The 57538-nt window shown below is 65.4% G+C and carries 52 protein-coding genes and 1 pseudogene (2 of these 53 running past the window's edge); 32 read left to right on the top strand and 21 right to left on the bottom strand.

The window, feature by feature from the left end; genetic code table 11:
* From BerOc1_RS10275 to BerOc1_RS10265, 3 genes are all read left to right on the top strand, one after another.
* Window positions 1–869 carry the 3' portion of a radical SAM protein gene (locus BerOc1_RS10275; RefSeq protein ID WP_071545609.1) on the top strand. It extends 244 nt beyond the left edge of the window, so the window shows 869 of its 1113 coding nt (coding positions 245–1113); its start codon lies off the left edge, out of view; the stop codon is at window positions 867–869.
* 121 nt (window positions 870–990) lie between these two features.
* A complete protein-coding gene (locus tag BerOc1_RS10270) occupies window positions 991–2154 on the top strand; it encodes a glycosyltransferase family protein (RefSeq protein ID WP_071545608.1) in 1164 nt (387 codons plus the stop codon).
* Entirely contained in the window at window positions 2154–3425 is a 1272-nt protein-coding gene (locus tag BerOc1_RS10265; protein WP_071545607.1) for a glycosyltransferase family 4 protein, read from the top strand. The genes BerOc1_RS10270 and BerOc1_RS10265 overlap by 1 nt, the downstream gene beginning before the upstream one ends.
* A 208-nt stretch (window positions 3426–3633) precedes the next feature.
* Here BerOc1_RS10265 and BerOc1_RS10260 read toward each other — a convergent pair whose 3' ends face one another.
* A complete protein-coding gene (locus tag BerOc1_RS10260) occupies window positions 3634–4482 on the bottom strand; it encodes a DUF169 domain-containing protein (protein ID WP_071545606.1) in 849 nt (282 codons plus the stop codon).
* A 138-nt stretch (window positions 4483–4620) separates the two neighbouring features.
* Here BerOc1_RS10260 and BerOc1_RS10255 point away from each other — a divergent pair, with 138 nt between their 5' ends.
* Window positions 4621–5502: a LysR family transcriptional regulator gene (locus tag BerOc1_RS10255; RefSeq protein ID WP_071545605.1), complete on the top strand. Its 882-nt coding sequence runs from the start codon at window positions 4621–4623 to the stop codon at window positions 5500–5502.
* A gap of 16 nt (window positions 5503–5518) precedes the next feature.
* Here the strand turns inward: BerOc1_RS10255 and BerOc1_RS10250 are convergent, their stop codons facing one another.
* From BerOc1_RS10250 to BerOc1_RS10240, 3 genes are read right to left on the bottom strand one after another with little or no spacing between them, the layout of a single operon-like run.
* Window positions 5519–7090 (bottom strand): 4Fe-4S dicluster domain-containing protein, encoded by a 1572-nt coding sequence (locus tag BerOc1_RS10250; RefSeq protein ID WP_084641366.1) that lies wholly within the window; start codon window positions 7088–7090, stop codon window positions 5519–5521.
* Window positions 7091–7092: 2 nt separating this feature from the next.
* Window positions 7093–8013 (bottom strand): DUF362 domain-containing protein, encoded by a 921-nt coding sequence (locus BerOc1_RS10245; protein WP_071545604.1) that lies wholly within the window; start codon window positions 8011–8013, stop codon window positions 7093–7095.
* Window positions 8014–8046: 33 nt separating this feature from the next.
* Complete coding sequence (locus BerOc1_RS10240; protein ID WP_278248063.1) at window positions 8047–8901, bottom strand: AraC family transcriptional regulator; 855 nt, start codon at window positions 8899–8901, stop codon at window positions 8047–8049.
* Window positions 8902–9104: 203 nt separating this feature from the next.
* On the opposite strand from BerOc1_RS10240, the gene BerOc1_RS10235 reads away from it, so the two are divergent.
* The 18 genes from BerOc1_RS10235 (at window position 9105) to BerOc1_RS10150 (ending at window position 25155) form a co-directional block, all read left to right on the top strand.
* Window positions 9105–10292: an iron-containing alcohol dehydrogenase gene (locus BerOc1_RS10235; RefSeq protein ID WP_071545602.1), complete on the top strand. Its 1188-nt coding sequence runs from the start codon at window positions 9105–9107 to the stop codon at window positions 10290–10292.
* Between the two features lie 42 nt (window positions 10293–10334).
* Window positions 10335–11336, top strand: a complete 1002-nt coding sequence (locus BerOc1_RS10230; RefSeq protein WP_071545601.1) for an aldo/keto reductase — start codon at window positions 10335–10337, stop codon at window positions 11334–11336.
* 80 nt (window positions 11337–11416) lie between these two features.
* Window positions 11417–12466, top strand: coding sequence for an alpha/beta hydrolase (locus BerOc1_RS10225; protein ID WP_071545600.1), 1050 nt, complete (start codon window positions 11417–11419; stop codon window positions 12464–12466).
* A gap of 240 nt (window positions 12467–12706) precedes the next feature.
* Complete coding sequence (locus tag BerOc1_RS10220; RefSeq protein WP_071545599.1) at window positions 12707–13306, top strand: DapH/DapD/GlmU-related protein; 600 nt, start codon at window positions 12707–12709, stop codon at window positions 13304–13306.
* 117 nt (window positions 13307–13423) lie between these two features.
* Window positions 13424–14512 (top strand): Gfo/Idh/MocA family protein, encoded by a 1089-nt coding sequence (locus BerOc1_RS10215; protein ID WP_071545598.1) that lies wholly within the window; start codon window positions 13424–13426, stop codon window positions 14510–14512.
* Window positions 14513–14731: 219 nt separating this feature from the next.
* Window positions 14732–15106 carry a cyclophilin-like fold protein gene (locus tag BerOc1_RS10210; RefSeq protein WP_242652945.1) on the top strand — a complete coding sequence of 125 codons (375 nt, stop codon included), beginning with the start codon at window positions 14732–14734 and terminating at the stop codon, window positions 15104–15106.
* 56 nt (window positions 15107–15162) lie between these two features.
* A complete protein-coding gene (locus BerOc1_RS10205; RefSeq protein ID WP_071545596.1) occupies window positions 15163–15570 on the top strand; it encodes a cupin domain-containing protein in 408 nt (135 codons plus the stop codon).
* 127 nt (window positions 15571–15697) lie between these two features.
* Window positions 15698–16162: a (R)-mandelonitrile lyase gene (locus BerOc1_RS10200; protein WP_071545595.1), complete on the top strand. Its 465-nt coding sequence runs from the start codon at window positions 15698–15700 to the stop codon at window positions 16160–16162.
* 91 nt (window positions 16163–16253) lie between these two features.
* Window positions 16254–16910 (top strand): carboxymuconolactone decarboxylase family protein, encoded by a 657-nt coding sequence (locus tag BerOc1_RS10195; protein WP_084641364.1) that lies wholly within the window; start codon window positions 16254–16256, stop codon window positions 16908–16910.
* A gap of 90 nt (window positions 16911–17000) precedes the next feature.
* Entirely contained in the window at window positions 17001–17534 is a 534-nt protein-coding gene (locus tag BerOc1_RS10190) for a flavodoxin family protein (protein ID WP_071545593.1), read from the top strand.
* A 16-nt stretch (window positions 17535–17550) separates the two neighbouring features.
* Window positions 17551–18237, top strand: coding sequence for a flavodoxin family protein (locus tag BerOc1_RS10185; RefSeq protein ID WP_242652943.1), 687 nt, complete (start codon window positions 17551–17553; stop codon window positions 18235–18237).
* Window positions 18238–18253: 16 nt separating this feature from the next.
* Window positions 18254–18634, top strand: coding sequence for a tautomerase family protein (locus BerOc1_RS19170; protein WP_207503305.1), 381 nt, complete (start codon window positions 18254–18256; stop codon window positions 18632–18634).
* Between the two features lie 9 nt (window positions 18635–18643).
* On the top strand, window positions 18644–19486 hold the full coding sequence (locus BerOc1_RS18680) for a cyclophilin-like fold protein (protein WP_084641361.1): 843 nt from the start codon (window positions 18644–18646) through the stop codon (window positions 19484–19486).
* Between the two features lie 307 nt (window positions 19487–19793).
* Window positions 19794–21377 (top strand): Na+/H+ antiporter NhaC family protein, encoded by a 1584-nt coding sequence (locus BerOc1_RS10170; protein ID WP_071545592.1) that lies wholly within the window; start codon window positions 19794–19796, stop codon window positions 21375–21377.
* Window positions 21377–22360, top strand: a complete 984-nt coding sequence (locus BerOc1_RS10165; RefSeq protein WP_071545591.1) for an aldo/keto reductase — start codon at window positions 21377–21379, stop codon at window positions 22358–22360. The genes BerOc1_RS10170 and BerOc1_RS10165 overlap by 1 nt, the downstream gene beginning before the upstream one ends.
* A 44-nt stretch (window positions 22361–22404) precedes the next feature.
* A complete protein-coding gene (locus BerOc1_RS10160) occupies window positions 22405–23589 on the top strand; it encodes an MFS transporter (RefSeq protein WP_084641359.1) in 1185 nt (394 codons plus the stop codon).
* Window positions 23590–23773: 184 nt separating this feature from the next.
* Window positions 23774–23995 (top strand): hypothetical protein, encoded by a 222-nt coding sequence (locus tag BerOc1_RS10155; protein WP_071545590.1) that lies wholly within the window; start codon window positions 23774–23776, stop codon window positions 23993–23995.
* Window positions 23996–24039: 44 nt separating this feature from the next.
* Window positions 24040–25155 (top strand): MBL fold metallo-hydrolase, encoded by a 1116-nt coding sequence (locus BerOc1_RS10150; RefSeq protein WP_071545589.1) that lies wholly within the window; start codon window positions 24040–24042, stop codon window positions 25153–25155.
* Window positions 25156–25238: 83 nt separating this feature from the next.
* Here the strand turns inward: BerOc1_RS10150 and metW are convergent, their stop codons facing one another.
* The 9 genes and pseudogenes from metW to BerOc1_RS10105 form a co-directional block, all read right to left on the bottom strand.
* Complete coding sequence (gene metW, locus BerOc1_RS10145; RefSeq protein WP_071545588.1) at window positions 25239–25856, bottom strand: methionine biosynthesis protein MetW; 618 nt, start codon at window positions 25854–25856, stop codon at window positions 25239–25241.
* Window positions 25853–27034: a homoserine O-acetyltransferase MetX gene (metX, locus tag BerOc1_RS10140; protein ID WP_071547074.1), complete on the bottom strand. Its 1182-nt coding sequence runs from the start codon at window positions 27032–27034 to the stop codon at window positions 25853–25855. Before metX ends, metW begins: the two co-directional genes overlap by 4 nt.
* Before the next feature lie 93 nt (window positions 27035–27127).
* Window positions 27128–27538: a MarR family winged helix-turn-helix transcriptional regulator gene (locus BerOc1_RS10135; RefSeq protein ID WP_071545587.1), complete on the bottom strand. Its 411-nt coding sequence runs from the start codon at window positions 27536–27538 to the stop codon at window positions 27128–27130.
* Window positions 27539–27549: 11 nt separating this feature from the next.
* Window positions 27550–28368: a sulfite exporter TauE/SafE family protein gene (locus tag BerOc1_RS10130; protein WP_071545586.1), complete on the bottom strand. Its 819-nt coding sequence runs from the start codon at window positions 28366–28368 to the stop codon at window positions 27550–27552.
* Window positions 28369–28493: 125 nt separating this feature from the next.
* Window positions 28494–28900: pseudogene (gene fosX, locus BerOc1_RS10125) on the bottom strand (FosX/FosE/FosI family fosfomycin resistance hydrolase).
* Window positions 28897–29298, bottom strand: coding sequence for a rhodanese-like domain-containing protein (locus tag BerOc1_RS10120; RefSeq protein WP_071545585.1), 402 nt, complete (start codon window positions 29296–29298; stop codon window positions 28897–28899). Before BerOc1_RS10120 ends, fosX begins: the two are co-directional and overlap by 4 nt.
* Before the next feature lie 3 nt (window positions 29299–29301).
* Window positions 29302–30687, bottom strand: coding sequence for a mechanosensitive ion channel family protein (locus BerOc1_RS10115; protein ID WP_071545584.1), 1386 nt, complete (start codon window positions 30685–30687; stop codon window positions 29302–29304).
* Window positions 30688–30710: 23 nt separating this feature from the next.
* Window positions 30711–31574, bottom strand: coding sequence for a UbiA-like polyprenyltransferase (locus BerOc1_RS10110; protein WP_071545583.1), 864 nt, complete (start codon window positions 31572–31574; stop codon window positions 30711–30713).
* Window positions 31575–31587: 13 nt separating this feature from the next.
* A complete protein-coding gene (locus BerOc1_RS10105) occupies window positions 31588–32031 on the bottom strand; it encodes a DMT family transporter (RefSeq protein ID WP_071545582.1) in 444 nt (147 codons plus the stop codon).
* Between the two features lie 214 nt (window positions 32032–32245).
* Here BerOc1_RS10105 and BerOc1_RS10100 point away from each other — a divergent pair, with 214 nt between their 5' ends.
* Together BerOc1_RS10100 and BerOc1_RS10095 are read left to right on the top strand one after the other, a co-directional pair.
* Window positions 32246–32596, top strand: a complete 351-nt coding sequence (locus BerOc1_RS10100; RefSeq protein ID WP_071545581.1) for a TraR/DksA family transcriptional regulator — start codon at window positions 32246–32248, stop codon at window positions 32594–32596.
* A gap of 51 nt (window positions 32597–32647) precedes the next feature.
* A complete protein-coding gene (locus BerOc1_RS10095) occupies window positions 32648–35077 on the top strand; it encodes a glycosyltransferase (protein ID WP_071545580.1) in 2430 nt (809 codons plus the stop codon).
* A gap of 636 nt (window positions 35078–35713) precedes the next feature.
* On the opposite strand, the gene rfaE2 is transcribed toward BerOc1_RS10095, so the two are convergent.
* Together rfaE2 and BerOc1_RS10085 are read right to left on the bottom strand one after the other, a co-directional pair.
* The gene (gene rfaE2, locus BerOc1_RS10090; RefSeq protein ID WP_071545579.1) at window positions 35714–36196 is read right to left on the bottom strand and encodes a D-glycero-beta-D-manno-heptose 1-phosphate adenylyltransferase; all 483 of its coding nucleotides are present in this window, start codon (window positions 36194–36196) and stop codon (window positions 35714–35716) included.
* A gap of 1 nt (window position 36197) precedes the next feature.
* Window positions 36198–37004 carry a YkgJ family cysteine cluster protein gene (locus BerOc1_RS10085; RefSeq protein WP_071545578.1) on the bottom strand — a complete coding sequence of 269 codons (807 nt, stop codon included), beginning with the start codon at window positions 37002–37004 and terminating at the stop codon, window positions 36198–36200.
* Window positions 37005–37163: 159 nt separating this feature from the next.
* On the opposite strand from BerOc1_RS10085, the gene selD reads away from it, so the two are divergent.
* Window positions 37164–38213, top strand: a complete 1050-nt coding sequence (selD, locus tag BerOc1_RS10080; protein WP_084641356.1) for a selenide, water dikinase SelD — start codon at window positions 37164–37166, stop codon at window positions 38211–38213.
* On the opposite strand, the gene BerOc1_RS10075 is transcribed toward selD, so the two are convergent.
* A complete protein-coding gene (locus BerOc1_RS10075; protein ID WP_071545576.1) occupies window positions 38210–41311 on the bottom strand; it encodes a PAS domain-containing hybrid sensor histidine kinase/response regulator in 3102 nt (1033 codons plus the stop codon). The genes selD and BerOc1_RS10075 overlap by 4 nt on opposite strands.
* Window positions 41312–41480: 169 nt before the next feature.
* On the opposite strand from BerOc1_RS10075, the gene rocD reads away from it, so the two are divergent.
* The gene (rocD, locus tag BerOc1_RS10070; protein WP_071545575.1) at window positions 41481–42680 is read left to right on the top strand and encodes an ornithine--oxo-acid transaminase; all 1200 of its coding nucleotides are present in this window, start codon (window positions 41481–41483) and stop codon (window positions 42678–42680) included.
* A gap of 37 nt (window positions 42681–42717) precedes the next feature.
* Here the strand turns inward: rocD and BerOc1_RS10065 are convergent, their stop codons facing one another.
* The gene (locus BerOc1_RS10065; protein WP_242652941.1) at window positions 42718–44046 is read right to left on the bottom strand and encodes a cytidylate kinase family protein; all 1329 of its coding nucleotides are present in this window, start codon (window positions 44044–44046) and stop codon (window positions 42718–42720) included.
* Between the two features lie 68 nt (window positions 44047–44114).
* Entirely contained in the window at window positions 44115–44591 is a 477-nt protein-coding gene (locus BerOc1_RS10060) for a MarR family winged helix-turn-helix transcriptional regulator (protein ID WP_071545573.1), read from the bottom strand.
* Window positions 44592–44907: 316 nt separating this feature from the next.
* On the opposite strand from BerOc1_RS10060, the gene ptsP reads away from it, so the two are divergent.
* The 5 genes from ptsP (at window position 44908) to BerOc1_RS10035 (ending at window position 51752) form a co-directional block, all read left to right on the top strand.
* Window positions 44908–47379, top strand: a complete 2472-nt coding sequence (gene ptsP, locus BerOc1_RS10055; protein WP_071545572.1) for a phosphoenolpyruvate--protein phosphotransferase — start codon at window positions 44908–44910, stop codon at window positions 47377–47379.
* 11 nt (window positions 47380–47390) lie between these two features.
* Window positions 47391–48350: a 1-phosphofructokinase gene (gene pfkB, locus BerOc1_RS10050; RefSeq protein ID WP_071545571.1), complete on the top strand. Its 960-nt coding sequence runs from the start codon at window positions 47391–47393 to the stop codon at window positions 48348–48350.
* Between the two features lie 5 nt (window positions 48351–48355).
* A complete protein-coding gene (locus BerOc1_RS10045; RefSeq protein WP_071545570.1) occupies window positions 48356–50089 on the top strand; it encodes a PTS fructose-like transporter subunit IIB in 1734 nt (577 codons plus the stop codon).
* A 128-nt stretch (window positions 50090–50217) separates the two neighbouring features.
* Window positions 50218–51405 (top strand): anaerobic nitric oxide reductase flavorubredoxin, encoded by a 1188-nt coding sequence (locus BerOc1_RS10040; RefSeq protein WP_071545569.1) that lies wholly within the window; start codon window positions 50218–50220, stop codon window positions 51403–51405.
* A gap of 17 nt (window positions 51406–51422) precedes the next feature.
* On the top strand, window positions 51423–51752 hold the full coding sequence (locus BerOc1_RS10035; RefSeq protein ID WP_071545568.1) for a cupin domain-containing protein: 330 nt from the start codon (window positions 51423–51425) through the stop codon (window positions 51750–51752).
* Between the two features lie 194 nt (window positions 51753–51946).
* Here BerOc1_RS10035 and BerOc1_RS10030 read toward each other — a convergent pair whose 3' ends face one another.
* Genes BerOc1_RS10030 through BerOc1_RS10020 form a run of 3 tightly spaced genes read right to left on the bottom strand, consistent with a single transcriptional unit; the run spans window position 51947 to window position 56418 of the window.
* On the bottom strand, window positions 51947–52804 hold the full coding sequence (locus tag BerOc1_RS10030) for a pirin family protein (protein WP_071545567.1): 858 nt from the start codon (window positions 52802–52804) through the stop codon (window positions 51947–51949).
* A gap of 56 nt (window positions 52805–52860) precedes the next feature.
* On the bottom strand, window positions 52861–55371 hold the full coding sequence (locus BerOc1_RS10025) for a multiheme c-type cytochrome (RefSeq protein WP_071545566.1): 2511 nt from the start codon (window positions 55369–55371) through the stop codon (window positions 52861–52863).
* A 3-nt stretch (window positions 55372–55374) separates the two neighbouring features.
* Complete coding sequence (locus tag BerOc1_RS10020; RefSeq protein ID WP_071545565.1) at window positions 55375–56418, bottom strand: hypothetical protein; 1044 nt, start codon at window positions 56416–56418, stop codon at window positions 55375–55377.
* 187 nt (window positions 56419–56605) lie between these two features.
* On the opposite strand from BerOc1_RS10020, the gene BerOc1_RS10015 reads away from it, so the two are divergent.
* Window positions 56606–57538: the beginning of a methyl-accepting chemotaxis protein gene (locus BerOc1_RS10015; protein WP_071545564.1), read on the top strand. Its footprint extends 1275 nt past the window's final position; only the first 933 of its 2208 coding nucleotides appear in the window; the start codon lies at window positions 56606–56608; its stop codon lies off the right edge, out of view.

Genomic DNA, 57538 nt, shown 5'->3' with positions numbered 1-57538 from the left:
TCGACACCAACCTGTCCGTGTCCTCCAAGGTCCGCGAATTCGCCCGGCGCATCGATCCGGCGCGGGTCCACAACCTGTACGTGGCCCTGCACATCGAGGAGCGCGAGCGGGTCAAGGGCGTGGACGCCTTCATCGACAACGCCCGGCTGCTCCTGGACAGGGGCTTCGAGATCATCGTCAACTACGTGGTCCACCCCACCCTGGAGGAGCGCTTCCACCGGGACGTCGCCTTTTTCGCGGACCACGGCATCGGCATCACCCCGCGCCCCTTCAGGGGCGAGTTCGAAGGGCGGCGCTACCCCGAGGCGTACGGCGACCGGGCCCGGGCCATCTTCGCCGACCACCTGGAACAGGGCAAAAAGGTGGCCTTCAACTTCGAGGGACTGCCCTGCTCGGCGGGCCGCACCCTGCTGCGCATGGAGCCGGACGGGACCGTGTTCCGCTGCCCGGGCGACAAGACCGTGCTCGGCAACGTCATGGACGAAGTCACGCTCTACCAGGGGTGCCCGCCCTGCACCAAGAAGCGCTGCCCCTGCCGGGGGCTGGACCACGTGCGGCTGACCGACGCCCAGGCCGCCCTGGTGGAGGGCGTCCAGTTCGCGGTGGTGGCCGAAAACGACGCCTCCCTGACCGCCTTCGAGCAGGCCATGGTCGCTTCCCCAGGCCACCCGTGCGGCGAAAACAACCTCGGCGTGCTGGCCTGGCGGCGCGGCGACCGGGACGCGGCCGCGCGCCGTTTCGAGCGCGCCCTGAAGAGTCGGCCTGACAACGAGCTCTACGCCGCCAACCTCGACGGCGCCCGCGCCGGAGCCCCGGATTTCGATCCCGGCATCTGCCTGGATGTCAACGGGGACGCCGCTTCCCGCTGATTTCCGGGAAATGGAGGATTGCCCCTGGCCGGTTCTGGACAGAAGGCGCACAAGCCTATACTGTGTGCTCGTTGCCGGAGAAGATGTGCTGTCCGGCTTTTTTTGTGACCCACGGATACCCATGGAATCGAAAGCCTACAACATCCTCATGTACTCCCACGACACCTACGGTCTGGGACACATCCGCCGCACCATGGCCATCGCCAGGAACCTGGTCGGACCCGAGGTGAACATCCTCATCGTCACCGGCTCGCCCATCGTGGGCCGGTACACCATGCCGCGCGGCATCGATTTCGTACGCATCCCGGGCATGATCAAGAAGACCAACGTGGTCTACGTGCCCCATTCCATCAAGGTCGACCCCAAGATCGCCATCTCCATCCGCACCAAGATCATCTCGGCCACGGCCAAGAGCTTCAAACCCGACCTGCTCATCGTGGACAAGGTCCCCACCGGGCTCAAGGGCGAGGTCCTGCCGACCCTGAAATGGATGCGCAAGCACCTGCCCTGCTCCCGCGTGGTCCTGGGCCTGCGCGACATCCTGGACGATGCCGAATCCACCCGCGCCGACTGGAAGCGCAAGAAGTTTCCCGAGGTCCTGCGCGACCTCTACTCCGAGATCTGGGTCTACGGGACCAAGTCCATGTACGACCCGATCACCGAATACGCCTTTCCCGACGACATCGCGGCCAAGACCGTGTTCACCGGCTACATCCCGCGCTTCATCCCCCGCGCCCGCAAGACCAAACGCAAGCACAAGCAGGTCATGGTCACCATCGGCGGCGGCGGGGACGGCTACACCGTGCTCGACACCTACCTGAAGATGCTTGAGACCAACGGGACCGTGGACTTCAAGACCCTGATGATCACCGGCCCGTTCCTCTCCCTGGAACGGCTCGACGAGCTGGCCGACCGCGCCCGCGCCCTCAAGGTCCAGATCAAGCCGTTCGTGCGCAACATGGAGAAGCGCATGGCCAAATCCGACCTGGTGGTCTCCATGGGCGGGTACAACACCATGTGCGAGATACTCTCCCTGAAGAAGCCCGCCCTGATCATCCCCCGCGACAACCCGCGCCAGGAGCAGCTCATCCGCGCCCGGGTGTTCAAGGAGCAGGGGCTGTGCGAGTACATCCGCTGGGACGACGTCTCGCCCGAGACCATGCGCGAGAAGATCAATGCCCTGCTCGACGACCCCACGGCCTGCACCTCGGCCCTGAACACCTTTGCCATGACCGGGCTCAAGGTCATGCGCGAACGGCTGCAATATTTCCGCGAGCACTGCTGATGTCCGCCCTTTCCGGCAAGAAGACCCTGGGCATGGTGCTCAAGGGGTATCCGCGCATTTCCGAGACCTTCATCTCCAACGAGATACGCCTGCTCGAGGAGATGGGCTTCACCATCCACATCTACTCCATGCGCGCCCCGCGCGAGAATTTCGCCCACGAGTCCGTCAAGCGGATCAAGGCCAAGGTCACCTACCTGCCCGAATCCATGATCTGGGGGCTGCCCCGGCTCGTCTACCACAACGTCCGCCTGTTCCTGCGCATGCCCGGCCGCTACCGCGAGTGCCTGAAGCTGATGAAAAAACGGTTCCGGCTCGCGCCCAAGAAGCACACCTGGATCAAGCACATGCTCCAGGCGGGCTACATCGTGCAGAAATCCGTCATCGACGACGGCGTGAACCTGGCCCACCTGCACGGCCACTTCGCCCACACCCCGACCACGGTGACCATGTACGCCGCCAAGCTCGCCTGCGTGCCCTTTTCCTTCACGGCCCACGCCAAGGACATCTACACCCAGGACCCGGAGCGCATCCGGGACAAGGTCGAACGGGCCAAGTTCGTGGTCACCTGCACCCGCTACAATGAACAATACCTGCGCGGCCGCGTGGCGAACGGCAAGCCGATCCACTGCGTGTACCACGGCATCAACCTCGACCTGTTCTCGCCCAACGGCCGCCCGCCCGAGGCGAAGCCGCCCTACCGGATCCTGACCGTGGCCCGGTTCGTGGAGAAAAAAGGGCTGGACACCGTGCTCGAGGCCCTGGCCGGGCTGCGCGCCCGGGGGCTCGATTTCCGCTACACCCTGGTCGGCGAGGGCAAGGCCAAATTCAACCGCCAAATCAAGGAACTGGTCCACAGGCTCGGGCTGGACGACGTGACCACCCTGCCCGGGACCATCACCCATGACGAGGTCATCGAGCTCCTGAGCCACGCGGACTGCTTCACCCTGGGCTGCCGCGAGGCCAAGGACGGGGACCGCGACGGCATCCCCAACGTGGTCGCCGAAGCCATGGCCACCGGCGTGCCCGTGGCCGCCACGGACGTGTCCGGCGTGCCCGAGCTGGTAACCCATGAACAGACCGGTCTGCTCTGCCCGTCCAACGACCCGGACGGACTGGCTGAAATCATCCAACGCGCCCTGACGGACGACGACCTGCGCCGCCGGGTCATCCCGGCCGCGGTCAAGCGCGCCCACGCGGTCTTCAACAACAAGAAGCTGATCCGCGACCTGGGCGAAATATACAAGTCCCACGGCGTGCCCTGCGGCGAATAGCCCGGCCATGGCCGCCGCGCCGGCCCGCCCGATTCCCCTTGTCCGAACCGTACAGTGGACCGCCGAATCAAAACCCGGGCCCGAAGTGCCCGGCCTTGATACGGCGGTCTTATGTGCCGTGCCCGTGCTCAGGGCCACGGCAGGGACCGGCGGTCTTCGCTGCGGCTTAGGGGAGGGCCAAGCCGGGCGGGACCGCCGGGTCTTTTGCCTAGGATTCGTCCTCGCCCCATGCCTTGAGGCTGCGGTCGACCTTCTTGCGCACGCCCTTCCAGTCGGTCTCATGAGTGAACATGGAGTCCGGCAGGGCGGCCAGCATCTTTTCATAGAAGCTCAGGGAGACCGTGAAGGTCAGCTCGTCGGTCTTCAAGAACTTCCGGGCCGAGGGATCGAAGCCGCCGAGCACGGCCTTGTCCAGCCCCTTTTCCTTGTAGTAGAGCGGCCAGGCGACCAGGTTGGTGCAGCCCGCGCCGAACGGCGAGACCACGCAGTCCATGTCGCCGGAGGTGAAGGTCGCCTGGGTGTGCAGGCCGCACAGGACCTCGGGCCGGGCGAAGAAGATGACGAATTCCGGCTCCTCGCCGTCCTTGAACTGGGAGAGCGGCTTGAAGATGCAATACTTGCCGGGCGCCTCGCGGGGGTTCACCTCGAGCATGAAATTGCGCATGGCGTCGGGATTGGGCATGTACCGTTCGCCCTCGAGCGGGGTGCCCTCGAAGCCGGTGGAAACGTAGTGTTCGATGAACCGCAGGTGGGGCTTCTGCATGGAGGTGTAGTACACGCCGCCGGGGCAGCCGTACTCCTCGGCGGAGATGAACGAGGCCCCGCCCTTTTTCCGGGCCAGCCAGATGTTGCCTATGACGCAGGAAAAACACTTCATGACCTCCTGCATGTCCAGTTCGTGCTTGTCCTCGAGTTCGCGCGAAATGGGCACGCCCGTCTTCGGGCCATAGGCGTTTTCCGGCAAGGTGTCGGCGTAGTAGACGCCGAAGGGCTCTTCCTTCAGGCCCAAGTACTCCAGAAAGGTGGCCGTGCCGTCCAGTATGGATTGCATCGTCATATCATAACTCCTGTGGTTTTACGTCCATGGCCCGCGGGCGCGCGGGAATGTTGCCTTTAGACATGCCTTTTCATACCATGCTCGTGTACAAAATAAATGGGCTGTGAAAAAAACTCTTTTCCATGGACGGGCATAATCATGCAGGATTTCCTCAATGACGTTCCCTTGCTGGTGGAAGTAGCCAGGCAGAAGAGCTTTACCAAGGCTTCGGAAATACTGGGTATCGGCGTATCAACCTTGTCCCGGCGCATCAAGCTGCTCGAGGAACGCATGGGCGTGCTGCTCTTCTACCGGGACACGCGCAACGTGGAGCCCACGGACAACGGGGCGTACCTGCTGGACCGTTGCGGCTACATCCTCGACGAGGTCCAGAAGACCTACGAATCCGTGGTCGGCAACATGCAGAACCCGTCCGGGCTGATCCGCATCTGCATGTTCCAGGACACCTACGAGCACCTGCTCAAGGACGCCCTGCTGGACTTCGCGGCCAAGTGGCCGGACATCCAGATGGAGCTGACCTTCGTGGAGCACCCGGTGGACATGCGCACCGACCCCTATGACGTGGCCTTTCTCATCGGCCCGTCCATCGCGCCGTCCCTGGTCGCCCGGAGGCTGCTGACCGTGGAGCCGTTCCTCTACGCCTCGCCCGAGCTGTTCGAGCGCTATCCCATGCCCGAGGAGCCCCACGACCTGGACCAATTGCCGTGCATCGCGCTCCAGCGGTTCGGACGACGCTGGCCCATGCACAACGGCGACCGGCAGGTGACCGTGGAGGTTCACCCTCAGTACACCTTCAGTTCCGTGGAAATGTGCCGGGACTTCGCCCTGGCCGGGCTGGGCGTCGCCATGGTCAGAAAAGGGCGGGCCGAGGCGGACGAAAAGGCCGGGCGGCTGGTCCGCGTGCTCCCGGACTGGAGCGGCGGATTCGCCCACGACGTGAACCTGGTCATGGGCTCCAGCCAGCTGCCTCAGCGGGTCCGGCTGTTCGTGGACCACATCCTGGCCTGCGTCAATCCGTGAGCGCCGGGCGGCCGGCTCAGAAGGGGAAGTCCCCGCCCGCTTCCGGGAGCGGTTCCAACTTTTTCTCCGCCGGCTTCTCGGCGCGCTTGTGCACCGGGTTGCCGTCCACGAAGATGGCCCTAAACGGCCGGGTCGGGCAGGCGTGTTCGCAGCCGCCGCAGCCCACGCAGATGGCCTCGTTGACCTCCGGAATGACCAGTCTGCGCCCGCTCGGATTCGGGTAGGGAACCATGTGGACCGCCTTGGTCGGGCAGTGCTCGGAGCACGCCCCGCAGTTGGTGTTGTCCATATGGACCACGCAGTTTTCCTTGATGAAATGGGCCACGCCGGTCTGGGTGCGCCGCTTTCGCTCCCGGGTCAGGGGCAGGATGGCCCCGCTGGGGCAGACCTCGGAGCAGACGGTGCAGTCATAGTTGCAGTGGGCGGCCTCGAACCACATCTGCGGCTGCATCACTCCGGCCAGGCCGTAGGCCAGAAACGACGGCGCCAGGACCCGGGACGGGCAGGCGGACACGCACAGATGGCAGGCCGTACACTTTGCGGTGAAGTGTTCGATGCCCACCGAGCCGGGCGGGCTGACCGGACTGGTGCGTTTCTCCGGAATAGTGGTCGGGCGGCTCGGAACGACCTTGGGCGGCTCGGCGGCCCTTGCCCCCACGGCCGCCAGCCCCAGGCTCCCCCCGATCAGGCCGACCAGAAACTTCCTCCGGCCCGGGTCCTTCCCCGGCATCGCGCCGCCCGCCCCGGGCGCGGTCAGGCGCAGGGCGTGGTCCCGGCAGGCGGCCAGGCAGTTGCCGCAGGCCACGCACCGGCCCGCATCCACGGTCTTGGCCTTGAAGTCGATGCAGTCCGCCTTGCATGCGCGCTCGCACCGCCCGCACTCCCGGCACGCCCCGGCGTCGAAACGGACGCGCAGCAGCGACCGGGCGGCGAACAGGCCGAGCAGCGCGCCCACCGGACAGACCGTGTTGCAGTACAGGCGGCCGTGCCGCGCGCCGAGCCAGCCGACCAGGAGGAGCATGGCCAGGGCCGCGCCCACGGCCACCGGCACGGGCACGGGCCACTGCACCCGGTAGACCGCGCTGGAGCCGAAGGACTCGGCCAGCGGGACGGCCAGGTTGTTGGCCGCAAGGACCACGGGCCGGACCAGGTTGGACAGGATCCGGCCGAAATTGCTGAACGGGTCGAGAAGGTGGAGCGCCAGCCCGCTCCCGGCCAGAAACAGGCAGGCGGTCAGGGCGAGAATCCCGTAGCGCAGGCCGTTGCGGGCCGGGGCGAAGGCATGGCCGCGCCGTTTCTTGCCGAACAGCCTGCCGACGACGTCCTGGAACGTGCCCAGGGGGCAGACGGTCGAACAGTAGACACGCCCCAGGAGCAGGGTCAGGGCCAGGACCGCGATAAACCCCGCCGCCCCGAGGGAGGCCTCGCCCAGGAAGGCGAGCAGGGACGGGACGAACTGGAGATAAAGCACGGGATCGGCCAAATACCGCGCCCCGGTCTCCCGGAAATCCAGAAACAGATACACGGTCAGGGCCAGGAAGACCACGGCCAGGGCGGCCCGCAAGGGTTTGAGCAGGCGAAGGGGCATGCCTATCCGAGCTTGATCCGGTTGATGGACAGGTCCTTGAGGTCCATGCGGCCCAGTCCCATATCGGCGGCCAGCCCGATGTGGCGGACCTCGGCGGGGTCCACGCCGTACAGCCGGGCCCCGGCCGCGTCCGCGGCCACGAAGTCCGTGGAGGCCACCAGGGCCCGCATCCTGACCACGTCGCTCTCCGACACCCCGCGCGGGCCGTTGCGCATCATTACATTATAGGCATCCACCACGGTCAGGTCCGGCCTGCGCAAGGAGGCGATGTCCGCGATGCACTGGTGCAGGTCGTTGCGGTGGAAGTACCAGCGGTCCCAGACCACGCCCATCAGGTTCTTCATGCTGGCCGTGATGACCGAGGAGCTGTGGTCCTTGAGCACCGGGACGTTCAGGAAGACGTCCGCGTCAAGCAACGCCTCGTGGACCAGGGCGCGGTTCAGCCGCTTGCCGCCGGGCACCTCGACCTCGCGGTAATACCCCTTGCTGTCGGCCGAGACCATCTTGCCGCCCGCACCCTTTACCGCCGCTTCAATGCCGCTGTTCAGGTAGCACTGCCGCCAGTTGTCGCAGGAGTGGTCGAAGACGACCACCTCGCGGGCCCCGGCGTCGAAACAGTGCTCGGCGATGCGCCCGATGAGCCTGGGGTTGGTGTTGCCGCCCCGCTCCGGGGAGACGTCCCAGCCGATGTTCGGCTTGATCACCACCCGGGCCCCCTTGGGCACGAAGGTTCCCATGCCCCCGTAGGCGGCTATGGCGCTGTCGAACATCTCGTCCGGCTCGCCGCCGCGCACGGCGACCAGGTCCCACTGCCGTTGCGGTCCGGCGGCCGAGGCGGCCGCACTCCACAGGCCGGTCACGCCGCCCAGGGCCAGGGCGGAACCGGCGACGATGCCGCTTTTCAGAAAATCCCGACGATCCATGGTCCTGCCTCCTTGGTGTTGTGCGGCCGCGCCCTACGCCGAGCGCATGTCCCGCATGATCTCGGCCGGGCTCTGGCCGAAGTGCCGCTTGAATTCGCGGCTGAACTGGGACGGGCTCTCGTAGCCCACGGCGTCCGCGGCCAGGTAGGCCTTCATGTTCCGCTGCACGATCAGGTCCTTGGCCCGCGTCAGCCTGATCTTCTTGAGGTATTGGAGCGGGGATTCGGTGGTGATCTCCTTGAACGCCTTGTGGAAGGCCGACACGCTCATGTGGGCCGAGTCGGCCAGCTGCTGGACGTCGAGCTTTTCGGAAAAGCTTCCCTCCATCATGGTGATCACCTGGGCGACCTGGGCAAAGGTGTTGGAGCCCCGGGCCAGGGCGTAGAGCACCGGCGCCTGCGTTCCGCACAATGCCCGGTAATAAATCTCGCGGACCAGCCCCGGGGCCAGGATGCGGGCCTCGCGGTCGGTCTTGAGCGCCTTGATCAGCTTGATGGCCGCGTCCTTCATGTCCTGGTCCATGGCCGACGGTCCCAGCCCGAGCGGGTACTCGTTCTGCCGGAGGCGGGCCACGTCCTCCTTGACGTCCATCTGGCTGATCAGGTCGTTCAGCTGGCCCATGTCGATGTCGATGAACAGGCCGAGCAGGGGCACGTCCGGACTGGGGAACGACTCGCATTCAAAGGGCATGGACACGGACGTGACCAGGTAATTGTCCGCGTCGTAACGGAAGACCTGTTCGCCCAGGTAAGCGACCTTGTGCCCCGAGGCGACGATGCAAATTCCCGGATTGTACAGCATTGGCCTGCGTTTAACGTGCATCGTGTCCTTGAAAAAACGCACGCCCTTGAGCCTCGATTCTACGGCGTCACCGTCAATTGTAGCCATTTCTTTCAATAAATCAATAAGTTGTGGCATCACTCCACCTCCATTTCTTCACCCCTATTATGGACACCATTCTTTTGTTCAATACAAGAGAAAAGTTCTCACTAAAGAGGAATAGGCAAGGTTTTGAGAGGAACGTGCGTTCAAGGCCGACGAAGAAGGCCTTATATACTTATACGTCAACGCGAAAACAAAAGGAGTACATAATGAATTTCGAATTTCAAAATCCGACCCGCATCGTCTTCGGTGCCGAAACCCTCTCCCGTCTCGGGGAACTGGTCAGTGAATACGGCAAGAAGGCCCTCATCGTCACCGGCGGCGGCAGCGTCAAGCGCAGCGGCACCTTCGACAAGGTCGTCGAAAGCCTGAAGGCGGCCGGCGTGGACTTCGCCGAATGCGACGGCGTCGAGCCCAACCCGCGCCTCACCACGGTCTCGCGCGGCGCGGCCATCATCCGCGAACAGGGCTGCGACGTGATCGTGGCCGTGGGCGGCGGCAGCGTCATGGACGCCTCCAAGGTCATGGCCGCCGCGGCCCTGTACGACGGCGACCCGTGGGACATGATCCTGCACGGCCAGGAAGAGGTCTACGTGCCCACCGAGGCCCTGCCCGTGGTCACCGTGCCCACCCTGGCGGCCACAGGCTCCGAGGCCAACTGCGCCGCGGTCGTGACCAACGAGGAAACCACGGTCAAGTCCTTCATCTCCAACCCGGTGCTCTACCCCAAGGTCGCGGTCATGGACCCGGCCCTGACCGTGAGCGTGCCCAAGAACCAGACCGCCTACGGCGTCTGCGACCTGATCACCCACGTGACCGAGTCCTACCTGAACAGCGCCGTGAGCACGCCCATCCAGGACAGCCTGACCGAGGGCGTCATCAAGACCGCCATGGAGTGGGGCCCCAAGGCCATCGCCGACGGCAACGACGTGGAAGCACGCGCCCAGGTCATGTGGGCCGCCTCGGTGGCGCTCATCGGCTGGGCCCAGATCGGCACCGACGCCCCCTACCCGGTGCACATGATGGAGCACACCGTCTCCGCCTACCACGACATCACCCACGCGGCGGGCCTGGCGATCATCAACCCGGCCTGGATGCGCTTCTCGGCCAAGTCCAACACCGCCAAGTACGTCCAGTTCGCCGAGCGCATCTTCGGCCTCAAGGCCAAGTCCGCCGACGACCTCGACTGCGCGCTCAAGGGCATCGACCTGTTCGAGGAGTTCCTGCGCTCCATCGGCTGCCCGACCCGCTTCTCCGAGCTGGGCATCGACGACAAGCTGCTGAGGACCTACGCCGATGACACCCTGAAGATCATCAACGACGGCCAGGGCAACCTGCCGGGCATCCCGCCGCTGAGCGCGGACGACATGGTCGCGATCTTCCGCTCGGCGCTGTAGGCCCTCACTCCTCAACCCTCAACGAACAATACGGAGGCAGCCATGAAAACACGCACACTGGGAAACAACGGCCTGAGGGTCTCGGCCCTGGGCATGGGTTGCATGGGCATGAGCTATGCCTACGGGCCTCCGTCCGACAAGAAGGAGATGATCTCGCTGATCCGCGCCGCGGTGGAGCGGGGCGTCACCTTCTTCGATACCGCCGAGGTCTACGGGCCCTTCATCAATGAAAAGCTGGTGGGCGAGGCCCTGGAGCCCTTCCGGGGACAGGTGGCCATCGGCACCAAGTTCGGCTTCAACACGGCGGGCGACGCCCGGGGCATGGAGGGCGGCCCGCTCCTCGACAGCAGGCCGGAGCATATCCGGCAGGTCGCCGAGGACTCGCTCAAACGGCTGCGGGTCGAGGCCATCGACCTGTTCTACCAGCACCGGGTCGACCCCGAGGTTCCCATCGAGGACGTCGCGGGCACGGTGCGGGATCTGATCCGCGAGGGCAAGGTCCTCCACTTCGGCCTGTCCGAGGCGAACGCGGAGACCATCCGCCGTGCCCACGTGGTCCAGCCGGTGGCCGCCCTGCAGAGCGAGTACGCCCTGTCCTGGCGGCGGCCCGAGGAAAACGTGTTGCCCACCCTCAAGGAGCTGGGCATCGGCCTGGTCGCCTTCGGGGCCCTGGGCCGGGGATTTCTGGCCGGAACCATCGGCGAGGACACGGTCTTCGACAAGACGGACTTCCGAGGCACCATCCCCCGCCTTCTGCCGGACGCCCGCAGGGAGAACATGCCCATCGTCGACCTGCTGCGCCGGGTCGCGGCCGAAAAGGACGCCACCCCGGCGCAGATCGCCCTGGCCTGGGTCATGGCCCGGGAGCCGTGGATCGTTCCCATCCCCGGCATCCGGACCTTCCCCCAGCTGGAGGAGGACCTGGGCGCGCTGGACGTGACGCTCACCCCGGATGACCTCTCGATGATCGACGAGGCCGCCTCGAAGATCGTAATCCGGGGGCTGCGCGAGCCGGAATCCACATTGCAATACATGGCCGATTGACCCGGCCGGGCCGCGCGGCTCTTTGGTCCGGGTCGCGATAGTGACAACCGCAACAATCATTCGAACTGATGGAGGCCACAATGAAACTTACCGCTTTTGTGACCAAGCTGATGAAAACCGCACTGCCGGTGCTGACCCTGGTGCTGGCGGCCAACCTTGCCTATGCGGAGGAAGATATGACCTGGGACAAGACATTCAAATTGAGCGACAAGGTCGTTCACGAAAAGGTTTCGTACCCCAACCGGTACGGCATCACCCTGTCCGCGGACATGTACATGCCCAAGGACATGGACAAATCCAAGAAATACCCGGCGCTGGTCGTGGGTACGCCCTACGGCGGCGTCAAGGAGCAGGGCGCGGGCATCTACGCCCAGACCATGGCCGAGCGCGGCTTCGTGGCCATCGCCTTTGACGAGTCCTTCAACGGCGAAAGCGGCGGCGAGCCCCGCCACATCTCGTCCCCGGAAATCTTCTCCGAGGACTTCAGCGCGGGCGTGGACTTTCTGGGCACCCGTCCCTTCGTGGACCGGAACCGGATCGGCGCCATCGGCATCTGCGGCAGCGGCGGGTTCGCCCTCAAGGCCGCGCAGGTCGACCAGCGCATCAAGGCCGTGGCCACCGCGTCCATGTACGACATGAGCCGCGTGATCCGAAACGGCTGGCAGGATTCCATGACCGACGAGGAGCGCACCAAGGTGCTCACCGAGCTCGGCGAGCAGCGCTGGAAGGACTTCGAGAACGGCGCCCCCATGCTGCCCGAGGGCTTCCCGACCGAAGCGGTCAATTCCATTCCCGAGGGGCTGGACCCGATCATGAGCGAGTTCTGGGAATACTACGCCATGCCGCGCGGCCACCATCCGCGCTCCCACGGCCCGTTCACGGCGACCAGCAACATGGCCTTCACGAACTTCCCGCTGCTCAACTACATCGACACCATCTCGCCGCGCCCGATCCTGTTCATCATGGGCGAGAAGGCGCATTCCCGGTACTTTACCGAGGACGCCTACAAGATGGCCAAGGAGCCCAAGGAGCTGGTCATCGTCCCCGGCGCGCGGCACATCGACCTGTACGACCGCACGGACATGATCCCGTTCGACAAGCTTGAGGACTTCTTCACCAAGTCGCTGTAGCAACCGCGAGAAAACCGGGCCCGCCGCCAGTCCGGCGGCGGGCCTTCAAGGGTGAACCCCCATGGCGGCGCAACGCCCCTGCCCCGCGCCGTCGCTCGAACGGTTTTTCCCGACAGCGGTTTTGCTCACCGCTGTCTCGCCTTTTGTGATAAGATGAAGCGGTGCCTCTCCTCCGGGGCGCGCCCGGCAATCCGCACCGGCTCCGAACCTGGCCGAAACATATATGGGAAACAAATAAAAATGGACCTCAAGCAACTTCTCGAAATCTTCGACAACGGCCAGCCCATAGAGGCCGGATCGGACGCCCACTCCCTCCTGGTGCATTACAGCAACGAAGCCATGCGCATCACGGCGGAGCTGAACAACGCCTACCACTCGCCCGACGAAGTCCGTTCGCTCATGGCCGCGCTCACCGGCAGGGAGGTGGACGGCACCTTCACCCTGTTCCCCCCGTTCCACAGCGATTTCGGCAAGAACATAACGATCGGCAAGAACGTGTTCATCAACGCCTGCTGCAACTTCCAGGACCAGGGCGGGATCACCATCCAGGACGGCGCGCTGATCGGCCACAAAGTGGTCCTGGCCACCGTGAACCACGGCTTCGCCCCGGAAAAGAGGCAATTGAACTACCCCGCCCCCATCGTCATCGGCAAGAACGTCTGGGTCGGGTCCAACGCGACCATACTCCAGGGAGTCACGGTCGGGGACGACGCCATCGTGGCCGCCGGAGCCGTGGTCACCAAGGATGTGGCTCCGGGCACCATCGTGGGCGGTGTCCCGGCCCGGTTCCTCAAGACCGTGGCCGAGGCGGAACGCGAGCAAGAGCAAGGGGCCGCATAGACCGGCGGCCATGGAAACGGCGACGCTCCCCGGAACGGAGGGAACCGGAGAGCCAGAAAAACGAAACGGGCAAGACCCGCATATTTTCGTTCAGGACACTAAAAAAAGGATGTCATCATGAGCAAGATCAAAGTTGGATTCATCGGATTGAACCCGGACAGCCACTGGGCTTCCACCGCGCATATCCCGGCGCTCAAGTCCCTGGCCGACGACTTCGAGGTCGTGGGCGTGGCCAACTCCACCCCGGAAAGCGGGAAGAGGTCCGCCGAGGCGCTCGGCCTGAAACACGCCTTTGACACGCCCATGGACCTGGTCGCCTCGGACGGGATCGACCTGGTCGTGGTCACTGTCAAGGTGCCCTACCATTTCGAACTGGTCTCCGCCGCGCTTGAGGCGGGCAAGAACGTGCACTGCGAGTGGCCGCTCGGCAACGGGTTGGAAGAGGCCCGCAAGCTGTCCGCCCTGGCCAAGGAAAAGGGCGTGGTCGCCACCGTGGGCACGCAGATGCGCGCGGCCGTGGAGGTCGAATACCTGGGCAAGCTGATTGCGGACGGGTACGTCGGCGAGGTGCTCTCCTCGACCATCGTGGCCGACGCCGGGGGCTGGGGCACGGAGACGGTCGCCGACCTCGCCTACCTCAACGACAAGGCCACGGGCGCGACCATGCTGACCATCCCGTTCGGGCACACCCTGGCCGGGGTGCGCGACGTGCTCGGCGAGTTCAAGGACATCGCCGGACGCATGGTTCTGCGCCGCGACAAGGTCAAGGTGACCGACACCGGCGAGACCCTGACCGCCACCTCCGAGGACCAGATCATGGTCAACGGCGTGTTTGAAAGCGGCGCGGCCTTCTCGGCCCACTACCGGGGCGGCATGTCCCGGGGGACCAACTTCCTCTGGGAGATCAACGGCACCGAGGGCGATATCCAGGTCAGGGCCGGGTTCGGCCACGGCCAGATGGCCCAGCTCTCCCTGTTCGGCGCGAACGGCGAAGAGACCGAAATGCACCCCCTGGCCGTTCCGGCCGAGCTGTACGAAGGCCGCCCGGAAGAGGTCATCCCGCGCAACGTCGGCGGCATCTACGCCCTGGTCGCCGGGGACATCAGGAACGGCACCCGCAACGCCCCCAGCTTCGCGGACGCCGTCAGGCTGCACGAACTACTGGACGCCATCGAGCGGACCTCCGAGAAAGTCGCCGGGCGGTAGCAGTCTTGCCCGATCCTCCGATTTCGGAGGATCGGGCAATTTTTCAGGAGGATTGTCCAAACCGTCCCGCCCCGGGCGATGTATAGGAATCAGAGATTGCGAAACACCTTACTCAAGAACGTATTCGTGATATGCTTCGTCCTCATGGGCGCTCTGGCCCATGTTCCGAACGCCCCGGCGGCGCCCGGGGACGGCGGCGGTCACGAAGGAGCGAACACCATGTCCGAGAACACGACCGATATCCAGTTGATCGTCGGCGAGACCGTGATCCCCGCGGTGCTCAACGACAGCAAGCCTGCCCAGGCGCTGCTGGCCAAACTGCCGTACACCGTGCGGCTGCAGCGCTACGAACACGACTTTTGCGGGGTCATGAGCGACTCGCTGCCCTTTGACAAGACCAGCCTGCGCAGCGGGTGGAAGAACGGCGACATCGCCTATGCCGTGGACGGGAACTATTTCGCCATCCTTTACAAGGATGAGGAGATTTCCCAACAGTTCGACGGTATGGTCACCATGGGCGCGCTCGACTGCCCCCCGTCCGTCATGGAGACCCTGGACCGGAGCATTTCCGTCCGGATAGAGCTGAAAAAATAGTCTGTCGCCCGCCGAACCGCGGGCAAACGGGCAAGAACAACGCAAGGAGTTTAACCATGAGCGATACCTTCAAGGGAGACGGCATCTTCCCCAAAGGGCCCCTGAACGAGGCCTACGCCGCCTATTTCACCGGCACCAGCTATCTGGAAATGCTTTCCACCGAAGGCGTGTACATCGGCAACGTGACCTTCGAGCCCGGCTGCCGCAACTTCTGGCACATCCACCACAAGGGCGGCCAGATCCTGCTCGTGACCGGCGGACGCGGCTGGTACCAGGAGGCCGGAAAACCGGCCCGCGAACTGCGCCCCGGCGACGTGGTCAACATCGCGCCCGAGACCAAGCACTGGCACGGCGCCGCCAAGGATTCCTGGTTCGCCCACGTGGCGGTGGAGGTCCCGGCCGAGGGCAAGTCCAACGAGTGGCTGGAGCCGGTTTCCGACGAGGAGTACGACGCCCTGGGCTAACCGGCCCCCGGCGTCCGCACCCGAATTTCGTCGGCCATATGGCCGACGCACCACCCGGGCAACTCCTTCGCGGGGCTCGCAGTGCTCTCCCCAAGGGGGAATCCGGACCAACGAAAAGGAGCATGCAATGAAGAAACTGATCCTGATCATGGCCGTGCTGGCCTTCGCCGCCGTGGCGTACGCCGAACAGGGCCAGGTGCCCTACCTGCAGGGAACGCAGAAATCCTTCAAGGGCCCGGCCGAGTACTTCACCGGCGACGTGACCGTGGACATGCTGTTCCCGCCCAACGAGACCGCCCAGTACTCGGGCGCGTACGTCACCTTCCAGCCCGGGGCCCGGACCAACTGGCACTGGCACCCGGCCGGACAGCACATGATCGTGACCGACGGCGTGGCCCTGACCGGCACGCGCGACGGCAAGGTCATCGAGTTCCATGAAGGGGAGACCGTATGGTGCCCGGTGGGCGTGGACCACTGGCACGGCGCGACCCCGGACGCGCCCATGACCCACCTGGTGATCTCCGGCGTGAAGGACGGCAAGGCTGTCGTCTGGAAGGAAAAGGTCACCGACGAACAATACATGAAGCGATAGGAGGCCGGCCGTGCGAACCCGGAAACACTTCCCGTTCCTGATCTCTCTGGCCCTGGTCCTCGGTATCGCGGCGACAACGGAGGCAAGCGAAATGAACAAGGAAACAACCCTCGACGCCCGCCAAAAGGCCATCGTGACCATCGCCGCCTTCACCACCACGGGCGACACGGCCCGGCTCAAACCGGCCCTGAACGAAGGGCTGGACGCCGGGCTGACCGTCAACGAGGTCAAGGAAGTCCTTGTCCAGATGTACGCCTACGCGGGCTTTCCCCGCAGCCTGGGCGGAATCTGGACCTTCATGGGCGTGATGGACGAACGCAAGGCCAAGGGCATCGAGGATGAAATGGGCAAGGAAGCCTCGCCGCTTCCGGCCGACTTCAACCGCGACGCCTACGGCGCCCGCGTGCGCGCCGACCTGTCCGGGCTCAAGGAAGTCCCCAAGGAAGACGCCCCGTACCAGAAGTTCGCGCCGATCATCGACACGTACCTCAAGGAGCACCTGTTCGCGGACATCTTCGCCCGCGACGTGCTGACCCGCCAGGAACGCGAACTGGCGACCATCGCCTGCCTGGCCAGCCTGGGCCGGGCCGAGGGGCCGCTCGGCTTCCACATGGGCGCGGCCATGAACACCGGCCTGTCCAAGGGCCAGATGCACGACTTCGTCAAGGTCCTGGACGCCGAGGTGGGCAAGGACGAGGCGGACAGCGCGGGCAAGGTGCTCGCCAAGGTCCTCGAAGCCCGCAAGTAGCCGGACCCCATTAACACAAACGGCGTCCGCTCCGGTGAAGGAATCGCCTGTCCCGGAGCGGCCGCCGCAAAATTTCACCCCCTACGAATCATGAGCAAGAACATACTGATCATTTCGGCCAGCCCCAGAAAGAACGCCAACTCCGACATCCTGTGCGACGAGTTCCTGCGCGGGGCCGAGGAGGCCGGACACCGGGCGGAGAAGATCCGCCTGGCCGAACGGCACATCAACTACTGTACCGGATGCTGCACCTGCGTCGGCAAGCCCGGCCGGTGCGTCCAGAAGGACGACATGAACGCCATCTACGAACAGATTCTGGCGGCCGACGTCCTGGTCCTGGCCAGCCCGGTCTACTTCCGTTCCTTCAACGGCCAGATGAAGACCTTCATGGACAGGGTCTGCCCCATCTATCCCCTGATCCACGACAAGGACGTCTACTTCATCGCGGCCGCGGCGGGCGGCAGCTTCCCGGTGGAAAGCACGTTTACGGGCTACCGGGTCTTCACCGACTGCCTGGACGTGACCGAAAAGGGGACCGTGGCCGTGACCGGCCTATGGAACGCGGGCGGGGCCAAGGGCACCCCCGCGAGCAAGAAGGCCTTTGAACTGGGCCGCAGCGTCTAACCCGGAAGAGGCCGCCATGCGGGAACGCGACAGGGACACGGACCGGACGGGGATTTTCCGGGAGCGGCGCGAGCTGCTCAAGGCGGGGGCGACCCTGGTCGCGGCCCCGGTCGCGGCGGCCATGGCGTCCGCGCAACCGGCGCAGGCGGAATCCGGCCCGGCCAAGGCCGTGAAAAACGTGCTGATCGTCTCGGCCAGCCCCAGGGACGAGGGCAATTCCGACATCCTGTGCGACGAGTTCCTGCGCGGCGCCGCAGAGGCCGGGCACCGGGCCGAGAAGATCCGGCTGTCGGACCTCGACATCAACTTCTGCCTCGGGTGCTGCTCGTGCATCTCCGACCCCGGCTCCTGCGTGCAGGACGACGACATGGCCCCGCTCATGAAAAAGGCCCTGGAGGCGGATGTCCTGGTCCTGGCCAGCCCGGTCTATTTCATGACCTTCAACGCCCGGATGAAGAACTTCATCGACCGTTTCTGCCCCATCTACACCATGGTCCGCGACCTGGACGTCTACTTCATCGCCTCGGCGGCGGGTGGCCGGCGGTCCATCGACAGCGTGGTCGCCGGGTTCAGGGTCTTCACCGATTGCCTGTACGGGGCCCGGGAACGGGGCGTGGTCGCCTGCACCGGCATCTGGGACGAGGGCGGCGTCAAGGGGACGGGCTCTCTCCGGGAGGCCTACGACATGGGCCGCAACGTCTAGAAACGCGGAGACGATGATGAGCAACAAGGGATTTTCGCGGCGGGAGTTCATGGTCAAGGGAACCATCGGTCTCGGCTTGGCCGTCACGTTTGAACTGAGCGGGCTGGGCGGCGCCGTCAACGCGCGCGCCGTCAAGGCCCTGGCCGCCGAGGCGGCAAAGGAGAGGATCATGCCCCATGTCAGCGTCATGCTCTGGCCCGGCCGGTCGGAAGAGGACAAGAAACGTCTGGCCGAGGCCATTACCGAGGACGTGGTCCGCATCACCGGGGCCAGCCCGGCCTCGGTCTCGGTGTCCATCGAGGACGTCCCGTCCGATGAGTGGAAGGAGCGGGTCTACGATCCCGAGGTCCGGGACAAGGCCGATCTGCTGTACAAGAAACCTGGATACTCGATGTAGGGGGACGCCATGGATATTGCCGTCAATCGCATTCTGCTGGCCTGCCTCGCCGCTCTCGCGGCGGCCTGCTTCCCTGCCACAGCCCTGGCCGCCGGTGGCGCGGGCGAGGAAAAGAACACCCTTTCCCTGTCCGGCATGCGGGTGGAGATCGCCTCGCAGGGCAGGACCGCGACCTTCCGGCTCTACGACACGGACGCGGCCCGCGAATTCTACGAACAGCTGCCGCTCTCGCTCGACCTGTCCAACTTCCGCGACGCGCAGTGGATGTTCTATCCACCCAAGAAGCTGAACGTGAAGCCGGAGGAGGCGTACCACGACGGGAAAAAGGGCGAGCTGAGCTACTACGCGCCGTGGGGCGATGCCTTCATGCTCTACGAGGATTTTTACGCGGGCGATGAAATGCACCGCCTGGGCGTCGGATTGAGCGGCATCGACGACATCGAGGCGATGTCCGGGACCGCCGTGATCCGCAAGATGAACCCCACCGACCAAAAGGATGAAAAGACCATGCGCATAACCGTCAAAGCCAACGGCAAGACCATCGTGTTCGAACTCAACGACAGCCAGGCCTCCAAGGACCTGTATGCCCAGCTGCCGCTCGACATCGACGTGGAGAACTACAGCAGCAACGAGAAGATATACTACCCGCCCAAGAAGCTGGGGACTTCGAACACCCCGCTGGTCAAGGCGGCCAAACCCGGCACCCTGGCCTACTACGCGCCCTGGGGCGACGTGGTCATGTTCTTCGGGACCTTCGGTTCCGCGTCCGGGCTGTACGAACTCGGCAAGGCCGTGCAAGGGGGCGACCAGATCCCCTCCCTGAGCGGCACTCTGCGTATCGAGGCCGAATAGACCCGCATAGATTGGATTTACAGGATTTTCATGCCACCTCAGCAGCGCGCCTCGCCCCCGAAAGGGGGTTGAGGGGCGCTGCGCCCCGCCGCAACTCCGGAGAATCGGGCAAGAAATGAAGACGAATCGTCTACCGGATTCTCCCCGATCCGTCCTAGTATAGAACCGTCCACAGCAAGGCCCGGACCTTTCCGCAGTACACCGCGCCCCCCGGCGCGCGGCCCGGCGGCATTCCCGGCCCCGGGCCGGACCGCCTCGCCATGGGCGCGGCACGCCGAAGCAAAACGACCGTAACGGAGATTCATCAATGGAACAATTCAATGCGGGGTGGCTCTCGCTCCTGCCCCCGTGCATCACCATCATACTGGCCCTGCGGACCAAGGAGATCGTCTCCTCCCTGTTCGTCGGTGTCCTGGCGGGTTCGCTCATCTATTGCGTGGGCGTAGGCAACGCGCCCTACCCGCTGAAGACCGTGGAGGTCGCCTTCCAGCTCATCGTCTCCAAGGTGGACTTCAACGTCATCGTCTTCGGCTCCCTGCTCGGCTCGCTGATCTACCTGGTGGCGGCCACGGGCGGGACCAACGCCTACGCGCGGTGGGCGACCCGGCGCATCAGGAGCAAGCGCAGCGCCCTGCTGGCCACCACCGGGCTGGGCGTGGTCATGTTCATCGACGACTACTTCAACTGCCTGTCCGTGGGCACCGTGATGCAGCCGGTCACGGACAAGTTCCGCATCTCGCGGGCCAAGCTCGCCTACATCATCGACACCACGGCCGCGCCCATCTGCATCATCGCGCCCCTGTCCAGCTGGGCCGTGGGCGTGGGCGGCAACATCAAGACCACCGGCGCGTTCCAGAGCGACTTCGCCGCCTTCGTGGCCTCCATCCCGTGGAACTTCTACGCCCTGTTCTCCCTGCTGGTGGTCGTGCTGGTCAGCTGGGGCGGGTTCGATTTCGGCCCCATGCGCCGCGAGGAGGACCAGGCCCAGGCCATGGGCTCCGCCCCCGAACCCCCTGAAACGGAACCGGGCGGCACGGCCCCGCAAGCGGGCGGAGGGCACATGATCGATATGCTCCTGCCCATCGGCGGGCTGATCCTCTTCGCGATTCTGGCCCTGCTCTACACCGGCGGCTACTGGGGCGACGACCCGGCCCGCCATTCCCTGGCCGCCGCCCTGGGCAACTGCGACGCGGGCCGCGCGCTGGTCCTGGCCTCCTTCGGCGCCCTGGCCGTGGCCTTCGTCCTGTTCGTACCGCGCAAGGTCCTGACCCTGGCCGAGTTCATGAACGGCGCGGTGGAGGGGATCAAGACCATGCTGCCGTGCGTCGTCGTCCTGGTCCTGGCCTGGGCCATGGGCGGCCTGTGCCGAGAGCTGCTGCAGACCCCCCAGTACATCGCGGACATGATCGGCACGGGCGGGAACATGATCTTCGCCCTGCCCCTGATCTTCTTCGCCCTGGCCGGGTTCCTGAGCTTCTGCACCGGCACCTCCTGGGGCACCTTCGGCATCCTCATCCCCATCGCCGTGCCCGTGGTCCAGGCCCTGGACCCGTCCCTGGTCCTGGTCAGTCTGTCCGCCGTGCTGGCGGGCAGCGTGTTCGGCGACCACAGTTCGCCCATCTCGGACACGACCATCCTGTCCAGCGCCAACGCGGGCTGTCCGCTCATCGACCACGTCTCCACCCAGATGCCCTACGCCACGGTGGCCTTCATCGGCAGCGCCGTGGGCTATCTGGTGGCGGGCATGACCGGAGGCAGGCTGGTCCCCAGCTTCGCCGCCGGATTCCTGGCGACCCTGTTCTGCCTGCTGGTCCTGCGCAACAACGGGTGGGCGGCCGTAACCCGGCGGCTGTCCCCGAACCGGCAATCCCGGGGCATGGGAGAAGCGTGATGCGTAAGAGAACGCTCGGCAAAAACGGACTGACGGTTTCGGCACTCGGCCTGGGCTGCATGGGGCTGAGTTTCGCCCAGGGCCCGGCCCTGGACAAGGACAAGGCCGTGGAGCTCATCCGCATGGCCTGTGAAAACGGGGTGACTTTTTTCGACACCGCCGAGGTCTACGGGCCGTTCGTCAACGAGGAGGTGGTCGGCGAGGCCCTGGCCCCGTTCAAGGGCGAGGTGGCCGTGGCCACCAAGTTCGGCGTGCGCTTTGCGGACGGCGTCCAGACCATGGACAGCCGACCCGAGACCATCCGGGCCTCGGTGGAAGGGTCACTGCGCCGCTTGCGCGTGGAGACCATCGACTTATATTACCAGCACCGCGTGGACCCCGAGGTGCCCGTGGAGGACGTGGCCGGGGTCGTGAAGGAGCTCGTGGACCAGGGCAAAATCCGCCATTGGGGAATTTCGGAACCGGGCGTTGCGACCATCCGCCGCGCCCACGCCGTGCTGCCTCTGGCCGCCGTGCAGAGCGAATACTCCATGATGTGGCGTCAGCCCGAGGCGGAACTGATCCCCACGCTCGAGGAGCTGGGCATCGGCCTGGTCCCGTACAGTCCGCTGGGCAAGGGATTTTTGACCGGCCGGTTCGACAAGACCTCGACCTTCGGCAAGGACGACTTCCGCTCCCTCGTGCCGCGCTTCAGCCCGGAGAACCTGGACGCCAACCAGGTCCTGGTCCGGCTGGTGGAACAGACCGCAAAGGAAAAGGAAGCCACCCCGGCCCAGATCGCCCTGGCCTGGGTCCTGGCCCGCAAGCCGTGGATCGTGCCCATCCCCGGGACCAAGAACCCGCAGCGGCTGCGGGAAAACCTGGGGGCCGCCGACATCGAACTGACGGCGGACGAGGTGAGGAGGCTGGACGGTGCCCTGGCGGACATCGAGATCGCCGGGGACCGCTACCCGGCCCACCTGGCGAAACAGACCGGGCGGTGATCCCGCAACCTATAGCGACACGTTCGAGATACAGGATATATATTTTGGAAACCCTGCGTAAAAACATCGGCTTCATCGCGGCCACGCTGTCCATGCTCATGGCCTTTGCCGCCTCGGCCACGCCGATCCCGCTCTATGACGTCTACCGCCGCGCGGAAGGACTGACCTACAACGACCTCTCCCTGACCGCCGTGGTCTATTTCATCGGCGCGATCTCGGCCCTGCTGTTCTTCGGCCGCATCTCGGACCACCTGGGCCGCAAGCCGGTCACCCTGCTCGCCTTCGCCCTCTCGGCCGTGGCCAGCTTCATCCTCCTGCGCGTGGACAGCGCGACGCCCCTGATCGTCGCCCGGCTCCTGCTCGGGCTCTCCTGCGGCCTGGCCTCCAGCGCCATCGCGGCCTACGTGGTGGACAGCGCCCCGCCTTCCTTAAGCTGGCTGTCCGCCGTGATCGTGGGCAACGCGCCCATGGTCGGGCTGACCCTGGGCGCCCTGGCCTCGGGCGCACTGGTCGAGTACGGCCCGTACCCGAAGATGCTCTGCTACGTCATCGTCCTGATCGAAACGGCGGTGGTCTGCGTCCTGATCCTGACGGGCAGGGAGACGGTGAAGCGCAAGCCCGGCCTGGCCGCCTCGCTCCGGCCCGCCTTTTCCATGCCCCAGGCCGACCGGCGGCTGTTCCCCATCGCGGCCTGCCTCTTTCTGGCCACCTGGGCCCTGGGCGGATTCTTCCAGGCCTACGGCCCATCCATCGCGGCCGACCAGCTCGGCTCCAGGAGCACGCTCACGGCCGCCGTCGTGTTCTCCTCCTTCCTGCTGCCCAGCGCCATCGGCGGTCCGTTGACGGCCCGGTTCTCCCCGGCCAAGGCCCAGCGCATCGGCATCGTCATCTTCACCCTGGCCCTGGGCGGGATCATCCTGGCCGTGAAGATGTCCATGATCACCAGCTTCCTGATCATGAGCGCCATCGCGGGCGCGGCCCAGGGCGTGGCCCTGACCGGGAGCATCCGCTCCCTGCTCGACGGCGTCGCCTCGTACAACCGCGCCGGAATCCTGTCGCTGCTCTACGCCACGGCCTACACCGGCGCGGCGGTGACCAGCTTCCTGGCCGGGCAGCTGTCCAAGTTCCTGAACCTGTACCAGTTGGTCCTGTGCTACGGCGGCCTGGCCGCCGTGGCCTGCGTGATCACCCTGATCTTCGCCCGCGAACCCCGGGAATGCCGGGCATAGCCCCTGCCCGCAGCACGAATGGGCAACGAATCCCCGCCGAAACCGGAGAGAATGGACTTCATTTTGGACGATCGGGCAACAATCGTGGAGAAATGGCCTACATGGTCCAGGCGGAATGGCGTAAGGTTGATACGTCAGGGTGGGGGAAGGATGTCCCTTCCCGCCCGACCGCAAGGAGCTTGATATGAACATCACCGAAATATACCAGACGATCCTCCAACTGTCGCACGCCGCCTGGGACTGCGCCGCCACCGTCGGCGGCTGGTTCTCGGCCGAACTGCTCTGTTCCATGACCGTGAACATCACCATCCTGGCCGCCGTGCTCTTCGGCGCGGTCCGGCTGTTCGCGCCGGTGCGCGTGAAGGAGCAGGCCGATTCCCGCCGAAACCCGCTGCGCCGCGGCTGACCCGGCCCGGCCACGGACCTGACCGCAACGCAAGGCTCGCCGCCATGAACATGCTCTACAAGATCATCATCCTTCTCGCCCTGCTGGCCCTGGTGCTGGCCGTCTCGGGCTGCTTCTACTTCCGGCAGGCCAAGTTCGGCAGGCTCCCCCAGGGAGACCGACTGGACCGCATATCCCGGTCCCCCAACTACCAGGGCGGGACCTTCCACAACCGCGAGCCCTTCGTCAGCGTGGTCGAGGGCGGCGAGGGGTTCGGCCTGTGGCTGAAGTTCCTGTTGCGCAGCGACGACAACCTGACCCCGCCCGGCCCCGTTCCCGTGGTCAAGACCGACCTCAAGTCCATGGCCCCGGACCGGGACGCCGTGATCTGGCTCGGCCACTCCTCCTATTTCATCCGTCTGAACGGCCGGACCATCCTGATCGACCCGGTCCTGAGCGACCACGCCGCGCCCGTGTCCTTCTCGACCCGCGCCTTTGACGGCACGACCCTCTACACCGCCGAAGACATCCCGGACATCGACTACCTGCTCATCTCCCACGACCACTGGGACCACCTGGACTACGACACCGTGACCGCGCTCCGGCCCAGAATCGGGCGCATCGTCACCGGCCTGGGCGTGGGCGCCCACTTCGCCAGCTGGGGGTTCCCGGAGGAAATGATCGTGGAGGCCGACTGGGACGACACCGTGCGCCTGGAGGACGGGTTGACCCTTTATGTCCTGACCGCCCGGCACTTCTCCGGCCGCCTGTTCGACCGCAACCGCACCCTGTGGGTCGCCTTTGCCCTGGAGACCGGTTCGCGGCGCATCTTCTACAGCGGCGACAGCGGCTATGGGGCCCACTTCAAGGCCATCGGAAAGCGCTTCGGCGGATTCGATCTTGTCCTGCTCGACAGCGGGCAATACAACGAGGCTTGGCAGTACGTGCACATGAACCCGGAGCAGGCGGCCCAGGCCGCCCTGGACCTGCGCGCCGCGTCCGCCCTGCCGTCGCACACGGGCCGGTTCAACATCTCCTACCACTCCTGGGACGACCCCTTCCGCCGCTTCGTCACGGCGGGCCAGGGCAAGCCCTATCGCCTGGTCACCCCGGAGATCGGCGAGGTCGTCCGCCTGGACGACCCGCAACAAACCTTCACCCGCTGGTGGGAAACGCTCTAGCGGCCGCCGCCCGGCGCAAAAAAGTCCCCGCCATGCCGTTCGCATGGCGGGGACTTTTTTGCGCCGTAAGATAGGCGGGAATCCTAGTCCGACCCGGGCCGCCGAGCCTGGCCGAGCATGAAGATGCCGAAGGTGGCGAACAGGTTGGGCAGCCAGGTGATGACCTTGCCCTGCTCGTCGTGGTGGTGGGTGGAGATGGCCACCTCCTTGACGATGGGCACGCCCAGGTGTTTGCAGAAGCGGCGGAAGTCGATGATCGGGATGACCCGGATGTTCGGGGTGTTGTACCACTCGTAGGGCAGCTCCTTGGACATGGGCGCGCGCCCGGTGAAGAGCATCTGGAGCCGGTTCCGGTAGTGGGTGAAATTCGGGAACGAGACGATGCCGAGCCGCCCCACGCGCAGCATCTCGCGCAGCAGGGTCTCGGGGTCCAGAACCTGCATCAGGGCCTGGGACAGGATGACGTAGTCGAACGCGTTGTCCGGGTAGTCCTCGATCTCCTCGTAGATGTCGCCGTGAATGACGGACAATCCCTTGGCGATGGCCTGGCCCGCGGCCTCCTCGTCGATCTCGATGCCGGTGCCGATGATTGCCTTCTCTTCGGTCAGGTGGGCCAGCAGCGAGCCGGTGCGGCAGCCGAGGTCGAGGACGCGGCTGCCCGGTTCTATCCAGGTGGCGATGACTTGGAGGTCGAATCTCATGCAACATCTCCGATGCGGCAGTGCAGGCAGATCTTGTTCAGGAACCCGGAGAGCAGGTCGCTTAAGCGCGTGTTGGGCAGCAGGAAGGCGTCGTGCCCCCACGGGGCCTCGATCTCGCAGAACGAGACGTCCAGGCTGTTCTTCTTCATGGCCTTGACCATGGTCTTGGACTGGTAGGTCGGGTAGAGCCAGTCCGAGGTGAAGGAGACCACCAGATAGCGGCAGGAGGCCCGCGAAAAGGCGGCCACCAGGGAGCCGTCGCCGTAGTGGTTCTCGAGGTTGAAATAGTCGGCGGCCTTGGTCAGGTAGAGGAACGAGTTGGCGTCGAAGCGGTCCACGAACTTGTTGCCCTGGTAGCGCAGGTAAGACTCCACCTGAAAATCGGCCTCGAAGTCGAAGGACAGCTCCACGCGGTCCTGGAGCCTGCGGTCGAACTTGTGGCGCATGGACTCGTCGGACAGGTAGGTGATGTGCCCGACCATGCGGGCCACGGCCAACCCGTGCTCCGGGCGGCCGGACTCGTAGTAGTCGCCCCGGTTCCACTTGGGGTCGGCCATGATCGCCTGGCGGGCGACCTCGTTGAAGGCGATGGCCTGGGCCGAGTGCTTGGTGGTGGTGGCCAGGGGGATGGCCGCGTGCACGCGGTGCGGGTAGCGCACGGACCATTCCAGGACCTGCATGCCGCCCACGGACCCGCCGACCACGGCCAGCAAGGTGTCGATGCCGAAGGAGTCCACCAGGCGGCGCTGGGCGCGGACCATGTCGCCGATGGTCACCACCGGGAAGGACGCGCCGTACGGGCGGCCGGTCTCCGGGTTCTCGGACGAGGGCCCGGTGGAGCCCATGCACCCGCCGATGACGTTGGAGCAGATGACGAAATACTTGTCCGTGTCGATGGGCTTGCCCGGCCCGACCATGAGGTCCCACCAGCCCGGCTTGGGATCGTTGCCGTCGTAGAACCCGGCCACGTGGGAATCGCCGGTCAGGGCGTGGCAGACCAGGATGGCGTTGGTCCTGTCCGCGTTCAGGGTGCCGCAGGTCTCGTAGGCCAGGGTGACCGGACCGAGCCTGCGCCCGGATTCGAGCACCAGCGGCTCGTCCGCGCCGAAGGTGAAGAACTTCTTCTCCACCAGCCCCACTGACTCGCCGGTCTCGATCTGGTCGATATACTCGCTCATGGCGGAGAAAATAAGGCAGGCGGGCCCGGCGGTCAATGGCGCGCCCATCGGGAAGCGTGATGGGCGGGATATGCGACGGCCGGGGCGGACGGCCTAGAACTGCGCGTTCATGCTCGTCAGGCAGCGCAGCAGCGCCTCGCGGTCGTCGGGCGGACAGGCGGCCACCAGGTCTTCGGTCAGGCGCAGGTGCAGACGGTCGTGCTCCTCGAAGAGCGCCTTGCCCTGGTCCGTGAGCTCCACGTTGATGGACCGGCGGTCCGTGTCGTGGGGCACGCGGCGCACGCACTCCTTGTCCTCCAACCGGTCCACCAGCACGGTCAGGGTGCCGGTGGTGATGCCCATGGCCTCGGCCAGTTCCTTCATGCGCATGGCCCCGTGGATGCCGAGGACCTCCAGGGTGTGCATCTGCGGCAGGGTCATGCCCTTCTCGCGGACCACGTCGTGCTCCCAGGACGAGAGCTTCTCGAAAAACTCCACGATGGCGTGGTTGATTCTGCCGACCATGTCCCCTCCCTCTAGATGGACGTGTACAGGCTGTAGGCCCCGAAGGCGATGGTCATGACCCCGGCGGCGCGCATGACCAGGGGCTCGATCCACTCCTGTGTCAGGGTGCGCATCAGCCCGGCGGCCTTGTAGATGGCGAAGATGATCGCGCCGAGCGTCAGCCCGGTGGCCACGGCGTAGACCCCGAAGACCGCCGTGCCCTTGAGCACGCTGCCCGAGTCGAGAGCGTAGGTGTACATGAGCGCCACGGTCGGGCAGGGCACGATCATATTCACGAAGCCGATGGTGAACAGCCCCCAGACGGTCATGGACCGGGCGGTCGGCTTGCAATCGTGGCCCGCGCAGGCGTGGCAGCGGCCTTCATGGGCGGCCTCGTGGTGATCGTGGTCGTGGTGGTGATGATCGTGATCATGGCCCTGCTCCCCGTGATCGTCGTGGGCGTGCCCGTGCTCATGGCCGTCATCGTGATGGTGCCCGTGGTCATGGTCATGCCCATGGTCGTGGTCGTGGCTGTGCAGCAGGTGCGGCCTGAAGATCAGGATCAGCCCCAGGACGAGCAGGACCGCGAAGGTGGCCACGTCCACGTACAGGGTGAAGGACTCGGGGATGGCCAGGGAGATCGAACCGAGCGTCAGCCCGATGAGCAGGCAGGCCAAGGTGGTCCCGGCGATGAACGACAGGGTCAGGGACAGGACCCTCCCGCCGCGCTTCTCGCCGTACACGAACGGGGCCAGGACCAGCCAGGAGTGGCCGCACGGGTTGACCCCGTGCACCAGCCCGAGCAGCACGCTCGACTGCAGGGCCACCCAGAATATGGAATCGAATTGCATGCGCCATCCAGTTTGTTTGAAAGAGGTATAGTTTGACTTTCAAACCTTCTAAGCGGGATTTAGTTTGAGTGTCAAGCTAAAATCCCGAACCGGCCCAGGGATGGAACATGGAGAAGGGAAACAGGTCAGGCCGGTCCTGAATAGGCGGCCAGCCGGTCGGCCAGGGTGCCGGTGTGCAGTTCGAAGAGGTGGTTGTCGTGGTCGTGGAAATAGAGGGAGCGCCCTACCCGTCCATGCGGGAGCGGCCCGTACGGACCTCGACCCCGTGCTCCCGGACGCGGCGCTCGTAGGCCGTAAACTCGCTGTCCGGGATCTTGAAGGCCACGTGGTTGTAGGTCGGCTCCCGAAGGGGATCGCCCCGCATGACCGCCACCCAGACCCCGCCGATGACGAAGAACCGCTCGCGGGACAGGGAGTGCGTGTCCGGGCCGCTGTCGTAGACCCGCTCGGCCTCGAAGACCGCCCGCAGGAACGCTTCCATGCGGTCCAGGTCGCGGACGATGAAGGTGACGTGGCTGAGCCCCTCGATCATGGCGAGACCGTGTCCCCGCCGAACAGCTTCCACACGGCCATGCCGCCGGTCAGGTTGCGTACGTCGGTGTAGCCGCCCCGCTGCATCTGGCGGACCGTGGGCGGAGAGCGGTGTCCGGTCATGCAGATGACGACCACAGGCTTGGTCGGATCGAGCGCGGCCAGGGCCAGTTCATTGAGGGTCGCCGGATAGGGCACGTTGACCGCGCCGGGGATGTGGAAGAATGCGTATTCGGCGCGGGTGCGCACGTCGATGAGAGTCGGGGGCGGCGTATCCGCGCGCTTCAACTCCGCCTTGAGGGCCCACGGAGACAGGGGGCGCACGCCGGCCAGCCACCAGCCCACGTCCCACAGGACCAGCAGGGCCAGGACGATGAGCGCGGCGGTAAAAACGCGCACGGGCTATCCCTTGGACTCGTCGGGCGCGATGTCGGCGGGCTCGTCGTGCGTGTCTCCGCCCTTTTGCGCGTCGCCCCGGTCCACGGTCACGGCCAGGGCCGAGCCGGGCTTGAGGAGCACGTCCCGCTGGGGGAACGGGAAGGCGATGCCGTTTTCGTGGAACAGGTCCCAGATGCGCTTGAGCACGTCGCTCTTGATGTTGGTCACCCCGTCGTTGGTGTCCGCGATCCAGGCCCGCAGCTCCAGGTTGACCGAGCTGTCGCCGAACTCGATGAGCATGGCCCTGGGCTCGGGCGAGGTCAGGATGCGCTTCATGCCCTTGGGGGCCTCCTCCATGAGGCGCAGGGCCTTGTTCACGTCGGATTCGTAGGCCACGCCCACCGGTATCTTGAGCCGGATGTTGGTATCCGAGTAGGTCCAGTTGATGACCTCGTTGGTCACGAAGTGCTCGTTGGGGATCAGGTATTCCTTGCCGTCGCGGGTCTTGACCGAGGAGAAGCGGCCGTACACCCCGCTGACCACGCCGAACACGCCGCCCACTTCGATGGTGTCGCCCGGCTTGATGGACCGGTCCATGAGCAGGATGATCCCGGCCACGTAGTTGGAGATGATCGTCTGCAGCCCGAAGCCTATGCCCACGCCGAGCGCGCTGGAGAAGATGGCCAGGCTGGTCAGGTCGATGCCCACGCTGGACATGGCCATGAGGATGGCGATGGTGAACAGCGCGACCTTGACCGTCTTGCCGAGCAGGACCTGGACCGAGGGCGAGACGTCGCGCATGTTGCCGATGCGGCTCACCGCGAACCGGGAGAGCATGACCGCGGCCTGCAGGAAGATCACGGCCAGGATCAACCCCTTGAGCGCGCCCAGGGCCGTGAACCGGGTGTCGCCCATGGAGAACGACAGGTTCTGCAGGAAAGTGGTGAACGGGGTGAGCAGGCCGAGGATGTGCAGGCCGACAAAGACCCAGACCACGGTGGACGTGGACCGGGCCAGCCCCTTGTTGGGCATGGTCAGGGCCAGCAGCCGGATGGCGATGCCGGCCACGGTCAGCTGGCTGAGCGCGTCCAGGACCCACGGCCGGTATTCCAGCAACTCGAAGGCCCCGGCCGCCATCTGGGCCAGGAGGATGAACAGGACCAGCCCGCCGGTCTGGATCACGACGTAGAGCGCGCCCCGGCCAAGCGGGTTGCGCACATGGACGTAGCGCCAGCGCTCCAACCGGGGGCGGATCACGCGCCACACGGCCAGGGCGATCAGCAGGGCCCCCAGCGCGCACAGCCATTGGGCCGCCGTGCGCCAGGTCAGCACGTTGGTCTGGAGCCATTTCTCCAGGAACAGGAGAATCTCCGAAATCTTGGCCATGACCGGCGAGAGCTGCTCTTCCATGGGAAACCTCGGATCCGAGACTATCAGCCCCGGACCGCCAGATCAATGACCGTGGCCAGGAACAGGACCACGGAGATGACCCCGTTCATGGTGAAGAAGGCCACGTTCACCCGGCTCATGTCGTCCGCCTTGACCAGCATGTGCTCGGCCATGAGAGTCACGCCCAGGAGCGCGGCCACCGTGAAGTAGACCCCGCCCAGCTGCGCGGCCCAGCCGGCCAGCAGGAAGAAGGCGGCCGCCGCCACGTGGCTCAGGGTGGAGATGAACAGGGCCGACGGGATGCCCAGCCGGGCCGGGATGGACCACAGCCCCCGGCCGCGGTCGAAGTCCGCGTCCTGGCTGGCGTAGAGCAGATCGAACCCGGCCACCCACAGGGTCACGCCGCAGAACAGCAGGACCGAGGGCAGGGAGATGGACGGGGTCACGCAGATCCAGCCCGCCACCGGGGCCAGCCCCAGGACCGAGCCGAGCACGAAGTGGCACCAGTAGGTGAACCGCTTGCAGAAGCTGTAGGACGCGGCCATGACCAGGGCCACGGGCGAGAACAGCAGGCAGAGCGAGTTCATCAGCGCGCAGGCGGCCACAAAGACCAGGGCCGCGGCCGCGATGAAGACCAGGGTGAACCGGGTGGACAGCTCGCCCGTGACCAGCTCGCGCTTCTGGGTGCGCGGATTCTCGCGGTCGATGTCCAGATCGGCGTAGCGGTTGAAGGCCATGGCAAAGGAGCGCACGGCCACCATGGCCACGGTCAGCACGATCATGTTGTACAGCCCGGGCCACCCTCCGGCGGCCAGGAACGCGCCCATATAGGCGAAAGGCAGGGCAAAGACCGAATGCTCGATCTTGACCATCCGGCACACGGCGGCCAGATCCTTGGCAAAGCTCATTGTTCTCTCTTTGTTAGTATTTGTTGACCAGCAGGGCCCCGGCCAGCAGCAGGCACACCCCGAAGACGCGGGGCCAGGACACCGCATGTAACTGATACCCCAACACGCCGTAGTGGTCCAGGGCCAGGGAGGCCACGATCTGGCCGAGCAGCAGCCAGGCCATGGTGCTCGTCGCCCCGATCTGCCCGGCCAGGACAATGCCGGCGAAGACGAAAAACGCCCCCAGCATCCCCCCCGTCCAGGTCCAGGCCGGGGCCGAGGCGGCCATGGCGAGCGAGGGCGAGGGCGTGCGCGAGACCAGCAGGTAGGCGAACAGGGTCACGGCGCCCACGGTGAAGGAGATGGCCGAGACCCAGACCGAATCCAACAACGACTCGCGCAGCCGAAGGTTGATGCCCGTCTGGATCGGCAGTCCCGCCCCGGCCACCAGGGCGAAAAGAAAAAACATCCACTTCATGTCTATTCCCTATGAGAATCTAGAGTATTTCAAGAGTTATTCAAGACATCCTTCCACTTCCATCCTTGATCGTATCGGCCTTTGGCCGGGGAGTCCACGATTTCGAATGGTTGGAATGCGCCAAAACGTCGAAAGCCTGTCACCGAAGCGCCACCCATGGAGGGCGCGGAGGGACTAGGAAGAATCAACTCATACTCAATCGGACGGAGGTAACATGACCAGGAACCAGATCAGGGAAATCAGGTCCCACCTCATGCAGGGCCTGCACAGCATCAACGGCCAATTGACCGGCGGCATCACCGCCCTCGAGAACTGCCCCGACGACACCGACTTCGCCTCCCAACTGGCCCAGCACGGCCTTTCCGTGGCCATGCAGCGCCGCCGGGTGGCCCGCATCCGCGAGATCGAGGCGGCCCTCAAGCGCCTGTCCCATTCCGACTACGGCATCTGCGAGGAGTGCGGCGAGGAGATCGGGGTGGCCCGGCTCAAGGCCAACCCCTCGGCCCGCCTCTGCGTGCACTGCCAGGCCGCCGAGGACGAAGGGCTGAACCGGCGCTGCGCCTAGGCCGCCGAACGACTTGACCGCGGCGGCCCGCCCGCCGCAACGGAGACACCCATGGCTGACCCCCTGTTCAAGGTGGACATGCACGTCCACTCACGCTTCTCCACGCGCCCGTCGCAGTGGATTCTGCAGAAGATCGGCTGCCCAGAGAGCTTCACCGAGCCGCGACGCCTCTACGACATCGCGCTCTCCCGGGGCATGGACATGGTCACCATCACCGACCACAACACCATCGCCGGAGCGCTGGAGATCGCCCACCTGCCGAACACCTTCATCAGCGAGGAGATCACCACCTACTTCCCCGAGGACCGCTGCAAGCTCCACGTCCTGGCCTACTACATCACCGAGGCCCAGCACGAGGACATCCAGCGCTGCCGGGACAACGTCTTCGACCTGGTGCCCTACCTGCGCGAACAGAACATCGTCCACGTCCTGGCCCACCCGCTTTTCGCGGTCAACGACCGGCTCACTCCGGCCCACTTCGAACAGGCCCTGCTCCTGTTCAACATCCTCGAGGAGAACGGCACCCGCGACGCCCGCCAGAACAGGACCCTGCGCGACATCGCCGCCCGCCTCACCCCGCTGGACATCGACCGGTTGGCCAACACCCACAACATCGAGCCCTACGGCGACGAGCCGTGGGAAAAAGGCATCACCGGCGGGTCCGACGACCATTCCTCCCTGAACATCGCGCGCATGCACACCGTGTTCCCGGGCCAGCCCTGCCTGAACAACGTTCTGACCGGGCTGGCCGAGCACACCACCCGGCCCGCGGGGAGCCCGGCCACCCCCCGGACCATGGCCCACAACCTCTACGGCATCGCCTACCAGTTCTACCGCTCGCGCACCGGATCCCTCTCGCCCGAGGTCTCCGAACATCTCTGCTTCCGGTTCATCAAGGCCGCGCTTTACCCCGGCGACGAGCCCAGGCAGACCCTGTCCACCCTGCTCCAGCGCATCATCGGGCGAGGCAAGGCCACCCTGCACCGCGAATACGGCCCCACCGACTCGGTCCAGGGACTGCTCCTCAAGGAGGCCGCCGACATCATCGCCCACGACCCTACCCTGCTGCGCATCGCCCGGGGCAAGGTCGACGACGTCATCACCCTGGAACGCGAATGGGCCCGCTTCGTCTCCCTGGCCGCCAACCGCGTGCTCGCCCAGTTTGCGGACCGCACCCTCAACTCGGTGCTCGGCGCCAATCTCTTCGACGTCTTCCACTCCATAGGCTCGGCCGGATCGCTCTACACCCTGCTCGCCCCCTACTTCGTGGGCTACGACCTCTTTTCCACCGAACGGGCCTTTTCCAACCAGTGCCTCGACCGCTTCCGCAAGAAGAACGCGCGCACCAGCGACGACCTCAAGATCGCCCATTTCACCGACACCTTCGACGAGATCAACGGCGTGGCCCGGACCATCCGCCAGCAGCTCAAGATGGTCGCCCGGCACGGCAAGGACATGACCGTCATCACCTGCGGAGCCAGGGCCGACGTGCCCGGCGCGGTCTCCTTCGAGCCCGTGGGCCGCTTCGACATCCCGGAATACCCCGAAATCTCGCTGGCCTATCCGCCGTTTCTCGACATGCTCACCCACTGCTTCGAGCAGGAATACGACTGCATCCTGGCCGCCACCCCCGGCCCGGTCGGCCTGGCCGCCCTGGCCATTTCCAAAATCCTGAAACTCCCCTTCCACGGCACCTACCACACCGCCTTTCCCGAATACGTCGGGGCGTTCACCGAGGACGCGGGCCTGGAAGACGGCTGCTGGCGCTACATGTCCTGGTTCTACAACCAGATGCAGGTCATCTACGCGCCCAGCGAGGCGACCAAGTTCGAACTCATCGACCGGGGCATCGATCCCGGCAAGATCGTCACCTACCCGCGCGGCGTGGATACCGAACGGTTCCACCCGGCCAAGCGCAACGGCTTTTTCAGCCGGTTCGACATCGGCGGCGGCACCAAGCTCCTCTACGTGGGCCGCGTGTCCAAGGAAAAGGGGCTGGACACGCTCACCGAAGCTTTCCGCAAGGCCGCCCGCATGCGCGACGCCATCCAGCTCATCGTGGTCGGCGACGGCCCGTATCTCGCCGAGATGCAGCGCGCCCTGCGCTCCACCCCGGCCACCTTCACCGGCGTGCTCAAGGGCGAGGCCCTGGCCCAGGCCTACGCCAGCGCCGACCTGTTCGTCTTCCCCTCGGCCACCGACACCTTCGGCAACGTGGTTCTCGAGGCCCAGGCCTCGGGTCTGCCCGTCATCGTCACCGACAAGGGCGGCCCGGCCGAAAACGTCCTGCCCAACGAAACCGGCCTCATCGTCCCCGCCGGAGACCCCGACTCCCTGCTCCGCGCCATCCTCCACATGGTCGACACCCCGGAACGCATCCAATACATGCGCCGCAAAGCCCGCTCCCACGTGGAGAACCGCACCTTCGACGCCACCTTTTTGAAGACCTGGGAGATATTCGGCGACCACGTGGCCGCGTAGGAAAGAATGCCTCCGGCGGCTGGGGCGCTGCCCCAGACCCCGCCAGGGAACCTTTTGAAAAAGGTTCCCTGGACCCTCCCAAACTTCTTGTGTCGCCTGCGGCGAAAGCGTGGGCGCGGGGAGGTGGATTGTTGCGCGTGGAGGAAGGAGTAGCTTGGAAGGACGGTGTCCCGAAGGGTTCGCGCCGGGCGTCCATGGGCCTCGGAGGGCCGTCCGGCGCGAACCCTTCGGGACGGTAACCAACGCCGCTGGCGGGTGTGGACGTACCCCCTTCAGACGCCTTTGCGGCGTTTTATTCCTGTCGGCGAGGCAATAATTCTTGAGGCGTTGCGCCTTCCCCAAAACAAAACCCGCGATTTCGGGTAGAAAAAACGGCGTGCCTCTTTTCGCAAAGAAGCACGCCGTACCATCCGTTTTCTCTATCCGAAATCGCCAACCGACACGGCGGAATGCGTTCCCGTCGCACCCTTCCGCGTCCGCACGCCCCTGAGCGAAGCGAACACGGGATTCTTAAGGCCCTCGGCCTTAAGCGGGGACGCGTCGGGTCTTAGGCCGAGCTTGCTCGGTCTTAGAGCCGTCGACAGCAGCGATAGGGCAGCGCCCTGGTCTCCCCGAAGGGGCCGCCGGAGGCCTCCCCTAGCCCCGCACTCTCTCCAAAAACGCCGTCGTGGAGTACCCTTCCAAAAGCGGCAGGCTGTGCACTTCGCCGCCCGCCTTGGCGACCACGTCGGCGCCGACGATCTGGTCGACGGGCCAGTCGCCGCCCTTGACCAGGATCTGGGGGCGGCAGGCCTTGATGAGTTCGAGCGGGGTGGATTCATGGAAGATGATGATGTGGTCCACGCAGGCGAGCCCAGCGAGCACGAAGGCGCGTTCCTCGGCGGTGTTCAGGGGGCGGTCGTCGCCTTTGCCGAGCATCTTGACGGACTCGTCGGAGTTGAGGCCGAGCACCAGGGAATCGCCCATGGCGCGGCAGCGCTGGAGCAGGTCCACGTGGCCGGGGTGGAGGATATCGAAGCAGCCGTTGGTAAAGACGAGCCGGTGTCCGGGGGCAAACACACCCTTCCGTTTGAGGAAGGTGCGGATGGACATGAGCTTGGGATTATCGGGCAGGGACATGTCAGTTTCCTTCGGGCCGGACGCCCTTGCGCCGCATGGGGACGTTTTTGGGCTTGAGCTTGGAGGTGTCCTGGAAGAGCACGAGCTCGAACCAGTCCATGGCGAAGGACAGGGCCACGTTTTCGTTGGTGATGATGGCCTGCTGGCGTTTTTCGTCCACCTCCACGCGCTCGAAAAGCTGCATCTTCTGGATGAATCCCTGGAAATCGTCGATACGGTACAAGGCGAGGATGGCCATCTGGTTGAGCTTGTCCGAGATGGGTCGGCCGAGCTGGCGAGTGCGCGACAGGATGTTCATGTACCGGTCGTTGAACGCGGTATAGTCCTTGAAGCCCTGGTCCTGTTTCCAGGATTCGCCGGTCCATTCGTCCTTTTCGAGGAACCCCTTGCAGTGGTCCTCCCTGACGATGAAGAACTGTTCAAGCACGCCGCCCTTGCCGTCGGGCCGGGTGGCCCGGCCGAGCGGGTACATGCGGCAGGCGCCGGGCCGGTCGGCGTAGATGCGGCACCCTTCGGAGGTGACGAAGGCGCAGGACCGCCGGGCGTTGTCGAGCATCTTGAACTTGAACACCGGGAAGTTGGTGTCCGGCGCGTGGAAGGCCGTGGTGTGCACGCGCAGGAAGTCCATGGACGGCATGTCGAGCGCGGCCCGCATGCGCAGGATGTCGTACGGCGTCAGGACCATGTCCAGGTCCGAGCAGCAGGCGTTGAAGCACTCGATGCCGGGGTAGCATTTGAAACAGTATGTCTTGCCCTCTTCCAGTTCCGGAAGGGAGTCCAGAAATTCCTTGGTCTCGTCTTGTTGCATGGTGGTTCTCCAGGGGGTCTTGTTCCCTTTGTCCCCGCCGGGGGGCGGCGGGCGTGAGTCCTCGTATCACTTGAAGGGGGGAAAGGCAAAGGATGGGCGTCCCCCGCTCCACTTCCCCTTCCCCCTGACCTCTGGTAGAGATCAACCCAAGGAGAAGTCATGGAAAAGTTGAAACTGGTCCAGATGGTCAAAGCCGCGGGCTGAGCGGCCAAGATCACTCCGGGGGACCTGGAGATCGCACTTTCGGGCCTTGGGGTCCGGCCAGACAACCGCGTGCTCGCCGGAGGCCCCGGCGACAACGAGGACGCTGCCGTTTTGTCTTTTCCGGCGGGCAAGGCCCTGGTCCAGACCGTGGATTTCTTCACCCCGGTGGTCAACGATCCCTACCGCTTCGGGCGCATCGCCGCGGCCAACGCCCTGTCCGACGTCTACGCCATGGGCGGCGAGCCGTGGGCGGCCATGAACATCGTCTGCTTCCCGGCGGACAGGCTGCCCATGTCCGTGCTGGCCGAGGTGCTGCGCGGCGGCAAGGACACGGTGGAGGAGGCGGGCGCGGTGCCCAGCGGAGGGCACAGCGTGGACGACCCGGAGATCAAGTACGGCCTGGCCGTGTCCGGGATCGTGGACCCGGACCGCTTCGCCTCCAACCGGGGCGTCCGTCCCGGCGACGAGCTGATCCTGACCAAGCCCATCGGCACGGGCGTGCTGGCCACGGCGGTCAAGGGCGAGATGCCCGGCTGCGACGAGATGGAGGACCTGCTTTTCGAGACCTGCGGGCGGTTGAACAAGACCGGCGGCATGGTCATCCGCGAGCTCGGCCTGACCGGGGCCACGGACATCACCGGCTTCGGCCTGGGCGGCCACATGATCGAGCTGGCCGAGGCCAGCCGGGTGACGCTTGAGCTGCGCATGCACGACGTGCCGCTTCTGCCCGGCGCGCTGGACATGGCCTCCATGGGGCTTCTGCCCGCCGGGTCCATCTGCAACCGCCGCCACTACCTGCCCAAGGTCAGGGTCGCCGACGGGCTCGATCCCGTCCACTTCGACATGATGTTCGACGCCCAGACCTCGGGCGGACTTATCCTGGCCGTGCCGCCGGGGCTGGTGGCCAGGGCCATGACCATGCTCGAGCGGGCCGGGGAACCCGCCGCCCTGGTGGGCCGGGCCCTGCCTGCCGCCGCCGGGGACCCGCCCCTGGCCATCGTCTAGTCCGTCCGGGATTCGGGTCTGTCCATGACCCGCTCGATTTCCTGCTGCAAACGGTCTATCTCGAACGGCTTGGACACGTAGCCGTTCATGCCCGCCTCGATGAAGCGGTCGCGGTCGCCCTGCATGGCGTGGGCGGTCAGGGCGATGACCGGGATGTCCAGGCCGAGGTCGCCGCGTATGACCTTGGTGGTGGCCACCCCGTCCAGGCCGGGCATCTGGATGTCCGACAGGAAGAGGTCGAAGGGCCGCTCCCTGAGGGCCTGGAGGGCCTCCTCGCCGCTGCCCACGCACTCCACCCTGTGGCCAAGCTTTTCCAGAATGCGCTGGACTACCACGCGGTTGACCCGCTCGTCCTCGGCCACCAGGATGGACAGGCCGCCGCTCTCCGTCGCCGCCGGAACGCCGACCGGATCGTCCGACGGCTCGGCCGGGCGGGCCTGTATGGTGAAATAGATGGTCGTGCCCTCGCCCACCTCGGTGTCCACGCTGATGGAGCCGTCCATGAGCTGGACCAGCCGCCGGACGATGCCCAGCCCCAGGCCGGTGCCCTGATACTTGCGGGTGGTGGAGCCGTCCACCTGGGTGAAGGGGTCGAACACGGCGTCCACCTTGTCGCGGGGGATGCCGATGCCGGTGTCCGAGACCTCGAAGAGCAGCCGGATGGCGCCATCCCTGGCCCCGGATTCCAAGGGGTGGGCCCGGACCTCGATGGAGCCGCTCTCCGTGAACTTGACCGCGTTGCCCACCAGGTTGAAGAGAATCTGGCGCAGCCGCCCCTTGTCGGCCACGAAATGGCGGGCCAACCCCTCGTCGATATCCCAGCGCATGGCCACGCCCCGCTCCTCCACCGAGTGGCGGAAGGTGGAGACCACCTGGTCCAGGACCTCGCCCAGCTCGAAGGGAATGGCTTCCAGTTCGAGCTTGCCCGACTCCACCTTGGACAGGTCGAGGATGTCGTTGAGCACCTGGAGCAGGCTGCGGCCCGAATTCAGGGCCGTCTCCAGGTAGTCCCGCTGCATGGGAACCAGCTCGCTCAGCTGCATGAGCTGGAGCATGCCGAGCAGCCCGTTGAGCGGGGTGCGGATCTCGTGGCTCATGTTGGCCAGGAATTCGTTCTTGGCCAGGCTGGCGGCCTCGGCCTTGGTCATGGCCTTTTCCAGCTCGGCGGCCATGGACTTGAGTTCGGTGATGTCCGCGGCCATGTGCATGTGCACCAGCCGCCCCTCCAGCCAGCGGATGGCCCGGTCGTGGGTGAGGTGCCAGCGCCCGCGCCGCTCGTAGAACCGCTCCGAAACCAGGGTGTCCACGGCCTCGCCGTTCTCGTCCACCAGTTTCTCCTTGGGGCAGTTCGGACAGCGGCGGTCCAGGCCGCGGATGATTCTGTGGCAGGCCATGCCGTCCTCGATGGGGCCGTAAAAATCGCACATGCCCGCGTTCATGAACAGGATCTCGTTGCTCTCGAAATCGCTGACGTAGATGTCCGCGCTGATCCCGTCCAGGATGTTCAGCAGCCGCTCGTGGGCCTGCTTGACCTCGGTGATGTCCGCGATCATGGCGAACGCCCCGAGCTGCCTGCCGTCCTCGGCCATGAGCGGCGTGGACGAGACCATGCCCCATATCTCGGCACCGTCCCTGCGCAGGAAACGGCGCTCGTAGCGCTCGCGCCTGCCCAGCCCCTTCTGCTCGATGCGCCGCAGGTTCTCCTCCCAATCGGACGGGGCCACGAAGTCGAGCATGCTCCGGCCGATGACCTCATCCACCCGGCAGCCGAGGAAATCGGCCACGATCTTGTTGGCGTAGGTGATGACCTGGTTCGCGTCCAGGCCGAGGATGCCCTCGTTGGCGGTCTCGACGATGAGCCGGTACTGCTCCTGGGTCTTCTTGCGGGCTTCCTCGGCGAACCGCGCCTCGGTCACGTCCCGGCCGTACACGGCGATGGCCGTGGCCTCGTCCCCGTCCAGCACGGGATAGATGACCCCGTCGAGAATCCTCCCGGACCAGACCACCTGCTCGGACATGGGGGAGCGCGCCTCGGCCACCCGGGAAAAGGCCTCGCGAACCATGGGCCGCAATCCCTCGGGGATGAAGTCGAAGACGCTCTGCCCGGCGTCCGCCTCCCTGTCCAGGCCCAGGAAACGGGCCATGTTCCGGTTCATGGCCAGGACCGTGCCGTCCACCTTGAACAGCCCCACCGAGTCCCCGGTGGCGTTGATCATGGCCTGCAGAAAATGTTCGCTGGTGCGCAGCCGCTCCTCGATGCGCTTGCGCTCGGTGATGTCGCGGGTGGTGCCGATGTAGCCCACGGCGTTGCCGTGCTCGTCCCACAGCCGCCGGGCCATGGATTCGCCCCAGATCATGGACCCGTCCTTCTTCCTGAAGCGCATCTCCAGCCGTATGGTGGACGAGGCGTCCGCGGGGCCGTCCGCGCGGGCGTCCACGGACTCCCAGGCCTTCCGGGTGGCGGCCATGGAGTCGGCTGACACGGCCTCGTCGGCGCACATGCCGACCATTTCCTCGGGGGTGAACCCCCGGACGCGCTTCACGGACGGGCTGACGTAGGTGTACCGGCAGTCGTTGTCCATGGTCCAGATGACGTCGGCCGCGTTCTCGGCCAGGAAGCGGTACTTTTCCAGGCTCTCGCGGGCCATCCTCTCGGCCGCGCGCCGGTCGGTGACGTCCCGGAAGATGCCCCACAGGGCCGGAGGCTCGCCCGCCTCGCCGCGCTGCAGCCAGCAGTTGACCCTGACCAGCAATTCCCGGCCGTCGCCGGTAACCAGCCCTTTTTCGAATTCGTGGGAGGATCGGCCGGATTTGAGCAGGCCGCGGATCGTCTCGCGATCGCGGAGCCGGTCTTTCTCGGGGGTGAAGTCGAGCACGGTCCTGCCGAGCAGCTCCCCCCGCTCGCGCCCGAGCAGCTCGCAAAAGGCCGGGTTGGCCTCGAGGATGAGCCCGTCGATGTCGGTCTTGATCACCCCGTCGCCCAATGCGTCGCACAGCCCCCTGAAGCAGGCGGGATCGATAAAGGATTCCCCCCGACCGGTCCGGGGCGATTCTTCCGAGGGCGTCTCGGCCCGTTCGCTCGTATCAGGATGCGTCATAGGCCCTTTCCATGTGACAGTACCTATCATCTAATGGATTTGAGCGTTTTCCGCCACTCCAAAACCCACAATATTTCGTCATGGGTTGAATCCGGCGAAAAGGGGAGGTACGCTTAAAAGGCCCCTTTTCCGGGCGGGCCGCACGACAACCGCAACCTCGAGGAACGCCATGCAATCCGACCGATACATCCTGCTTGAAGACGAATACGGCGCCCACAACTACAAGCCGCTGGACGTGGTCATTCAGCGCGGCCGGGGCGTCTGGGTCTGGGACGTGGACGGCAACAGGTACATGGACTGCCTGTCCGCCTACTCGGCCGTGAACCAGGGCCACTGCCACCCGAAGATCAGGCGGGCCCTGGTCGAGCAGGCCGAAAAGCTGACCCTGACCTCGCGCGCCTTCCGCAACGACCAGCTCGGCCCGCTCTACAAGGAGCTGTGCGACCTGACCAACTCCCACAAGGTCCTGCCCATGAACTCCGGGGCCGAGGCCGTGGAGACCGCCATCAAGGCCGTGCGCAAGTGGGGCTACCAGGTCAAGGGCGTGCCCGAGGACAAGGCCGAGATCATCGTCTGCCGCAACAACTTCCACGGCCGGACCATCACCATCGTCTCGTTCTCCACCGATCCGGTATCCACCACCGGTTTCGGCCCGTTCACCCCGGGCTTCAAGGTCGTCGACTTCGGCGACGCCGAGGCGCTCAGGGAGGCGATCACCCCCAACACCGTGGCCTTCCTCGTGGAGCCCATCCAGGGCGAGGCGGGCGTGATCATCCCGCCCAACGGCTATCTGCGCGACGTCCGGCGCATCTGCGATGAGGCGGGCATCGTCCTCATCCTGGACGAGATCCAGACCGGCCTGGGCCGCACCGGCAAGCTTTTGGCCGAACAGCACGAGGGGATCGAGGCCGACCTGACACTGATCGGCAAGGCCCTGTCCGGCGGCTTCTACCCGGTCTCGGCCGTACTCTCCAACACCGAGGTACTGGGCGTGCTCAAGCCCGGCGAACACGGCTCCACCTTTGGCGGCAACCCGCTGGCCTGCGCCGTGGCCCGAGCAGCCCTCAGGGTCCTGACCGAGGAGAATCTCATCGAAAACGCCCGAGAGATGGGCGAATACTTTCTGAAGGGCCTGAAGAGCATCGACAATCCCAGGATTCGGGAGGTCCGGGGCAAGGGGCTGCTCATCGGCGTGGAGTTCGCGCCCGGCGCGGGCGGCGCGCGCGGGTACTGCGAACGGCTCAAGGAGGCGGGCCTGCTCTGCAAGGAGACCCACGAGACCATCATCCGCTTCGCCCCGCCGCTGGTCGTCACCCGGGACGAGGTCGACTGGGCGCTTGAGCGCATCGCGCCCGTGCTCGGCGCGTAGCACCGGACACGGGCGGCGGCCCGGCCTTGACGGGAGCCTAAGCGGCCTCTTTCAGTTCCGCGGGTTCGCCTTGGGGATGCAGGATTCCTTCGGGGATGATTCCGATGATCTTGTTGGCGATCTCCGCCTCATTGCCGTATGCCGCGCTGTTTATGGCGATGTGGTAGTTGGTCGAATCCCGCCAGTTTTCGCCCGTGTATTCCAGACAGTAATTGGCCCGTTCGCGGTCCATCTTTTCCAGTTCCTTGTTGGAAATCGACGCGTCCACGCCGTATTCGTTGACCATCTTGGCCTTGCGGAATTCCTCGTCCGCGTGGATGAAGACGTTGAAGCAGTTGGGATTGTCCTTGAGGACGAAATTGGCGCAACGCCCCACGATGACGCAGGGGCCCTTGGCCGCGATCTCCCGGATGATCTTGCTCTGCACCAGGAACAGCACATCGGACGGAGGGAGCTCGTCCTGCACATAGGCGTAGCTCTGCATGTAGAGTTCATCGAGCAGCGTACCGGCCAGTTTCTGTTCGTTCTGCCGGATGTATTCCTCGGTAAAGCCGCTTTCCCTGGCGGTGATGTTGATCAACTCCTTGTCGTAGAAGTCGATCCCCAGTTTCTTCGCGATTTCCCGGCCGATACCGTGTCCGCCGCTGCCGTATTCGCGGGAAATCGTGACCACGAGATGCTGGCCGAGCGCTCCGTCCACGGCCGCAAGCCCCTCCATCCCGGCGACGTCGTTGCCCAGCCAGGCGTCGAGCCAATGTATCCTGCTGTTGTAGAATTTGACCAGGGAGCCGACCAGGAGCGCGGCGATGACCGTCCCTTCGCGGATGCCTTCCAGCCTGTGCAGGAAGACGAAGGAGCTGGCCAGGCCGATGACGACCATGGAGCTGTCCAACGAGACCTTCAGCTTGCCGAACTCCTTCTTGAAGGTGTCTGAGACCACTACGGCCAGGCCGTCGCCCGGGAGATAGGTGAGCTTGGCCTTGACCAGGGAAAAGACGCCCAAGGCGATAAGCACGCAGCTCAGCAGGCAGACCAGAACCTGCCACACGTATGTGGACACGGAGAGGCTGTCGATGGCGTACAGGGCCAGGTCGATGCAGAAGCCGAACACCGTGACCGCGGCCAGTTGCGAGAGGTGCAGCAGGGTGTACCGCTTCCGCAGGATCAGGAACTGGGCCAGGACGAACAGGGTGTTCATCAGGATGGTCAACTCGCCCAGGGACAGATCAAGCTTCAGGCTGTAGACGTACGGTATGCAGGAGATGGGCGACACGCCCAGGTTGGCTTTCACGGAGAACGCCACGCCGAAGGCCATGACGCCCAGGCCGACGATGGCGACGAAAATTCTTTTACATGTTTTTTTCAAGGTGCTGTCTCTACTCAATCTGTTGCTTGGTTAAGAATCGGAGCCGCCCGCTTGCGCATGACGAACGGTCACTCCCCGTCTTCCGGAAGGGGACGGCCCAGTCCGCGATGGAGATTGTCTATGACCCTGTCGAGCAGCGACATGAGCAGGGTTTGCTCGGCCGCGTCGAGGCCGGAAAGAAGGACGTCGTTGTGGGCCTTGAGCATGTCGACCATCTCCCCTTGCAGGCGTTCCGCCTTGGCGGTCGGGTAGACCTTCTTCCGGCGGCGGTCCCCCGGGTCCTCTTCGCGGCGGATAAAGCCGTTGTCCTCCAGCGACTGAAGCGCCCTGGCCGTTGCCGCCCGGTCGAGACAGAGATGGTTTGTCAGGTCCTCCTGAACGATCCCCGGAGAAGTCAGTATCTTCATCAGGTAGGGAATCTTGCCCTTGCTGATGCCCGATTCGGACAAGGGGCCGGACAGGTAGATCAGGCTGAGGCGATGGATGATGGAGAACCTCCGGCCCGGGGATCCCAGGTCGAACGCCATTATCTTTTCGGAATTCATGCCGCTCCAATTCGTTGATGAGTCAATTGTTGACAAGTCAATAAATTCATCGACGAGGACTGTCAACGGCTTATTCCCGTTAATTCCCGATCGAACCGGCCCCCGGCTCCATGGCCGGGCCGAAGCCGTGAAAATATAATCCACGCCCCCTCCCCAAAGGCTTTGTATTTTGATAACCCTGGAAATGTTCGAACAACCGCTGTCCGGCGAAGCCGGTGCGGGGAAAGGAGAGCGGCGGACGGACGAGCCGAGCTCCCGGCGCCCAGCCGCCGGACACGGCGCGCCTTTCCGCGAAATACGCCCAAGGAGGCGAGCCATGATGGAGATGACCAAGGCCAACATCGTCTTGAACGCGGAACCCTCCGGCAAGCTGCAGGCCATCGAGCAGGTCGGCGAACTCCTGGTCCGCGAGGGCTACATCCGGCCCGCCTACATCGGCAGCATGAAGCGGCGCGAGGAGGTGGCCAACACCTATCTGGGCAACGGCATCGCCATCCCCCACGGCCTTCCCGAGGACCGAAACGACATCCTCAAGACCGGCGTGGTCGTCCTCCAGGTGCCCCAGGGCGTGACCTGGAATCCGGGCGAGGTCGTCAACCTGGTGGTCGGCATCGCCGCCAAATCCGACGAGCACATCGAGATCCTGACCAACCTGACCCACGTCCTGGACGACCCGGCCACCGTAGAGCGGATGGCCACCACCGACGACCCTGCCTACATCGTCCGAGCGCTGAGCGGGGAGGCCGGTGCCAGGCGGCGTCCGGCCCCGCAGCTCGACGTCTCCGACTTCGACCACTCCGTGGACGTCACGGTCATGAACCCGCATGGGCTGCACGCGCGGCCCGCCACGTTTTTCCTGGACATCGCCAAGCTCTTCGACTCGACCATCGCGGTCGAATACGACGGCCGCTCGGCCAACGGCAAGAGCCTCGCCTCCCTGCTCAAACTCGGCGTCGGGTCGGGCAAGCTCATCCGCATCCACGCCAAGGGCGAGGACGCGCGGCAGGCCCTGACCGCCCTCAAGGACGCCGTGGACGCGAGGCTGGGCGAAACCGGGGAAGAAGAGACGACGGTCCGCACGGCCCACGGCTGGGTTCCCAACGAGGTCAAGCGCACCATCCCCGGCTGCACCGCCTCCCCAGGCCTGGCCTGCGGCCCCATCCGGCAGTTCACCCACCGCCGCATCGTGGTCGAGGCCATGGCCAAGGACCCGGAACATGAACTCGCCGAACTGGGCCACGCAGTGGCCGCGGCCAAGAGCAACCTGCGCCTGCTCTACAACGAGGTCCGGTCGCGGTCCGGCGAACCGCAGGCGGCCATCTTCCGCGCCCACGAGGCCTTTTTGGACGACCCGGAACTGCTGGCCGAGACCAGGGGGCGCATCCGGAACGGCTACAGCGCGGGCTACGCCTGGCGGCAGGTCATCGACGACCGCGTCCGGGCCATGGAGCAGCACGACGACGCGGTCCTGGCCGCGCGGGCCATGGACCTGAGGGACGTGGGCCGGCGGGTGCTGCGGCACCTGGCGGGCGTGCTCCAGGACGAGCCGTTCACCTCGGATGAGCCGGTCATCCTCGCGGCCGAAGACCTGACCCCCTCGGACACCGCCCTGCTCGACCCCGCCCTCATCCTGGGCTTCTGCACTGCGGGCGGCGGGCCCACGTCGCACTCGGCGATTATCGCCCGCTCCCTGGGCATCCCGGCCATCGTGGCCGCAGGCCCGGCCGTGCTCGATATCGAGGACGGGACCATGGCCATCCTGGACGGCGACGGCGGCAACCTCTACCTGGAGCCAAGCCAGGCCGACATCGAGACCGCCGCCAAGGCCCGGCAGCGCATCAAGGAGGAGCGCGACGCCGAATACCGGACGCGGTACGAACCGGCCCTGACCCTGGACGGGGTCCGCATCGAGGTGGCCGCCAACATCGGCAAGGCCGGCGAAGCGGAAAAGGCCGTGGAGGGCGGCGGCGAAGGCGTCGGCCTGCTGCGCACGGAGTTCCTCTTCCTGGACCGGGAGACCGCGCCGGACGAGGACGAGCAGTACCTGAGCTACAAGGCCATGGTCGAGGCCCTCAACGGGCTGCCGCTGATCGTCCGCACCCTGGACATCGGCGGCGACAAGGCCGTGTCCTATCTGGACCTGCCCGCCGAGGACAATCCGTTCCTGGGCGAGCGCGGCATCCGGCTGTGCCTGAACCGGCCGGAACTCTTTCTGACCCAACTCAGAGCCATCTACCGCGCCTCGAAGCACGGGCCGCTGCGCATCATGTTCCCCATGATCGCCACCCTGGACGAATTGGCCGCCGGGAAGCGGCTGGCCGAAAAGGCGCGCATCGAGGTCGGGGCCGATCCCGTGGACATCGGCATCATGGTCGAGGTCCCGTCCGTGGCGGTCATGGCCCGCGAGTTCGCCAAAGAGGCGGCCTTCTTCTCGGTGGGGACCAACGACCTGACCCAGTATGTCATGGCCATGGACCGGGTCCACCCGACCCTGGCCGCCCAGGCGGACAGCCTGCACCCCGCCGTGTTGCGCATGATCGACCAAGTGGTCCGGGCCGCGGACGAGGCGGGCATCTGGACCGGCGTGTGCGGCGGCCTGGCCGGGGAGCCGCTGGGCGCGGTCATCCTGGCCGGGCTCGGCGTCAGGGAACTGAGCATGGTCATCCCGAGCATCGCCTCGATCAAGGCCCGGCTGCGGTCCATCACCATGGAAAAGGCCCGGGAGATCGCGCGGGCGGCGCTCGCCTGCGCCGACAACAACCAGGTCCGGGCCCTCAAGCTGCCCTAGGCGAGGCCGCCATGCAGGATGATACGACACGCATCGTCACCGTGACCATGAACCCGGCCATCGACCTGGCCTGCACGGTCCCCGGCTTCGCGGCCGGAGCGGTCAACCGCGTGGCCGAGTACCAATCCGACGCGGCGGGCAAGGGCGTGAACATCGCCGGGCTGCTGCGCAGGTTCGGCCTGCCGGTGGCCGTGACCGGCTTTTTGGGCACGGAGAACGCCCGGATATTCGAAAAACGGTTCTCGGACCTCGGCGTGGCCGACGAATTCGTCCGGGTGCCGGGCGAGACGCGCATCGGCATCAAGGTCCTCGACCCGGAAAGCCGGTCCACCACGGACATCAACTTTCCCGGGCTCGCGCCGGACGCGGGCCACATGGACCGGCTGGCCGAGACCGTGGAGCGGCTGTCGGGCGAGGCCGAAATCGTGGTCATCGCGGGCAGCCTGCCCGTGGGCGTGGCCCCGGATGCGGTGGGCCGCCTGGTACAGGTCGTCAAGGCGCAGGGGGCCAAGGCCGTGGTCGACACCAGCGGCCCGGCCCTGGCCTGCGCGGTCGACGCCGCGCCGTGGCTGGTCAAGCCCAACGACGACGAGCTGGCCGAACTGGTCGGCCGTCCCATGGAGTCCCTCGACGACCTGGTGGCCGAGGCGCGCCGCATGAACGCGGCGGGTATCGCCACCGTGGCCGTGTCCCTGGGCGCGCGCGGGGCCGTGTTCGTGGAGGACGGGCGGGCCCTGCTCTCCCGGCCTCCCGAGGTCGAGGCGGTCAGCACGGTCGGTGCCGGGGACGCCATGATCGGCGGCCTGGTCGCCGGGATGGCGCTGGGACTGCCCCTTGAGGAACGGGTCCGCAAGGCCACGGCCCTGGCCGCGGCCACGGTCATGCGGGCCGGTCCGGCCCTGCACGATCTCAACACTGCAAAGGTCTTGGAATCCCGAATAGAAATCACCAATCTCCAGGTGGGAGGGTAATCGCCATGTCCAGAATCGTCGCAGTCACCGCATGCCCCACCGGGGTGGCCCACACCATCATGGCCGCCGAGGCGCTGAAAAAGGTCGGCGCGAGCATGGGCCACGAGGTCGAGGTCGAAACCCAGGGGGCCGAGGGGGCCAAGTACGTCCTCTCGCAGGAGAGCATCAACGCCGCGAGCGTGGTCATCTTCGCGGCCGACATCCACGTGGATCCCACCCGGTTCCAGGGCAAGCCGCTCTACGCCGTGACCACCAGCGAGGCCATCCGCAAGACCGGGGAGGTCATCAACGCCGCCCTGGCCGAGGCCGAGGAGATGGCGGCGGCCAGGGCCGAGGCCGCGCCCTCGGCCGGGAGGAAGTTCATCGTCGGCGTGACCTCCTGCCCCACGGGCATCGCCCACACCTTCATGGCCGCCGAGGCGCTGCGCAAGGCGGGCGAGGGGCTGGGCCACGAGATCAAGATCGAGACCCAGGGATCGGTGGGGGCCAAGAACGTCCTGACCGACGAGGACATCGCCCGGGCGGACGCGGTGGTCATCGCGGCCGACGCATTCGTGGACACCAACCGGTTCGCCGGGAAGCCGCTGTACGAGACCACCACCAAGGCGGCCCTGCACGACGGAGCGCAGGTCGTCAGGTCCGCCCTGTCCGCAGCGCCGGGCGCGAAAAAGGACCTGGCCGAGCGGGTCTCGGAACTCAAGAAGGAGCGGTCCGCCAGCCGGACCGGGCCCTACCGCCACCTGATGACCGGCGTGTCCTACATGCTGCCCGTGGTCGTGGCGGGCGGCCTGCTCATCGCCCTGGCCTTCGCCTTCGGCGGCATCTACGCGGGCGACAAGACCGGGACCTTCGGCTGGGCCCTGATGCAGATCGGCGGCGGGGGCGCGTTCTCCCTGTTCGTGCCGGTGCTCGGCGCGTTCATCGCCTATTCCATCGCCCAGCGGCCGGGGATCACGCCCGGGCTGGTCGGCGGCGCGCTGGCCACCACCGTGGGCTCGGGGTTCCTGGGCGGCATCGTGGCGGGCTTCATCGCCGGGTACCTGACCCAGTTTTTGAACGACAGGATCAAGCTCCCGCAGAACCTGGAAGGGCTCAAGCCGGTGCTCATCCTGCCGTTTCTGTCCACCCTGATCGTGGGGTTGCTGATGATCTACGTCATCGGCCCGCCGGTGAAGATCGTGCTGACCGCGCTTTCGGAATGGCTCAAGAGCATGCAGAGCACCAGTGCGGTGCTGCTCGGCCTGCTGCTGGGCGCGATGATGGCCTTCGACATGGGCGGCCCGGTGAACAAGGCGGCGTACACCTTCGGCGTGGGGCTGCTCTCGTCGAACATCTACGCGCCCATGGCCGCCATCATGGCCGCGGGCATGACCCCGCCGCTGGGCCTGGCCCTGGCCGCCACGCTGTTCAAGAACCGCTTCACCGAGGACGAGCGGGAGGCCAGCAAGGCCGCCTTCGTGCTCGGCATCTCCTTCATCACCGAGGGCGCGATCCCCTATGCGGCAAGGGACCCGCTGCGGGTCATCCCGTGCATCATGCTCGGCTCGGCCGTGACCGGAGCCCTGTCCATGGCCTTCCAGTGCACCCTCATGGTCCCCCACGGCGGCATCTTCGTCCTCCCGATCCCCAACGCGGTCGGCGGCCTGGCCGCCTATGCCGCAACCATCGTCATCGGCTCCATCGTCACCGCCGGAGCCCTGTTCGCGGCCAAGCGGCCGCTGAAGACGGAGGCGGAATAGGACGGCGGACGGCGCGCGGATGCTGCGAACGGCTGGAGGAGGCCGTCTTGCTCTGTATGTGGAAACGGAGTCTTGTTTTGTCGTCAACTGACTCAGCCAACAGGAAAAAAGATTAAAGGGGAGGATAAATGGGTTTCAAACTAACCGAGAGCGTCACCTGGGTCGGCAAAATAGATTGGGAATTGCAAAAATTCCATGGGGAGGAATACTCGACCTTCAAAGGATCCTCCTACAATTCCTACCTGGTCCGCGATGAAAAGGTAGCTCTGATAGACACGGTATACGGCCCGTACGGCGAGGAGTTCCTCGCCGGCCTGGGGAGAGAGATCAATCCGGACAAAATTGACTACATCGTCATGAATCACTGCGAAGTGGACCATAGCGGCGGGCTTCCCGAGCTCATGCGCCGTATACCGGATGTCCCGATTTATTGTTCGGCCCAAGCCGTGAAAATCCTGAAGGGGTACTACCATTCGGACTGGAATTTCCAGGTGGTCAAGACAGGGGACACCCTTTCTTTAGGGAAAAAGACCCTTTCCTTTGTTTCCGCCCCCATGCTCCATTGGCCGGACTCCATGTTTACCTACATGGACAAGGAGAACGTTTTATTCAGCAACGACGCCTTCGGTCACCACCTCGCGTCCGACCTGATGTTTAACGACCTGGTGGACCAGGAGGAACTTTTGAATGAGTGCATCAAATATTATGCAAACATACTGACCCCCTTCAGCAAGCTGGTAACCAAAAAAATAAACGAAATCATAGCGATGAATTTATCAGTTGACTTCATCTTCCCCAGCCACGGCATCATGTGGCGCGACAATCCCCTTCAGATTGTCCACAAATACCTGGAGTGGGCGGATGATTACCAGGAGGACCAAGTCACCATAATCTACGACACAATGTGGAACAGCACGAGGGACATGGCCGAAGCGATCGCAGCGGGCATCCGCCAGGCGAACAAGCAGGTCGTCATCAAAGTGCTCCACGTCGGGCAACGGGACAAGAACGACATTCTCACGGAGATATTCCGCTCTAAAATGGTGGTTGCGGGCTGCTCGACCATCAACAAGGGGATTCTCTCCCATATGGCGGGGATGCTCGAGATGATCCACGGACTTTCCTTCAAGAACAAGAAAGGCGCGGCCTTCGGGTCCTACGGTTGGTCGGGGGAAAGTGTCAAAATGATTTCCGAAAGCCTTGAAAAGGCGGGGATCGAACTGGTTGCGGACGGATTAAAGACCCTCTGGAAACCCGATGACGCAGGCCGCCTGGAGTGCGAAGCGTACGGTCGGCGACTCGCCGAGAATCTATAGCCTTGAAAGGAGTTCGAATGAGCAACACCAAGAAGACCGGCGTCTCTTTCGATGTCCAAGAATCGATCAAATACGCGGAAGACTCCGTCGTGAGCCAGACCCTGCTCAACAAGGACACCGGAACGATCACTCTTTTCGCTTTTGACGAAGGCCAGGGACTGAGCGAGCACACGGCGCCGTTCGATGCCGTCGTTCACGTCCTGGACGGGCAGGCCAAGGTCACCCTGGGAGGAGAGCCCCACGATGTGCGCGCGGGCGAGATGATCATCATGCCCGCGAACGTCCCTCATGCGCTCCAGGCGGAGCAGAGGTTCAAAATGCTCCTGACCATGATTCGCGGGGAATAAAAATAATCGCGGATCACCATGCGCGTAAGGACGCCACGTCCTTACGCGCCCGCACGCCCCTGCCGAAGGCACACAAAAAGTTTGGGAGATTCTCAAGAACCTTTTTTTCAAAAGGTTCTTGAGCGGGGTCCGGGGCAGCGCCCCGGCCGTCGGAGACGCCCGCCCGGCGAAGGCCCGCCGGAGGCACTCCCCGACTACGCCTTGCCCTCGGGCGCGTGCTTGATGAACGTGCCGTTGCGGTATTCCTCGAAGGCGAGGTCGAGTTCCTCTTCGGTGTTCATGACAATGGGGCCGCGCCAGGCGATGGGTTCGCGCAGGGGCGCACCGGAGACGAGCAGGAAGCGGACGCCCGGCTCCCCTGCCTGGACCAGGAGCTGCGAGCCGTCGTTGAACAGGACGAGGTCGCGGTCGGCCACGGTCACGCCGTCGATCTCGGCGCTGCCGCCGATGACGTAGACGAACACGGTATGCCCGGGCCTGGTCGGGTGCAGGAAGGCGGTCCCCGGGGGCAGGGCGCAGTCCAGGTACTCGGGATCGATGACGATCTCCTCCATGGGCCCCCGGGCCTTGTCCACGGTTCCGGCGATGACCTTGATGGTCGTGCCGTCCGGCCGCTGGACCACGGGGATGTCGGCGGCGGTGATGTCGCGGTAGCGCGGGTCCATCATCTTGTCGCGGGCCGGGAGGTTGGCCCAGAGCTGGAAGCCGTGCATGCGGCCCTGGCTGTCGCCCTTGGGCATCTCCTGGTGGATGATGCCGCTTCCGGCGGTCATCCACTGCACGGCCCCGGTGGTGATGACGCCCTTGTTGCCAAGGCTGTCGCCGTGCTCCACGTCGCCCATGGTCACGTAGGTGATGGTCTCGATGCCCCGGTGCGGGTGCCAGGGGAACCCGGCCAGGAAGTCCTCGGGACTGTCCGAGCGGAAGTCGTCGAGCATGAGGAACGGGTCGAACAACTCGCTCTCGAAGTCGCTGAACAGCCGCCGAAGCCTGACGCCCGCGCCCTCGGTCACAGGGCGTCCCTTGAAGAGTTGCTTGATGGTCCGTTGCATCCCGGCCTCCCGGCGGCTGTTCCGCCTGTTCCGTTCCGTCCGGCGGTCGTTCCGCCCTATTCCAGTCCCATGCCCGGATGGTGGGCCGGGTAGTCCATGGCCTCCCTGTGGCAGACCGTGCAGTTGCCGCCCGCGCCCAGGGGCTGGGCCTCGTCCATGTACTGCAGGGGCATGACGTTGTCGCGCGCCGTGGCCGGATAGATGGCGTGGGGCGAGCCGTGGCACGCGCCGCAGTGCATGGCGTCCATCTCGTCGCGCCGGGCGGCGAACAGCTTGTCCGCGCCTTCGGTCCACTTGTTGAAGGCCGATTCGGTCTCGGGCGGGCCGAAGTCCACGTGACAGGTCAGGCAGTCGGGCTCGTTGACCCACGGCTTGCGGGGCTTGATGGCCTCCTTGTTGGACATGGTCCTGGGGGTGATCCGGGCCAGGATGCGGCCCGCGCCGGGCACGCCCCGTTCCTGCTCTCCCTTGAGCAGGGAGATGCCCAGATCCTCGATCATGCCGTGGCAGTCGGTGCAGGTGAAGCCCACGTCCTCGTGGCGTCCGCGCAGGGTGGACTGCGGGTGGCACTTGAGGCAGGAGTCCTCGGCCCCGCGCCCGGCCATGTAGATGGCGTGCACGCCGTGGATGGCGGCGGACAGATTGGGCTTGTCCCTGTTGCCCTCGGCCCCCTGGAGGGGATCGTCGTGGCAGCCGGTGCACTCGACCACGCCCTGGGTCTGGGCCAGCCGGGTGGAATTCATGCGGTCGTGGGTGACCAGGATGTTCTCCACCGTGCCCTTGGTCACGCCCGAGCCGTCCGTGCCCCATCTCCCGCTGTGGCAGTTGAAGCAGCCCATCTGGTCCGAGGTGGGCGCGGCCAGCTTGGCCGTGGCCAGGACCTTGCCGGAGCCGTCCGTGGCCGTCAGGGTGACGATGGGCAGGGGGTTGTATTCGCCGTTCTTGACGTAGGGCGGGATGGCCACCCTGGCCTCGAACCGGCCCGCGTCCTCGTTGAGCTCCAGCGTGCCGGTCAGGGTCTTGTCGGCCTGGTCGGGCTCGATGGCGTAGGAGACGGTCACGTCGTCCATGACCCGCTCGGGCGCGGGGTCGCGGAGCACGAGCTGGGCGCGGATGACGTTGGACGGGGGCAGCAGGGTCCACTTGTCGTTCTGGGAGAAGAAGCCCATGCCGCGCGAGCACCAGCCCACCAGGGCGTACTCCGAGGTCTCGGGATCGAACGGCGCGGACGCGGGCTCGGCCTGGTCCGGGGCCGGGGGAGCCTCCACCGGCGCGTTGCCGTTGAGGTCCTCGGCGATGTACCGGGCCAGGGCCTTGCGCTCGGCCGGGGTGCCGACGAACGGCGGCATGTACTTGTTCAGCTTGCCCATGCCGGTCAGAAAGGCGTCCATGCCGTTCACGTCATACTGGGCCGTGGCCTTGGTGATCTCGTTCATGGGGCCGCGCACCGAGTGGCAGGCCGAACATTCCAGCTGGAACAGGAACTCACCCGCGACCTTGAGGTTGGCCTCGGTGATGCCGCCGGCCAGTTCGGGCGGAGACCATTTGGCCGTGGCGATGGCCCCGTTCCGGTCGATGGTCGGCACGCGGGCCTTGAGGATGGAGGTCGAGTAGACCGTGTCCCAGATGAGATACGGCTTGCGGCCCGCCTCGCGGATGAATTCGAAGGAGCCGAACAGCCCCTGGCCGACGACCAGGACCACCAGGGCCATGGTGAAGGACAGGGTCTTGGGGGTCTTCAGGGCCAGGAGCAGCCCGCCGATCAGCGTGGCCGTGCCGAAGATCCAGAAGTACTGCATGAAGTGGGCGACGCGGTTGGACTTGTAGACGATCATCTCGTACTGACCGGGCGGCATGGAGGCCACGTACCACCAGCCGGACAGGAACACGGCCAGCACGCCGAGCACGGTCCAGGCCGAGCAGACCCGCACGGCGCGCAGCCGGGTGGGCTCGTCCGGGATGCGCGTGGCCGTGACGAATCCGAACAGCCCGGCGCACACGGCCGAGAAGAACGAGCGGAAGACCAGCGAGGGCCAGAAGGACGGATTGAAGAAGCCGTCCCAGAAGCTCCTGGTCTCCAGCCAGCCGCCCGGGGTGAGCATGAAGCCGATGATCCCGTTGATCAGGAACAGGGACAGCCAGCCGAACAGGAAGTAAAGCCAGCCCACGATCATGTGATCGCGCCGGTCCATGCGGTTCCAGGCGTAGTAGTAGATGAGCAGGGCCACGATCTCGCCCAGGAAGCAGACCCATTCCGCTGCCCAGCCGAAGACGAACTGGTGGATCAGCGTGATGGTCGCCTCGGGCGCGAGCAGGGCCACGGTCAGCCAGATGGCCACGCCGGACACGCCGCCGAAGGCCATGGTCAGGAGCAGGAAGAAGCGGGTGTGCTTCCTGGCGTACTCCAGCAGGTGGACGTTGTTCGATTTGTAGGCCGCCCGTTCGGTCAGGACCAGGAACAGGCCGCCGCCCACGGCGAAGTGGGCCACGTAGACGTGCAGGGTGGCGATGACCGCGATCCAGAAGCCGCCGCCCAGGGTGGTCAGGTGCCAGATGGGATATTCCATGGTCTACGCCCTCCCCTGCCGCGATTTGAAATAGAGCTTGAGCATGTAGGCGATGATCCCCCCGCCCGCGACCACGAAGCCGAGGAAGAGATAGAAGGAGCCGTACTGGTTGGTCACGGGCACGGAGTCCATGGAGAACCAGGGTTCCAGGTACAGGACCCGCACCCAGTGGCGGATGCAGGCCATCAGGAACACGGTCAGAACCGCCCAGCCCGCCACGCGCATGGGCTCCATGCGGAAGCCCGCGTAGAGCAGCATCCCCGCCGAGGCCAGCCCGGCCGCCAGGGTCAGGGTGGCGGGCAGGTTGGAGCCCATGAAGGCCAGCAGGACCTTGTCCGGCAGGGCCATCAGGAACCAGACGCCCAGGGCCAGGTTGACCATGGTGGCCCGGGTGAACCACCACATGCCGGTCTCGACGAACCCGTCGTTCTTCTGGTGCCGCCCGAGCAGGGCCACGAACAGCCCGCCCACGGCCACGGCCCCGACCATCATGTGCAGGAAGCGGGGATACAGGGCCGGATCGCGCCAGTTGAGGAAGCCGTCGTAGCCGTCGAAATAGGGCTGCCACCCTTCGGGCCGGAGCATCAGCGTCATGTTGTTGGAGAACATGAAGCCCACGTAGAGCAGGCCGAGCACGGACGAGCCGAACAGGGCCAGGCGCATTCCGGCCCCCATGGTTTCGTACTTGAATTTATATAGATAAAAGCCATAGTATGAATAGAGGAGTACGAAGATGACGGCCAGCCACCAGCCGCCCATGAGCACGGAACTGACGTAGTCGAAGTTGCCGTAGTTGACCTGGAGAAAGAGCAGCGGAGCCACGCCCAGGTTGATGGTCAGGGCGAGCAGCGGGGGCAGCTTCATGCCCACGGCGCGGATGAGTTCGCTCTGCCCGCGCAGGGCCCGGGCCAGCCCGATGGCCGCGGACCCGAGCATGGCGTTCATGAACAGCACGTGGGCCGCGAAGGTGGTGATGAGCAGGATATCGAACCAGGCCCAGTGTATGGGGATGGGTTCGGCCATTGGGATGAGGGAGGCTGGATTCACGACGTCACTCCTTGTGGCATGGCTGGTACGACATCGACGTTATAGGTGATTTCCGGATCGGACACAACAAGGGCGCTCATTGTCGCATATACGCACGGAGTTGTATTTTACAGAATTATAATTGATCCCCCACTCACCCCGGTTATCCTTTTCCCAACCATAACAGGCTGAACGCAAAGGAACTCCCATGAAAATCGGACCCAAGCTGACCCTCCTCGGCACCGCGTTGGTGGGCACCACCGCGGCCTGTATCCTCGGCATCCTCCTGTGGCAGAGCTCCAAGGTTTCCGAAACCCTGACAAAACATTTCGACCTCCAGGCCCAGGCCGAGATGACCCTGGCCGTGGACGACGCCCGCAACCTGCTGGACACCCAGCACGCCACCCTGGCCAAGCAGCTCGAGAACGACATGCGCGTGGTCCTGGACCTGGAAAGACGGGGCGGCGGGCTGGCCCTGCTCGGCGACGGCGTTCAGTGGAAGGCGGTCAACCAGATCAGCAAGGACGCCACCACCGTGACCCTGCCCAAAATGGCCCTGGGACCGGCCTGGCTGGGGCAGAACAGCGACCCGAACACGCCCACCCCCCTGGTGGACGAGATCATGCGGCTGACCGGGACCACCTGCACGGTCTTCCAGACCATGAACGGCCAGGGCGACCTGTTGCGCGTGGCCACCAACATCCTCAAGACCGACGGCCGACGGGCCGTGGGCACCTACATCCCGGGCTCGTCCGCCGTGGCCAGGACCGTCATGTCCGGCGAGACCTACCGGGGCACGGCCTTTGTGGTCAACGCCTGGTACCTGACCCAGTACCGGCCCATCAAGGATGCGTCCGGCAAGGTCATCGGCTGTCTGTACGTGGGCATCCTCCAGGAGGGCGTGGAGCAGCTGCGCCGCGCCTTCAAGAACGTCAAGCTCGGCCGGACCGGCTTTCTGACCGTGTTCGGCGGCTCGGGCTCGTCCGAGGGCGTGGTCAAGATGCACAAGGACGACAAGGCGGAAGGGACCAACATCCTGGACGAGACCGACATTTCGGGCCAACACGTGTTCAAGGACCTGACCGCCCGGGCCAAGGAGGCGGGCGGCAAGGTGGTCACCATCGAAACCGGGCTCAAGGCG

The organism is Pseudodesulfovibrio hydrargyri, from assembly GCF_001874525.1.
Classification (GTDB): domain Bacteria; phylum Desulfobacterota; class Desulfovibrionia; order Desulfovibrionales; family Desulfovibrionaceae; genus Pseudodesulfovibrio; species Pseudodesulfovibrio hydrargyri.
The sequence above is the reverse complement of the archived record's forward strand: the minus strand, read 5'-3'. Positions and strand labels throughout refer to the sequence as shown.

Bases quoted from the DNA above. Each gene is read 5' to 3' on its own strand.
- BerOc1_RS10270 (WP_071545608.1), top strand. From the start codon at position 991: ATGGAATCGAAAGCCTACAACATCCTCATGTACTCCCACGACACCTAC.
- BerOc1_RS10265 (WP_071545607.1), top strand. From the start codon at position 2,154: ATGTCCGCCCTTTCCGGCAAGAAGACCCTGGGCATGGTGCTCAAGGGG.
- BerOc1_RS10260 (WP_071545606.1), bottom strand. From the start codon at position 4,482: ATGACGATGCAATCCATACTGGACGGCACGGCCACCTTTCTGGAGTAC.
- BerOc1_RS10255 (WP_071545605.1), top strand. From the start codon at position 4,621: ATGCAGGATTTCCTCAATGACGTTCCCTTGCTGGTGGAAGTAGCCAGG.
- BerOc1_RS10250 (WP_084641366.1), bottom strand. From the start codon at position 7,090: ATGCCCCTTCGCCTGCTCAAACCCTTGCGGGCCGCCCTGGCCGTGGTC.
- BerOc1_RS10245 (WP_071545604.1), bottom strand. From the start codon at position 8,013: ATGGATCGTCGGGATTTTCTGAAAAGCGGCATCGTCGCCGGTTCCGCC.
- BerOc1_RS10240 (WP_278248063.1), bottom strand. From the start codon at position 8,901: ATGGCTACAATTGACGGTGACGCCGTAGAATCGAGGCTCAAGGGCGTG.
- BerOc1_RS10235 (WP_071545602.1), top strand. From the start codon at position 9,105: ATGAATTTCGAATTTCAAAATCCGACCCGCATCGTCTTCGGTGCCGAA.
- BerOc1_RS10230 (WP_071545601.1), top strand. From the start codon at position 10,335: ATGAAAACACGCACACTGGGAAACAACGGCCTGAGGGTCTCGGCCCTG.
- BerOc1_RS10225 (WP_071545600.1), top strand. From the start codon at position 11,417: ATGAAACTTACCGCTTTTGTGACCAAGCTGATGAAAACCGCACTGCCG.
- BerOc1_RS10220 (WP_071545599.1), top strand. From the start codon at position 12,707: ATGGACCTCAAGCAACTTCTCGAAATCTTCGACAACGGCCAGCCCATA.
- BerOc1_RS10215 (WP_071545598.1), top strand. From the start codon at position 13,424: ATGAGCAAGATCAAAGTTGGATTCATCGGATTGAACCCGGACAGCCAC.
- BerOc1_RS10210 (WP_242652945.1), top strand. From the start codon at position 14,732: ATGTCCGAGAACACGACCGATATCCAGTTGATCGTCGGCGAGACCGTG.
- BerOc1_RS10205 (WP_071545596.1), top strand. From the start codon at position 15,163: ATGAGCGATACCTTCAAGGGAGACGGCATCTTCCCCAAAGGGCCCCTG.
- BerOc1_RS10200 (WP_071545595.1), top strand. From the start codon at position 15,698: ATGAAGAAACTGATCCTGATCATGGCCGTGCTGGCCTTCGCCGCCGTG.
- BerOc1_RS10195 (WP_084641364.1), top strand. From the start codon at position 16,254: ATGAACAAGGAAACAACCCTCGACGCCCGCCAAAAGGCCATCGTGACC.
- BerOc1_RS10190 (WP_071545593.1), top strand. From the start codon at position 17,001: ATGAGCAAGAACATACTGATCATTTCGGCCAGCCCCAGAAAGAACGCC.
- BerOc1_RS10185 (WP_242652943.1), top strand. From the start codon at position 17,551: ATGCGGGAACGCGACAGGGACACGGACCGGACGGGGATTTTCCGGGAG.
- BerOc1_RS19170 (WP_207503305.1), top strand. From the start codon at position 18,254: ATGAGCAACAAGGGATTTTCGCGGCGGGAGTTCATGGTCAAGGGAACC.
- BerOc1_RS18680 (WP_084641361.1), top strand. From the start codon at position 18,644: ATGGATATTGCCGTCAATCGCATTCTGCTGGCCTGCCTCGCCGCTCTC.
- BerOc1_RS10170 (WP_071545592.1), top strand. From the start codon at position 19,794: ATGGAACAATTCAATGCGGGGTGGCTCTCGCTCCTGCCCCCGTGCATC.
- BerOc1_RS10165 (WP_071545591.1), top strand. From the start codon at position 21,377: ATGCGTAAGAGAACGCTCGGCAAAAACGGACTGACGGTTTCGGCACTC.
- BerOc1_RS10155 (WP_071545590.1), top strand. From the start codon at position 23,774: ATGAACATCACCGAAATATACCAGACGATCCTCCAACTGTCGCACGCC.
- BerOc1_RS10150 (WP_071545589.1), top strand. From the start codon at position 24,040: ATGAACATGCTCTACAAGATCATCATCCTTCTCGCCCTGCTGGCCCTG.
- metW (WP_071545588.1), bottom strand. From the start codon at position 25,856: ATGAGATTCGACCTCCAAGTCATCGCCACCTGGATAGAACCGGGCAGC.
- metX (WP_071547074.1), bottom strand. From the start codon at position 27,034: ATGAGCGAGTATATCGACCAGATCGAGACCGGCGAGTCAGTGGGGCTG.
- BerOc1_RS10135 (WP_071545587.1), bottom strand. From the start codon at position 27,538: ATGGTCGGCAGAATCAACCACGCCATCGTGGAGTTTTTCGAGAAGCTC.
- BerOc1_RS10130 (WP_071545586.1), bottom strand. From the start codon at position 28,368: ATGCAATTCGATTCCATATTCTGGGTGGCCCTGCAGTCGAGCGTGCTG.
- BerOc1_RS10115 (WP_071545584.1), bottom strand. From the start codon at position 30,687: ATGGAAGAGCAGCTCTCGCCGGTCATGGCCAAGATTTCGGAGATTCTC.
- BerOc1_RS10110 (WP_071545583.1), bottom strand. From the start codon at position 31,574: ATGAGCTTTGCCAAGGATCTGGCCGCCGTGTGCCGGATGGTCAAGATC.
- BerOc1_RS10105 (WP_071545582.1), bottom strand. From the start codon at position 32,031: ATGAAGTGGATGTTTTTTCTTTTCGCCCTGGTGGCCGGGGCGGGACTG.
- BerOc1_RS10100 (WP_071545581.1), top strand. From the start codon at position 32,246: ATGACCAGGAACCAGATCAGGGAAATCAGGTCCCACCTCATGCAGGGC.
- BerOc1_RS10095 (WP_071545580.1), top strand. From the start codon at position 32,648: ATGGCTGACCCCCTGTTCAAGGTGGACATGCACGTCCACTCACGCTTC.
- rfaE2 (WP_071545579.1), bottom strand. From the start codon at position 36,196: ATGTCCCTGCCCGATAATCCCAAGCTCATGTCCATCCGCACCTTCCTC.
- BerOc1_RS10085 (WP_071545578.1), bottom strand. From the start codon at position 37,004: ATGCAACAAGACGAGACCAAGGAATTTCTGGACTCCCTTCCGGAACTG.
- BerOc1_RS10075 (WP_071545576.1), bottom strand. From the start codon at position 41,311: ATGACGCATCCTGATACGAGCGAACGGGCCGAGACGCCCTCGGAAGAA.
- rocD (WP_071545575.1), top strand. From the start codon at position 41,481: ATGCAATCCGACCGATACATCCTGCTTGAAGACGAATACGGCGCCCAC.
- BerOc1_RS10060 (WP_071545573.1), bottom strand. From the start codon at position 44,591: ATGAATTCCGAAAAGATAATGGCGTTCGACCTGGGATCCCCGGGCCGG.
- ptsP (WP_071545572.1), top strand. From the start codon at position 44,908: ATGATGGAGATGACCAAGGCCAACATCGTCTTGAACGCGGAACCCTCC.
- pfkB (WP_071545571.1), top strand. From the start codon at position 47,391: ATGCAGGATGATACGACACGCATCGTCACCGTGACCATGAACCCGGCC.
- BerOc1_RS10045 (WP_071545570.1), top strand. From the start codon at position 48,356: ATGTCCAGAATCGTCGCAGTCACCGCATGCCCCACCGGGGTGGCCCAC.
- BerOc1_RS10040 (WP_071545569.1), top strand. From the start codon at position 50,218: ATGGGTTTCAAACTAACCGAGAGCGTCACCTGGGTCGGCAAAATAGAT.
- BerOc1_RS10035 (WP_071545568.1), top strand. From the start codon at position 51,423: ATGAGCAACACCAAGAAGACCGGCGTCTCTTTCGATGTCCAAGAATCG.
- BerOc1_RS10030 (WP_071545567.1), bottom strand. From the start codon at position 52,804: ATGCAACGGACCATCAAGCAACTCTTCAAGGGACGCCCTGTGACCGAG.
- BerOc1_RS10025 (WP_071545566.1), bottom strand. From the start codon at position 55,371: ATGGAATATCCCATCTGGCACCTGACCACCCTGGGCGGCGGCTTCTGG.